The organism is Pseudomonas fjordensis (assembly GCF_976987115.1).
In genome coordinates this window covers 1360274-1417944 of sequence record NZ_OZ336860.1, presented here as the reverse complement: position 1 = coordinate 1417944, position 57671 = coordinate 1360274, and the positions used below count along the sequence as shown (strand labels likewise).

Sequence of the window (57671 nt, the reverse complement as noted above, 5' to 3'; positions counted from 1 at the left end):
CAAAGCGATGAAGATACCTATGCCTATCTCTGTCAAGCCACACATTTGAGAGCCATGGCCTTCAAAAAATGCTTATCAGGCCCGGCCGATCGGTGCAAATTTGGCCTGGGTGTGTTCCGCCAACACCGACGCCGGCAATTCAACTTCCAAACCCCTCCTACCCGCGCTGACAAAAATCGCTGCAAAGGGTTGCGCCGTTTCATCAATAAACGTGCGCAGCCGCTTCTTCTGCCCCAACGGGCTGATGCCGCCCAACAGATAACCCGTGGAACGCTGCGCTGCTGCCGGGTCTGCCATTTCGACTTTCTTCACACCCGCAGCATGAGCCAGGGCTTTCAAGTCCAGACTTCCGACGACCGGCACCACCGCCACCAACAACTCCCCCTTCTCGCTGCACGCCAGCAGCGTCTTGAACACCTGGGCCGGGTCGAGGCTCAATTTTTCCGCGGCCTCCAGCCCATAGGATGCCGCCTTGGGATCATGTTCATAACTATGGATACGATGTTCGGCGCGAACTTTTTTCAACAAGTCCAATGCGGGGGTCATAGCGGCTCCTGGCGGGCAAACTGATGGCCAATTCTAGGCCAAGACCGCCTGAAACGCTCTAGCACAGCCCTATTACCGCTAAAGCGACTCGCCCTGCCCATGATCATTCACCACACCAATAGTTCGGAAATGACCAATGGTTCACTTTCGACCTTTGACAGCGGTCATTCTTGTCTATATTTTTTCGTTTCCGAATACCGTAGGAATAATCCTCTGGTACTCCGCAGTAAGCCGCGATCCAGGATGGGGATCCTTGTCGCGGTGAATATCGCGCAATTGCCCGTTGAGGCGGTGCGCAAGACAAGAACAACAATTGAGGTTTTCCATGACAACTGCTCTTCAACAGCCTTCACTTTCGAGCCAATGCATGGCCGAATTCCTGGGCACCGCGCTGCTGATCTTCTTCGGTACAGGATGCGTCGCCGCGCTCAAGGTCGCGGGTGCGAGCTTTGGCTTGTGGGAAATCAGTATCATCTGGGGGGTCGGCGTGAGCATGGCGATCTACCTGAGTGCCGGTATTTCCGGGGCTCACCTCAACCCGGCGGTCAGTATCGCCCTGTGCATCTTTGCCGATTTTGAAAAGCGCAAACTGCCCTTCTATATTCTCGCCCAGGTCGCCGGCGCCTTCTGCTCCGCCGCCCTGGTGTACACGCTCTACAGCAACCTGTTTTTCGATTACGAACAAACCCACCACATGGTCCGCGGCTCCCAAGCCAGCCTGGAATTGGCCTCGGTGTTCTCAACCTACCCCCATGCACTGCTGAGCACGGCCCAGGCATTCCTGGTGGAGATGGTCATCACCGCCATCCTGATGGGCGTGATCATGGCCCTTACCGATGACAACAACGGCCTGCCACGCGGCCCGCTGGCGCCCCTGCTGATCGGCTTGCTGATCGCGGTGATTGGTAGCGCCATGGGCCCGCTGACCGGCTTTGCGATGAACCCGGCTCGGGATTTCGGTCCCAAGCTGATGACCTTTTTCGCCGGTTGGGGTGAAATGGCCTTTACTGGCGGTCGCGATATTCCTTACTTCCTTGTACCGATTTTCGCCCCGATTGTCGGCGCATGCCTCGGTGCTGCAGCCTATCGCGGGCTGATTGCTCGCCACCTGCCGAGCGCCGCACCGGCTATCGCTGAAGAAACACCTGACACGGCTGTCAACGGCAAGACTCGTATTTCCTGAAAGCGCCAGCCTGGTCCCCTGCCCTTCGCGGCCCAGGCTGATTTCTGACTTCCTTATTTCGTCCAAGGCAATTGACATGACCGACCTTCAGAATAAGAACTACATCATTGCCCTTGATCAGGGCACTACCAGTTCCCGGGCGATCATCTTCGATCGTGACGCCAACGTGGTGTGTACCGCCCAGCGTGAATTCGTCCAGCATTACCCGCAGGCTGGCTGGGTCGAACATGACCCGATGGAAATCTTCGCCACCCAGAGCGCGGTGATGGTCGAAGCGCTGGCCCAGGCCGGCTTGCACCATGACCAGGTGGCCGCCATCGGCATCACCAACCAGCGTGAAACCACCGTGGTCTGGGACAAGATCACCGGCCGCCCGATCTACAACGCCATTGTCTGGCAGTGCCGCCGCAGCACCGAGATCTGCCAGCAGCTCAAGCGCGACGGCCATGAGCAATACATCAGCGACACCACGGGCCTGGTGACCGACCCGTACTTCTCCGGCACCAAACTCAAGTGGATCCTCGACAACGTCGAAGGCAGCCGCGAACGCGCGCGCAATGGCGAACTGCTGTTCGGCACCGTCGACAGCTGGCTGATCTGGAAATTTACCGGCGGCAAGACCCACGTCACCGACTACACCAACGCGTCGCGCACCATGCTCTTCAACATTCACACGCTGGAGTGGGATGCGAAGATGCTGGAGATTCTCGACATTCCGCGGGAAATGCTGCCGGAAGTGAAGTCGTCGTCAGAAATCTATGGCCGCACCAAGAGCGGTATCGCTATCGGCGGCATTGCCGGTGACCAGCAAGCCGCCCTGTTCGGCCAGATGTGCGTGGAAGCGGGCCAGGCCAAGAACACCTACGGCACCGGCTGCTTCCTGCTGATGAACACAGGCGACAAGGCGGTCAAATCCAAGCACGGCATGCTCACCACCATCGCCTGCGGCCCACGCGGCGAGGTGGCCTACGCCCTGGAAGGCGCAGTCTTCAACGGCGGCTCCACCGTGCAATGGCTGCGTGACGAGCTGAAAATCATCAACGATGCCCACGACACGGAATACTTTGCCGGTAAGGTCAAGGACAGCAACGGCGTGTACCTGGTACCCGCCTTCACCGGCCTCGGCGCGCCCTACTGGGACCCGTATGCCCGTGGCGCACTGTTCGGCCTGACCCGTGGCGTACGCGTCGACCACATTATTCGCGCAGCCCTGGAGTCGATTGCCTACCAGACCCGCGACGTCCTCGACGCCATGCAACAGGACTCCGGCGAACGCCTCAAGGCCCTGCGCGTGGACGGCGGCGCGGTCGCCAACAACTTCCTGATGCAGTTCCAGGCCGACATCCTCGGCACTCAGGTAGAACGCCCGCAAATGCGTGAAACCACTGCCCTCGGCGCGGCCTACCTGGCCGGCCTGGCGTGTGGCTTCTGGGGCAGCCTGGACGAGCTGCGCGGCAAGGCGGTAATCGAGCGCGAGTTCGAGCCACAGTTGGATGAGGCGGCCAAAGAGAAACTCTACGCCGGCTGGCAAAAAGCCGTGAGCCGCACCCGTGACTGGGAGCCGCACGAAGGCGCTGAATAAGGTTGTAACTGGCAGGGAGCGGATTCCTGCGTCATCATGGGCCACTTTTGTATGGCAGCCCAAAGGACGCCCCATGAATCTGCCTCCCCGCCAACAACAAATCCTCGAACTGGTCCGCGAACGCGGCTACGTCAGTATCGAGGAAATGGCGCAGCTATTCGTTGTCACCCCGCAAACCATCCGCCGCGATATCAACCAGCTGGCGGACGCCAACCTGTTGCGCCGCTACCACGGCGGCGCAGCCTATGACTCCAGTGTCGAGAACACCGCGTACGCCATGCGTGCCGACCAGATGCGCGACGAGAAGCAACGCATCGGCGAAGCCATTGCCGCACAGATTCCCGATCACGCCTCGCTGTTCATCAACATCGGCACCACCACCGAATCCATCGCCCGTGCGCTGCTCAATCACAGCCACCTGAAAATCATCACCAACAACCTCAACGTCGCCACCATGCTCAGTGCCAAGGACGACTTCGATGTGTTGCTCACCGGCGGCAATGTGCGCCGTGACGGTGGTGTGGTGGGCCAGGCCAGTGTCGACTTCATCAACCAGTTCAAGGTCGACTTTGCCCTGGTGGGCATCAGTGGTATCGACGAGGACGGCAGCCTGCTGGACTTCGATTACCAGGAAGTGCGGGTTTCCCAGGCCATTATCGCCAATGCGCGACAAGTGATTCTGGCGGCAGACTCCAGCAAATTCGGGCGCAATGCCATGATTCGCCTGGGGCCGATCAGCCTGGTGGACTGCCTGGTGACTGACCAACAGCCGGTGCCGGCGTTGGTGCAGGTGTTGAATGAGCATAAGGTGCGGCTGGAGGTCGTGTAGCGCCTGTACCGCCGCCTTCGCGAGCAAGCCCGCTCCCACATTTGATCGAGTTCCAACATGGGAATGCGGTCAAATGTGGGAGCGGGCTTGCTCGCGAAAGCGATCTATCCAATAGCCCATACCTCAAGCCTGTCACAGGCTCATGTTCACAAATTTTCCTTTCCCCACCCTTCGATGAGTTTTTTCAATCGAAGTCGGGTGGCTGTGCTCGCAATTATCAGCTACCATTTTCGCAAATGAACATTAATGTTCGAATTCCAAGACGAAAAGATCGCGAGGCTAGCCGATGAACCCTTCCACCTTGCCTGCTCCACCGCTTGCCGAAGTCTATGACGTTGCCGTAATTGGTGGCGGGATCAATGGCGTCGGGATTGCAGCAGACGCAGCCGGTCGCGGTTTGTCGGTATTCCTTTGCGAAAAGGATGACTTGGCCAGCCACACCTCATCGGCCAGCAGCAAGCTGATCCACGGTGGCCTGCGTTACCTGGAACACTACGAATTCCGCCTGGTGCGCGAAGCCCTGGCAGAACGTGAAGTGCTGCTGGGCAAAGCGCCGCACATCGTCAAGCAAATGCGCTTCGTACTGCCGCACCGCCCGCACCTGCGCCCAGCGTGGATGATTCGCGCCGGCCTGTTCCTGTATGACCACTTGGGCAAGCGCGAGAAACTGGCAGGCTCCAAAAGCCTCAAGTTTGGCGCCGACAGCCCGCTGAAAAGTGAAATCACCCGAGGCTTCGAATACTCCGACTGCTGGGTCGATGACGCCCGCCTGGTCGTGCTCAACGCCATGGCAGCCCGCGAGAAAGGCGCGCACATCCACACGCAGACCCGTTGCGTCAGCGCCCATCGCAGCAACGGCCTGTGGGAAATGAACATGGAGCGTGCCGACGGCAGCCTGTTCTCGATCCGCGCCCGCGCGCTGGTGAATGCTGCCGGCCCTTGGGTGGCCAAATTCATCAAGGACGACCTGAAGCTGGACTCGCCCTACGGCATCCGCCTGATCCAGGGCAGCCACCTGATCGTGCCGCGCCTGTACGAAGGCGCCCATGCGCACATCCTGCAGAACGAAGACCAGCGCATCGTCTTCACCATTCCGTACCTGAACCACTTGACCATCATCGGCACCACCGACCGCGAATACACCGGCGACCCGGCTGCAGTGGCGATCACCGAAGGTGAAACCGACTACATGCTCAAGGTGGTCAACGCGCACTTCAAGAAACAACTGAGCCGTGACGATATTGTCCACACCTACTCCGGCGTGCGCCCGCTGTGCAACGACGAGTCGGATAACCCATCGGCCATCACGCGTGATTACACCCTGGCCTTGTCCGGCGGCACCGGCGAAGCGCCGATCCTGTCGGTATTCGGCGGCAAGCTGACCACCTATCGCAAACTGGCTGAGTCGGCCATGGCCCAACTGGCGCCGTACTTCACCCAGATGCGCCCAAGTTGGACTGCCACGGCGAGCCTGCCCGGCGGCGAAAATATGAGCACCCCTGAAGCCCTGGCCGACGCCATCCGCGCCAAGTTCGACTGGGTACCGAGCGAGATCGCCCGCCGCTGGTCCACCACTTACGGCAGCCGCACCTGGCGCTTGCTGGAAGGAGTGCAATCGCTGGCCGACCTGGGTGACCACCTGGGTGGCGGCCTCTATACCCGCGAAGTCGACTACCTGTGCACCGAAGAGTGGGTGACACAACCGCAGGACGTGCTGTGGCGCCGCACCAAGCTTGGCCTGTTCACCACCGAGCAGGAACAGGAAAACCTGCAACGCTACCTGTCCAAGGTCGAGCAGAGCCGCGGCAAGATCGAAGCCGCCTGACCGCCCTACCGTGTAGGAGCGAGCTTGCTCGCGAAAAACCTGAGAGCGCCGCGTTTATTCAGCATAAACGCGGCGCTTTTGCGTTTTTCGCGAGCAAGCTCGCCCCTACGGACTATTCGGTTTTCCGAACACGCCCCTCTGCCCTATTCGGTTTGCCGGACTATCGACCGAAAATATCGCCGAAACAAAAAGTTAATTTCCATATAAATCATGAAGTTATCCTTTTGTTTTCGGTATGGCACGACTCATGCTCTACACTCTTCAACGATTGCCTGAGGCGCCTTAGGAGCCGTCACGGGCAGTCGCTATACAAGAGAGCCGTTCAGCTGGCTTCATAAAAAAAACAAATGTCGAGGAAGTATTGATGCGCATCGTTCCCCATATCCTGGGCGCAGCTATCGCTGCTGCTCTGATCAGCACTCCAGTTTTTGCCGCCGAACTCACCGGCACACTGAAGAAAATCAACGACTCCGGCACCATCACTCTCGCTCACCGCGACAGCTCCATTCCGTTTTCCTACATCGCGGATGGCTCGGGCAAACCCGTGGGCTACTCCCACGACATCCAGTTGGCCGTCGTCGAGCAGCTGAAAAAAGACCTGAACAAACCCGACCTCAAAGCCAAGTACAACCTGGTGACCTCGCAAACCCGTATCCCGCTGATCCAGAACGGCACCGCGGATCTGGAGTGCGGCTCCACCACCAACAACACCGAACGCGCCCAGCAAGTTGATTTCACCGTCAACATCTTCGAAATCGGCACCCGTTTGCTGGTCAAGAAAGACAAGGAAGGCAAGCCGTCCTACGCTGACTTTGCCGACCTGAAAGGCAAAAACGTGGTGACCACCGCCGGCACCACGTCCGAGCGCATCATTAAGGCGATGAACGCCGACAAGCAGATGGGCATGAACGTCATCTCCGCCAAAGACCACGGCGAATCCTTCCAGATGCTCGAAAGCGGCCGCGCCGTTGCATTCATGATGGACGACGCCCTGCTGGCCGGTGAAGAAGCCAAGGCCAAGAAGCCGGACGACTGGGTCATTACCGGTACTCCGCAGTCCTTCGAAGCCTACGCTTGCATGGTTCGCAAAGGCGACCCGGACTTCAAGAAAGCCGTGGATGACGCCATCGTCGCCCTGTACAAGTCCGGCGAGATCAACAAGATCTACGCCAAATGGTTCGAAAGCCCGATCCCACCAAAGGGCCTGAACCTGAACTTCCCGATGAGCGACAAGGTTAAGGAGCTGATCGCTAACCCTAGCGACAAACCAGCGCCAGAAGTAAAAATCTGATACCTGACTAAGCTTATGTCCTGAGGGAGCCAACCCTCCCTCAGGCGTCTGTAATTACCTGCTGGCTTTAACTTGGAACACTCGACCTGGCGGTTTTCGAGCCGATCGTGTGTGCCTGGCGTTCAACGTCAGGCGGGAACGGATCTTCCCCAAGCGGGTGCTTGTACATCGATCGATCTCGAGGGGAGACCCTAATGAATTACAACTGGGACTGGGGCGTGTTCTTCAAGTCCACCGGCGTGGGCAGCGAGACTTATCTCGACTGGTACCTCTCCGGGCTGGGCTGGACCATCGCCATCGCTATCGTGGCATGGATTATCGCCTTGCTGCTGGGCTCCATTCTGGGGGTCATGCGCACTGTGCCAAACCGCCTCGTATCGGGCATCGCGACCTGCTACGTGGAACTGTTTCGTAACGTGCCGCTGCTGGTTCAGCTGTTCATCTGGTACTTTCTGGTACCGGACATGCTGCCGCAGAACCTGCAGGACTGGTACAAACAAGACCTGAACCCGACCACCTCGGCCTACCTGAGTGTCGTGGTGTGCCTGGGCCTGTTCACCGCCGCCCGTGTGTGCGAGCAAGTGCGTACCGGTATCCAGGCGCTGCCACGCGGCCAGGAATCCGCGGCGCGCGCCATGGGCTTCAAGCTGCCCCAGATCTACTGGAACGTGCTGCTGCCCCAGGCTTACCGCATCATCATTCCGCCGCTTACCTCGGAATTTCTCAACGTGTTCAAGAACTCCTCCGTGGCGTCCTTGATCGGCTTGATGGAACTGCTGGCGCAAACCAAACAGACCGCCGAGTTCTCGGCCAACCTGTTTGAAGCCTTCACCCTGGCCACGCTGATCTACTTCACCCTGAACATGAGCCTGATGCTGCTGATGCGCGTGGTCGAGAAGAAAGTCGCAGTGCCCGGCCTGATCTCCGTGGGGGGCAAATAATGGAATTCGATTTCAGCGGCATCATCCCCGCCATTCCAGGCCTGTGGAACGGCATGGTCATGACCTTGAAGCTGATGGTCATGGGCGTGGTCGGCGGCATCATCATCGGGACTATCCTGGCCCTGATGCGCTTGTCGTCCAATAAACTGCTGTCCCGCGTGGCCGGCGCCTACGTGAACTACTTCCGCTCGATCCCGTTGCTGCTGGTGATCACCTGGTTCTACCTGGCGGTGCCGTTCGTGTTGCGCTGGATCACCGGTGAAGACACCCCTATTGGCGCGTTCACCTCCTGCGTCGTGGCGTTCATGATGTTCGAGGCCGCGTACTTCTGCGAAATCGTCCGAGCCGGTGTGCAGTCGATTCCCAAGGGCCAGATGGCGGCGGCACAAGCCATGGGCATGACCTACGGCCAGACCATGCGCCTGATCATCCTGCCCCAGGCGTTTCGCAAGATGACACCGTTGCTGCTGCAACAGTCGATCATCCTGTTCCAGGACACCTCCCTGGTCTACACCGTGGGCCTGGTGGACTTCCTCAACTCCGCCCGCTCCAACGGCGACATCATCGGCCGCTCCAACGAGTTCCTGATCTTTGCCGGTGTCGTCTACTTCATCATCAGCTTTTCCGCCTCGCTGCTGGTCAAGCGTCTGCAAAAAAGGTTTGCCGTATGATCTCTATCAAGAACATCAACAAGTGGTATGGCGACTTCCAGGTGCTGACCGATTGCAGCACCGAGGTTAAAAAAGGCGAAGTGATCGTGGTGTGCGGGCCATCCGGCTCGGGCAAATCCACCCTGATCAAGTGCGTCAACGCACTGGAACCGTTCCAGAAGGGCGATATCGTGGTCGACGGCACCTCCATCGCCGACCCGAAGACCAACCTGCCAAAACTGCGCTCGCGCGTGGGCATGGTGTTCCAGCACTTCGAGCTGTTCCCGCACCTGACCATCACCGAAAATCTGACCATCGCGCAGATCAAGGTGCTGGGCCGCAGCAAGGAAGAAGCTACCAAGAAGGGCCTGCAACTGCTCGACCGCGTGGGCTTGTCGGCGCACGCCCACAAGCACCCTGGCCAGCTCTCCGGCGGCCAGCAACAACGTGTGGCGATTGCCCGCGCCCTGGCCATGGACCCGATCGTCATGCTGTTCGACGAACCGACCTCGGCGCTGGACCCGGAAATGGTCAACGAAGTGCTCGACGTGATGGTGCAACTGGCCCATGAAGGCATGACCATGATGTGCGTGACCCACGAAATGGGCTTTGCGCGCAAAGTGGCCGACCGCGTGATCTTCATGGACGCCGGCAAGATCATCGAAGACTGCCCCAAAGAAGAGTTCTTCGGCGACATCAGCGCCCGCTCCGAGCGTGCGCAGCACTTCCTTGAGAAAATTCTGCAGCACTAAAAGCAACTCGCTCCTGCCCTGTAGGAGCGAGCTTGCTCGCGAAAGACGACAACGATAACGCGTGTATCCTGAATTAACGCGCTGCCCTTGAGTTTTTCGCGAGCAAGCTCGCTCCTACAGTTGGCAGGCGAGAAGTAGCTGACCCAAGGCATCTGTGATGAAATGCGACCCCAATCAATATCGCGCCGCGCCGCCATCACTTGCCGTGAAGCCTCGTCTGATACGCCAACTGTTCCTGCCGCCGTTGATCATCGCCCTGATGGTCGGCCTGGGTTATATCGGCTTCTGGGTCAGTGACTACTACGGCATCCGCACCCTCAGCGACAACGGCGAACGCCAGTTGGAGCTGCACGCCCGTACCGTCGAAAGCGAACTGAGCAAGTACACCTACCTGCCCAGCCTGCTGGAGCTGGAGTCCAGTGTTTCCCAATTGCTCGCCGACCCGAGCCAGGAAACCCGCAAGACGGTCAACGACTACCTCGAAGGCCTGAACCGCCGCAGTCGCAGCCGCGCCATCTATGTGATGGACACCACCGGCCGCGTGCTGGCCACCAGTAACTGGCGCGATGCCGACAGTTACCAAGGTGAAGACCTGTCCTTTCGCGCCTATTTCCAGAATGCCGTACGCGGCCAGCCCGGTCGTTTCTACGGCATCGGCAGCACCAACGGCGAGCCCGGCTATTACCTGGCCCACGGCCTGGAAGAGCACGGCAAGATCATCGGCGTCGCCGTGGTCAAGGTGCGCCTCGAAGCCCTTGAAGAGCGCTGGCAGCGTGCGCGCCTTGAAGCTTTCGTGAGCGATGAGAACGGCATCATTATTCTTTCCAGCGACCCGGCACGCCGCCTCAAGGCCGTACGCCCCTTGAGCGATGACACCAAGGACCGCCTGGCCCACAGCCTGCAATATTACTGGGCGACGCTCAATGAACTGCAACCCCTGGCCCGTGAGCGCCTGAACGAAGGCACCGAGAAACTGACCTTCCCGGCCAACACCGAAGTGGTCAACGACCAGCACGCCGTCAGCTACCTGGCGCAGACCCGCCCGCTCAACGACACGCCGTGGAACTTTACCCTGCTCACCCCGCTCAACGACCTGCGCCGCGCCGCGATCAACCAAGGCATCCTGGTGGCCGTCGCCTTTGGCCTGGTCGCCTTCCTGCTGATCGCCTGGAACGAACGGCGCAAGGTCATCGCCACCCGCCTCGCCGCACGGGAAGCCTTGCAGGAAGCCAACAGCCTGCTTGAGCGTCGGATTGCCGAACGCACCGCCGACCTGCGCGCCAGCAACGAACGGCTCAAGGGCCAGATTCGCGAACGACGCCAGGCCGAAGAAACCCTGCGCCACGCCCAGGACGAACTGGTGCAGGCCGGCAAGCTCGCGGCCATTGGCCAGATGTCCACCAGCATCGCCCACGAACTGAATCAGCCACTGGCAGCGTTGCGCACGCTGTCGGGCAACACCGTCCGCTTCCTTGAGCGCGGCGCCCTGGACACCGCCAGCACCAACCTCAAGACCATCAACGAACTGATCGACCGCATGGGCCGCATTACCGCCAGCCTGCGCTCCTTTGCCCGGCGCGGTGACGACCAGGGCGAAGCCAGCCTCGGCAAAGCCGTGGACGCCGCGTTCCAAGTGCTCGGCGCGCGCCTGGACAGCCTGCCGTTGACCGTGCACCGTGACTTTGCCAATGCCCAACTGCAGATCGACCAGACCCGCCTGGAGCAGATCCTGGTCAACCTGATCGGCAACGCCCTCGATGCGATGCAGGCCCAAGCGGCGCCGCAGCTGTGGCTGGAAGGCCAGAGCAGCGACGGCAAATATCGCCTGCTGGTGCGTGATAATGGCCACGGCATCGACCCCGAGGCGCGCAAGCATTTGTTCGAACCCTTTTTTACCACCAAGCCCGGCGAACAAGGCCTGGGCCTGGGCCTGACCCTTTCCGCAAGCCTCGCGGCCGCCACCGGCGGCAGCCTGGCCGTGGAACATCCGGCCAATGGTGGTACCGCCTTTGTCCTGAACCTGCCATTGGTGGGCGCTCAACGAGCTGAGTCGACATGAATACACAAGCCCAAGACCTCACCGTCCTGATCGTCGAGGACGACCCCCATGTACTGCTCGGTTGCCAGCAAGCACTGGCGCTCGAAGACATTACCAGCGTCGGCGTGGGCAGCGCCGAAGAAGCGCTCAAGCGCATCGGCGAAAACTTTGCCGGCATCGTCATCAGCGACATCCGCTTGCCGGGCATCGATGGCCTGGAACTGCTGACCCGCCTCAAGGCCTTGGATAAAAGCCTGCCGGTGGTGCTGATCACAGGCCACGGCGATATCTCCATGGCGGTGGGCGCCATGCGTAACGGCGCCTACGACTTCATGGAGAAACCCTTCTCGCCCGAACGCCTGGTGGACGTGGCACGCCGCGCCCTGGAACAACGCGGGCTGGCGCGGGAGGTCTGGTCGCTACGCCGGCAACTGGCCGAGCGCGACTCGCTGGAAGGCCGCATCATCGGCCGCTCGCCGGCCATGCAGAACCTGCGCGAACTGATTGCCAATGTCGCCGACACTTCGGCCAACGTGCTGATCGAAGGCGAGACCGGCACCGGCAAGGAACTGGTCGCGCGTTGCCTGCATGATTTCAGCCGGCGCCACACCCACCAGTTCGTCGCGCTCAACTGCGGTGGCCTGCCGGAAAACCTGTTTGAAAGCGAGATTTTTGGCCACGAGGCCAACGCCTTCACCGGCGCTGGCAAACGTCGCATCGGCAAGATCGAGCATGCCCATCAAGGCACGCTGTTCCTCGATGAAGTAGAGAGCATGCCGATCAACCTGCAGATCAAGCTGCTGCGGGTGCTGCAGGAGCGCACCCTGGAACGCCTGGGTTCGAACCAGAGCGTGGCGGTGGATTGCCGGGTCATCGCTGCCACCAAGTCCGACCTCGACGAACTGAGCCGCGCCAGCCAGTTCCGCAGCGACCTGTACTACCGCCTCAACGTGGTCACCCTGGAACTGCCGCCCCTGCGCGAGCGGCGTGAAGACATCCTGCAACTGTTCGAACACTTCCTGCAGCAATCGTCGCTACGCTTCGACCGCGCCGTGCCGGAGTTGGACAACCAGACCTTGTCCAGCCTGATGAGCCACGACTGGCCAGGCAACGTGCGCGAACTGCGCAACGTCGCCGAACGCTTCGCCCTGGGCCTGCCCGCCTTCAAGAAAAGCGGCGCCAGCAGCGGCAACCAAGGGGTTGCCTTTACCGAGGCGGTGGAAGCCTTTGAGCGCAACCTGCTTAACGATGCCCTGCAACGCAGCGGCGGCAACCTGACCCAGGCCAGCCAGGAACTGGGGATGGCCAAGACCACCCTGTTCGACAAGGTCAAGAAATACGGGTTGAGTCACTGATGGATCTGTTCTTGAAAGCCGCACTTGGCGCCGCCGTGGTGCTGATTCTGGCGGCGCTGGCCAAGACCAAAAACTATTACATCGCAGGCTTGGTGCCGCTGTTCCCCACTTTTGCGCTGATCGCCCACTACATCGTCGGCAAAGGCCGAACGGTCGCGGACTTGAAGACCACGATCCTGTTCGGGATGTGGTCGATCATTCCGTACTTTGTGTATTTGGCGACGTTGTATGTGATGGTCGATCGGCTGCGGTTGGAGGCATCGCTGGCAGTCGCCGCCGTGGCCTGGTTGATGGCCGCGACGGTGTTGGTCAGCGTATGGGTACGCCTCCACACCTGACACAACGCGGTTAAACAGGTGGGAGCTGGCTTGCGAAAGCGGTGGTTCAGTTAAAGATTCAGTGACTGACACACCGTCTTCGCGAGCAAGCCCGCTCCCACAGGGGATCTGTGCCAGGCGCAGATTTTGTGGGTAGTACATGACCAATGTGGGAGCTGGCTTGCCTGCGATAGCCGTAGGTATCTACACAACTTTTGGGCTGTAGCAGCAGACGGTAACCACGATGCGAAGCGAGCCGCTCTTGATCTGCTTTTGATCTTAGGCGCCCCGTCAAACCACGCTGGCCGGAATTCGACAGTGATTTGGGGGGTAAACCGGCAGGGATGCCGGTTTAGCCGCCCCGCGCCATGGATGGCGCGTGGCGGCGGCCCCCCAAATCACTGGCGGATTACGGGCACACCGAGCCTAAGCGAGGTGCCGAGTGGTGGGGCAAGAGCGTTTTGCTTACTTTTGCGCTTTTCAAAAGTGAGCCGCCGTCAGGGCGGAACCCTAAGTGGCCGTTACCTAAATAACGGATATGTACCCGGTCCAGCTGTGTTGACTGCTAGGCCGTCTTCGCAGGCAAGCCAGCTCCCACACTCAGATCAGCGCACGATCTTGTCTACCTGAATGCCCAGCTTCTTCAGGCGATACCAAAAGCTGCGTTCGGAAATCCCGATCCGCTGCGCCGCTGCCGCCTGCACCCCATTGCTCTCCTGCAACGCCGCAAGAATGTAGGCCTTCTCCACCTCAGCCAGCGCCGCATCCAAATCCCGCGGCACCCCCGGCCCGTCGCTGAGGATCGCGGTCACATCGCCCTCGCTCGGTTTGGAAGCAAACAGATACCCCGGCAAATCAATATCCTCGATCACCGATGAAGCCGCCACGATGGTCGCGCGCTCAACGCAGTTTTGCAGCTCGCGGATGTTGCCCGGCCAGTGATACGCCGCCATGGCCTGCAACGCCTCGGGGCTGAAACCGGTGATGCGTTTGCCGGTGGTCGCGCTCAGGGTATGGGCGAAGTGGCGCGCCAGGGGCGCGATGTCTTCCACGCGTTCGCGCAGCGACGGCAACGGAATCGGGAAGACATTGAGGCGGTAATACAGGTCTTCGCGAAACTCCTTGGCCGCCACCGCATCCAGCAGGTTCTTGTTGGTGGCGGCAATGACACGTACATCCACCTTGCGCTCGCGGGGGTCGCCTACCGGCTCGATAACCCGCTCCTGCAAGGCGCGCAGAATCTTGGCCTGCAACGCCAAGGGCATATCACCGACTTCATCCAGAAACAGCGTGCCCTTGTCGGCCTGCATGAAGCGCCCTACCCGGTCAGCCACAGCCCCGGTGAACGCGCCTTTGCGATGGCCGAACATTTCGCTTTCCAGCAGGCCTTCAGGAATGGCCGCGCAATTGACCGCCACGAAGGGTTGGTCGGCACGGCTGCCATGCTTGTGGATGGCGCGGGCGACCATTTCCTTGCCGGTGCCACTTTCACCGGTCAGCAGGATGGTGGCGTTGCTGTCGCGCACGGAGTCCACCGCCTGGAGCACCTGGCGAAACGCTGGGCTGTCGCCCACCAGGCTGTCAAACTGCGCATGTTCGTCCAGCTCGGCACGCATGCGCGCGTTGTCGCGCATGATGTCGCGAAATTGCAGGGCCTTGGCCACGGTGATGTCCAGTTCGTCAATGTCGAACGGCTTGGCAATGTAGTCATAGGCACCGTTACGCATCGACTGCACGGCATTTTTTACCGTGCTATAGGCCGTCATCACGATCACCGGCAAAGTCGGATAACGCACCTTGATCTCGGCCAGCAACGCCGGCCCGTCCATGCCCGGCATGCGCCAGTCGCTGATGACCAGGTCGATATCCTCCTCCCCCAGCACCTTGAGCGCATGCAGGCCATTGCCCGCGCTGAACACCTGGATGCCGTTCTGGCTCAGGGCCTGGGTCAGCAGATCACAGAGCTTGGGCTCGTCGTCGACCACCAATACGTTATGCGTCATGCCCGTCCTCATCTTCACCGTCGTCTTCACCGTCAGCCGGAATGTACAGGCTGAAGGTCGCGCCGGCATCTTTCTCGCTGGCGCATTCGATGCTGCCGTCGTGACTTTCCATGATCGAATAGACTTTGGCCAGGCCCAGGCCCGTGCCCGAGGCCTTGGTGGTGACGAATGGCGTGAAAATGCGCTCGACCATGTCCGCCGGGATGCCCTCGCCGGTATCGGCGATGCTGATCACGGTGTTGTCGCCCACGCTGCGAATGCCCAGGGTCAGGCGCCCGCCGTCGGGCATCGCGTCGATGGCGTTGAGAATCAGGTTGAGACACGCCTGCTTGAGCTGCTTGGCATCGGCGTAGATCGTCGCGCCAGGCGCCTGGTCGTCAATCTGGGCATCAATGCGATGGCTACTCAGCTCCGGGCCGCAGAAACCGAGGATTTCTTCCACCAGGGCGCGTGCCGGTTGCTGCACGCGTATCGGCGGGTTGGGCTTGGCGAAATCGAGGAACTCAGTAATCAGCTCGTTGATGCGGCTGACCTCGCTGATGACATATTCCAGGTGGCGCTTGTCGGTTTCCGCCAGGTCAGCGCGCCGATGCAACAGTTGGGTGGCGGTCTTGATGATGCCCAAAGGGTTGCGAATTTCATGGGCCAGGCCCATGGCGACTTCACCCAGGGCATGCAAGCGATCACGCCGACGCAGTTGGGCTTCCAAGTGGTGCAACTCGCCCAGGCGTTCGGTCATGTGGTTAAAGGTGCTGCTCAATTGCGCCAGTTCGTCACCGCCACTGACCACCACACGATGCGCATAACTGCCCGAGATCACCGCATCCACGCCCTGGGACAAATCGCGCAGGGGCTTGGTCAGACGCCGCGACACCAACAACCCGGCCGCCAGTGACAGCGCCGAGCTGACCAGGAAGATCAGCACAAACAGGTTGCTCTGGTTCACCAGCCCCACCAGGCTGGTATGGCGTAGCAGGCCGCTGAAGATCACGCCTTGCAACTCGCCGGCGTCATTGAAAATCGGCCAATACAGCCCGCTGTACTGGTTAGTGAACTGCTCGCTGGGCTGCTTGGTACTGCGCAGATAGGCCTCGACATTCTTGGGGATGCGCGAGGGGTGATTGGCGAAGCGCTGGGTGGAAAATATCTCGGAGAAACCGGCAGGGTTGGCCAGGTACAGACGCAGGTCGAGGGAATGCACATCGGCCACGCTGGTGAGGAAACTGCTGTCCAGGTAGGTGGCGACCAGCAACAGGTAATCCACGCCGTCACGGCTGGTTTCGAAGGTGGACACCACCAGGCCCGTGCTCACCCCGGCGACTTGCACGGTTTGCAGCACCGCGTTGCTGGTGAGGTTGATCTGCCTGACGATGTCATCGGCGGCCGTGCTGAACATCACTTTGCGGTCGCTGGTGCGAATCAGCGCGACCACGTCGATATCGGTGGCATCGGCAATGTCGGCGGTGAGCCGGTCATGCTTCTCTGCATTTTTGGACGACGGCGGGCTGGTGTAGCGCAGGAACAGCTTGGCCATGCGCGCGTTGTCGTGAAGGATGTCGCCGATTTCGTCCTTGACGATCTTGGTCGACTCTTGCAGCCAGATCCGCACGTTGCTATCGAAAATCTGCGACAGCGTGGTGGCGGCCAGTTCAGCCGCGATCATGGTGGGAATCACGCTGACCAGCCAGAACGCCAGCACCAGCTTGCGCTGGACGCTCCAACGCGAAATGGCAAAGGGGCGGGCTTTCTGGCGGGTCTTGGTAATCATCAGGTTTCGCTTATCGCAGCAGCCATGGCAGGGTCGGAACGATCCGGTCGAATAAACAGTTTTACAAGCTTGAGCAGGCCGTTGACCAGCCGGTTGCGGTGACGGAAGAACAGGCTGTTGCCCTCGAACTCGCACCCCAGGCGCAGTTTACTGGCATACCCGGCCTGGCCGCACTCGTACAGCGCAATACGGTGTTCAATACAGTAGTCGACATTGGTCAGCCAGCTGCGGAAGTACAGGTTGTATTCACGGCTGAACTCCAGGTCATGGCCAAAGAACTTGTCCACCAGCCGATGCTCGTCCAGCAGGATCAGGTTGAACGCCACCAGGCGCTCGTCCACCCAGTACAGAACACAGACCGCCCGCTCGTGCAGGTGTTCGAGCACGCCCGTGAAGTAACCGGCGGGCAGGCGTTCGAACTGCAAGTCTGCGCGCGCGAGCGTGGCTTCATACAGGCGCATGACCTCGGGCAGCACGTCGTCGATATTACGCCGCCACTCGACCCGCGGCCCCGGTGCGCGCAGTTTGCGGCGCAGGTCCTTACGCGTGGACTTGCCCAGCGAACCCAGGTAGGCGTCCACCGAGCCATAAGGCAGCGGCAACACCCCCGTGGGCAAGCTGGGCATGCTTTGAAAACCTGCGGCAAGGCAGCTCTGGGCCCAATGCGGGTCGTTGGTGGGCGCGTCCTTGACCGCCAGCAAGCCGATACCGAGCGCATCGGCATCGCTGCGCGCAGCCGCCAGTAACTGCTGCAACAGCAACGCGCGCCGGGATTCGGGCACATGGCTGGCGACCCCGGCATCACAGCGTTCAGCCACCGGCGAACCGATGGCGTACAAGGCCAGTTGCAGAGCCCCCGGCCACAGCCGCTCCAGGCGCTGGGTCAAGCGCTTGCCAGCCCCCGACACGGTGGTGTCGAGGCGATAATGGGTGACGAACGCGGCCGCCACGGCCACCAGCGTTTGGTCCTCAAAGACCGCCAGGTAACGCCACTGAAAGTCATCGATCGCGGCGTTTTCCACGGCCAGGTAATAGTCCCAATCCTCCAGGGCACCGGGAAAACAATCGTTCCAGGCATCGCGCTGGATAGCCCGGATGGTCGGGTAGGCTTGGGTGGTTATCACAGTTTTTCCTTATCAACACCGCTCTACTGTAGGAGCGAGCTTGCTCGCGAAAACCGAACAGACACCGCGTTCAACCTGGCAGTACGCGTTATCGTTAACGACCTTCGCGAGCAAGCTCGCTCCTACAAGTAACTAATCACGCCACACGATTGAGTTGCACTGCGTGCTGCTCGACAAACCTGGCACTCAACTCGATCACCCGCCGGTACTGTAAATCGACCGTGATCATGTGGTAGCAGTTGTCCAGCAGGATCTTGGTCACCGGCCCGCCGAGGTGGCGCTCTACGTAATCGGCGTTCCAGCGGCTGGTGATGTCGTCCTCGATGGAATGCAGCACCAGCGCCGGCACCTTGATCTGCGGCATGCGTTTCTTGACCACGGCGTTCATGCGGTGCAGCTCGCGCACGGTGATGCCTTCCATGGTCAGCAACCCCGCCTCGCTGCTTTCGCCTTCCTTCATCTGCCGCTCGACAATGGCCCGCAGGCGCTCGTTCTTGATGCCGTAGGGCGGCTTCTCCTCAAAGCTACAAATGTGCACGCCGAACGGAATCTTCATCAGCAAGGGCGTGAGAAACGCCAGTTTGTTGATGCTCCAACCGTCGTACTTCAAGGTGGTGGAATACATCAGCAACCCGGCAACTTGCCCTGGGTGTTCGGACGCCACATACATCGACATCACCGCGCCCATGGACAAGCCACCGACAAACACCTGGGCGTGGCGCTGCTTGACCTGTACGAAGGTGTTGCGCACGCCTTCGTACCAGTCCTGCCACCCCGTAGCTTGCAAGTCGCTGTTGTCGCCGCAGTGCCCGGCCAGGGTCGGCACATACACCGTGCAGTTGCCCGCCTTGGCCAGGCCCTTGGCGACCTGGCGCAACTCGGTCGGCGTGCCGGTCAGGCCGTGGATCAACAGGATCCCGACCGGACCATCACCGAGAACGAAACCGGCAGTGCCTTCACCGAGGTCGATCCCTTGAGCATTCACCGCGTGGTCGCTCGCACCAGCAGTTGCTCCAGCAACTTCAGGCCCAAGTCGATTTCCGGGTAGCTGATCTCCAGGGACGGCGCCAGGGTGATCACGTTCTTGTAGTAACCGCCCACGTCGAGGATCAACCCGAGTTTCTGGCCGTCTACCACCATGTCGCCTTTCATGCCTTCTTCGACCATGTAGTCCAGGGTCGCCTTGTCCGGGGTGAAGCCATCCGGGCCGCAGATCTCGCAGCGCAGCGCCAGGCCCAGGCCGTCCACATCGCCGATGATCGGGAAGCGTTTTTGCAAGTCTTGCAGGCCTTCCAGGAAGTATTTGCCCTTGGCCATGACCATGGCGCCGTAGTCGACTTCGCTGGTCATCTTGAACATTTCCAGGCCCACCGCGGTACCCAACGGGTTGGAGGCGAAGGTGGAGTGAGTCGAACCTGGCGGGAACACCTTCGGGTTGATCAACTCTTCACGGGCCCAGATACCGCCCAATGGGTTGAGACCATTGGTCAACGCCTTGCCGAACACGATCACGTCCGGTTGGACGTCGAAGTGCTCGATCGACCAGAGCTTGCCGGTGCGGTAGAAGCCCATCTGGATTTCATCCGACACCATCAAAATGCCGTGCTGATCCAATACGTGCTTGAGCTCGCGGTAGAAGTTCATCGGCGGGATCACGTAGCCGCCGGTGCCCTGGATCGGCTCGACATAGAAAGCTGCGTATTCGCACTGGTTGGTTTTAGGGTCCCAGACACCGTTGTATTCGGTCTCGAACAAGCGGGCGAACTGCTGCACGCAATGGCTGCCGTACTCTTCCTTGGTCATGCCCTTCGGGCCACGGAAGTGGTAAGGGAATGGGATGAAATTGGCGCGTTCGCCAAAGTGGCCGTAGCGACGACGATAGCGGAAGCTGGAGGTGATCGACGAGGCGCCGAGGGTGCGGCCGTGGTAGCCGCCTTCGAAGGCGAACATCAGGCTTTTGCCGTTGCTGGCGTTGCGCACCACTTTCAAGGAGTCCTCGATGGACTGCGAGCCGCCGACGTTAAAGTGCACGCGACCATCGAGACCGAACTTGTTCTTGGCATCGACCGCGATCATTTCCGACAGCTCGATCTTGCCTTTGTGCAGGTACTGGCTGGCGATTTGCGGCAGGGTGTCGATCTGCTTTTTCAGCGCGTTATTCAGGCGCGGGTTGGCATAGCCGAAGTTGACGGCCGAGTACCACATTTGCAGGTCGAGGTAGGCCTGGTCTTCGGTGTCCCACACATAGGAGCCTTCGCAGCGGCTGAAGATACGCGGTGGCTCGATGTAGTGAACGGTGTCGCCGTAGGAGCAGTACTTGGCTTCTTTATCCAGAAGCACCTGGTCTTCGGCGGTAGCGATACGGATATCAGACATGATGGAAGAGTTCCTGATGGTCAGAAGAGGTGTTGAAGGTGGTGGCGTTGGCAGCGAGGCCTTGTGGCAGCTTGGCCAGCAACGCCGGCACTTGCGCAAAGGTGTCGAAGCGCGCATGAGGAATCTGGTGGGCGACGCAGTAGTCGGCGAGGCTGCCCTTGGCGAACACGAAGTCGGCGGTGGAGGCCACGCACATGTCGGACTTGCCGTCGCCGATCACCAGCACGCGCTTGTTGCGCGGCGTGGATTTGCACTTGCAGTTGCCCGAAGCGGCGCGGCAGGCATCGCTGGCATACGGGAAATCGATGCGCCAGCTGTCCTGGTCGACCTGGCGCAGGCGGTTGGCGAGGATCGGCAACAAAGTCACGTAGTTGCGCGAAAGGATGCGGGCAATGCCCTGCTCGATGCCGTCGCTGACCACTTCGATGGAGGCACCCAGGCCCATGACGTGATCGACAAAGTCCGGGAAGTCCGGGTCGATCTCGACGCTGTCGAAGTACGCCAGCAGTTCAGCCGGGGTGGCCTTGATCAGCGCCAGTTGGCGGCTCAGGCATTCGCGTGAACCGATATGCCCATCCAGCCATTCCTGCTCAATGGTTTCCCACTCGGGGCCGGCGAAGCGTTGGAGGACGTTGTCGATGACATCGGTGGGGGTAATGGTCCCGTCGAAGTCACACACGATATGCCAGTTGATCATCTGCCTTTCCTTTAGGTAAAGGGCCTTGGAGGAGCGCGCTGTCTGCGCTTGCCAAGGGATAGAGCAGGGACTGTGCCAACTGGCCAAAAGCCCGCAGGGCTGGGGGTTTGGGCGAAATGCGCAGCGATATATGTCGCAGGAGCTACAATTTTTGTAGCTTGCTACAAACAACATGAGTGCTTGCGCAGGCGCGTCGGTTTGCGCGTTCATGCGCGCCTGCCCACCTTCAGGAAACGTCCCCATGTCCAAGCTTGCTGCTGCTGTATTCACCGGTTTACTTGGAGGGTGGGGCCTTTGCGGGGCCGCATGGGCAGAGGGCATTACGGGCGATGTGGGCGCGGGCCTCAGCTATCAGCCCCACGACCCCACTGGCAGCCGCTACGAAACCCGGCCCGTGCCCTACCTGGACCTGGATTGGGGCAACGTCAGCCTGAGCACCGATGACGGCCTCACCTGGAGCGCCCTGGACACCCACGGCCTTACCGCTGGCCCCTATATCAACTACCTCGCGGGGCGTACCTCCAACGGTGAGTTGCAAGGCCTGCGCAACGTGTCGGACATGGCTGAAGTGGGCGGTTTCGTCCAATACGCCCCGGCCAATTTCTGGCGGGTCTACGCGCAATTGGGCCAGGCCGTGGGCGGCGGGCACTCCCAGAGCGGCGCCTTGGGTAAAATCGGCGGTGAACTGGGTTACCCCGTGGGTGGCGGGATTATCGGCAGCAGTGGCCTGGTTGCGCATTTTGCCGATGCGCGCCAGACCAATACCTTCTTCGGCGTGGACAACAACGAAGCCGTCGCTTCAGGCCTGCGGCCTTATAACGCGAGTGGCGGCTTCCAGAACGTGACGCTGAGCCAGAGCTTCGCCTTTCCCCTGGCGCCCCATTGGTCACTGCTGACCAGCGCCAGCTGGGTACACCTGGTGGGGTCGGCGGCCAAGAGCAGCATCGTCAAGGAGGCTGGTCAGGTGAATCAGGGCCAGGTGCAGACGGCGATCAGCTACACCTTCGACTGAATTACACGGGAGCAAAATTGTGGGAGCGGGCTTGCTCGCGAAAGCAGTGCGTCAGTCAGCTAATACTTAACTGATCCACCGCATTCGCGGGCAAGCCCGCTCCCACATTGGGCCTGTGCTTCATAGCACTACTTTCAGTGTTCTTCGCCTTCAGCCAACAGCGCGATACCACCGATAATCACCACCACGCCCACCCAATGCAGCACGCTGATGTGCTCCCCCAGCCCGAGCCAAGAACCCAGCAATACGGCCACAAACACCAGCGAACTCAGCGGAAACGCCAGGGACAAACTGCTACGTCGCAGAATCAGCATCCACACAAAAAACGCACCCAGATAGCTGGCAATCGCCGCCAGAATTCCCGGGTTGCGCGCCACGTCGGCCAGCCATTGCCAACTGAAGTCCATCGGCCCCAATTGATCACCGGCTACCTTGGTGAATAGCTGCCCAGCGCTTTCTGTGGCGATCAGCAGTGCCCACAGCACCAGGGTGCCAAGCCGCCCATGCAGCCAGCCGGTATTGATTGTTTGCGTTGTCATGCCTGGTTCCCCGCGATTGCTACCAACATCACACCCAACGTGATCACCAACGTGCCCAGCCAACGGCGTCGGCTGACGGTTTCCTTGAGCACCACCCTGCCCGCCAGCACCACCAGGCAATAAGCCAACGCCGCCAGCGGAAACAGCAGACTCAAGGGCGCGCGGGACAGCGCTTCGAGCCAGACAAAAAACTCAATGACATAGGCGCCGACGCCGGCCCACAGCAGCGGCGCATTGAACACCTGGCCCCAGAACGCACGCAGGCGAAAACCGCCATCGAGTTGCGGCAAACGGTCCACGCCCAGTTTGAAACACAGCTGGCCAATCACATCGAGGACGATGGAAAACGCCAGTAACAGCACCACGGTCAGGGTCACGGGAACAGCTCCTCAAACAGGTCGATCAAGGCTTCATTGGTTGCGGCGTTACGCTGCAAGTCTTGCGGGCTCCAGCGTTCCGGTGGCGGCTGGTCGGACTTGGCCTCCCAGCGCTTGAACGCGTTGCTGAATGCCGGCGTAGCGAACTCACCGCAAACGTCGATGCCAATGATGCGTTTACCCCCCGCCAATGCCCGCAGAGCCTGGAGCAAATGGGTCAGGCGCATGCCGCCCTGGTCCCAGTTGGTGGCGGCGTCTTCACTGGCCAGCACATCTTTGTCGATGGTGATCCAGATCGCCTCGGTGGGCAGGCTGGCAATCATCTGGTCGAGGAAGGCGGCCCAATCCAGGTCCGCCAGGTTGCGCCAGTGCAAGTGGTTTTCCTGTTGCTGGTGGCCGGCGCCGTCACCCACTCGGCCCCAGACCTTGGACGGCGGATGCTGCCAGGGAAACAACTGCAAACGCCCGCGCTTGAGGGCGCCAAGATTGCCGCCGCGCAGTTGCGGGTTATGCAGATCATCACTGCACGGGCCGAGGGTGACGATGCGTTGGATCGCCGGCATCTTCAACGCCCGGTTGACCCACGAACCGCAGTGCCGCTTGGGCGCAAAGCGCACCCAGTCGGGGTGGTTGTCGAAGTGGATCAGGCTGACAGGCTCTTTGAGGTCGGCCAAAAATGCCGGCGTGAGGTGGTGATAATCGCCGGAGCCGACAAACAGGATTTCCGGGCGCGCGTCACGGGGCCGTGGCCGTTGGGCCAGGCGCTCGACGAAACGCTTCCAGGTTTTTTCGGTGGACCACAAACGCAATTTCGGGCCCAGGTCCAGCAGGTCCAGGCGCGTGGCCCGACCGCTGGCCAAACGCCGGGCAATCGGTGCCTGACCGGTGAGGCTGTGGTCAAGGTCAAGAATATTCAAGGTAAGTTACACCCCTAATGGCAGCGCCCAACCGCAGGCCGGTTGGGCTTTAGGGGGGTAATGCAAGGGATGGGCCAGCGCTTCTCTTAATGCCCACACAGATCGAATGTGGGAGCTGGCTTGCCTGTGATGGCCATGGGTATCTACACAACTTTGTGGGTTGTAACAGCAAACGGTAACCACGATGCGAAGCGAGTCGCTCTTGATCTGCTTTTGATCTGCTTTTGATCTGCTTTTGATCTGCTTTTGATCTGCTTTTGATCTTGATCTCAGGCGCCCCGTTAAACCACGCTGGCCGAACGCAGGCTTGAATTCGTGGGTAACCCGGCAGGACGCCGGGTTAGCCGCCCCGCGCCATGGATGGCGCGTGGCGGCGGCCCACGGATTCAAGACTGTGTTCGGGCACACCGAGCCCAAGCGAGGTGCCGAGTGGTGGGGCGAGGACCTTTTGGTTACTTTTGGGTCCTTCCAAAAGTGACCCGCTGTCAGAGCCAGCCCTTTCAAGGTCTTTTCGTTTTGGCAGCCTTGATTACCCTGTCCGTTGAAACATGCGCATTCACCGCCTTGCCTTGCACCCATGTCTTGGGTTTAGGCACCTTGGGGCCGCGGGGGCTTTTCGCAACTTGTTTGGGTTGGATGTTTCTGGCCAGCTCCAACAAACGCTGGGCCAACTTTTCCACAGGGATGGCGGGAAGATATTCCGAGGGCAGTGCAATCTGCATTCCCTCATAACCACTCCTGACCTGGACCGCCAAGTGATAGATCGAGGCTTCCCAGCCATCAGGCTGGGTCTCCCGATGGGCTTGCTCCACGCTTCGCTTGAGTACGGCCAGGACGTTGTAGGCCAACACTGCCGTAGTGAACCCGAGCAAGGCGGCCTTTGGGCTGCCGAGAGTTTCGATTTCACTTTCCAGGATCGCTTCCAGTCGCTGGAACATACCTTCAATGCTCCAGCGGCGGCGATAGAGTTGCGCGATCTGCTCAGCGCTGACGCTTTCAGGCAGGTTGCTCCAGAACATCAAGCTGCTGTCACCCGAGTCTGTTGGCGAATGAAGCGTCAGTTCGACGCGCCGACATTGGTAACCGCCTCTGACCTGGATGATCTGCTCACGCACAGAGCCTGTTTCCACAGGCACGGGTTCTTGCCACTCACCCTCTTGAATCAGGCGTGGATGTTTGGCTTGCTGGCGAATGACAAAGGACGTCTGGACCTGCTCACAAGCTTCCATTACCGGAAGCGTGCAGTAGAGTCGGTCAGCCAGCCACACCTGGCCAGGTTCAGCATTAGCCAACAGAGGCAACACGCAAACACGCTCGCTGGCGTAGGCATCCTCACATGCCTGAAGGTCGATGACCTGATCGAGATCGGGATCGTAGACCACTACCGAAAAACCGGGACGAGCCGCACCTCGCTCCTGGCGTAAAGCCCCCAGACGCTTCTCAGTGGATGCCAGGTGATTGCCGTCTACCACGCGAACCTGCCAGTCCGGCAGCATCGTCGTGCAGCCCAGTTCTTTGATGGTTGGAGTCAGTCGTTGCGCACTACCGGTGACCAGAGCGCGCAATAGCGCGGGTTCAGTACGACTGATCTTGTCGTAAAGCGCCGCCAAGCTGACAGGGAGATCTTCCAGTTGCCGCGCGGCGGCGTGCAGGGATGGCTTCAAACCCAATGAAACAAGGGACATCAGCTTGATTATGGTCGAGAACAGTAGTTCACGAGAATACTGCCGTTGCCGATGTTCTTCGAAGACCTGATCGACCCACTCAGGGGCAATAGCTTGTTCCAGCGCCAATTTGGCCATGACGCTGGCAGGTGCTTTTTTCTCGAAACGCGCTAGAACATCGGCCCACATCGTTTGGGATCCCTGAATGAAATTTCAGGGGATTTTACCGAAGACCTTGAAAGGGATGGCTGTCAGAGCGGAACCCTAGGTGGCCGTTACCGCAGCAATGGATATGTACACAATCCAATTGTGTCGCCTGTCAGGCCGCCTTCGCGAGCAAGCCCGCTCCCACAGTTTGATCGCGGAGTGTCAGGTAGATAGGCGTTGGCTGGTAGGCCGCCTTCGCAGGCAAGCCAGCTCCCACATTTGAATCGCGGGGGTCAGGTAGATAGGCGTTGGCTGGTAGGCCGCCATCGCAGGCAAGCCAGCTCCCACACAGTTGGATTGTGGGGTATCAGGTAGAGAAGCGCCGGCTGTCAGGCCGTCACGGGAGCAAGCTCCCTCGCCACAGGTCCAGCATCACACCAAAGCTGTGTAGATACCTATGCTGCGATGGCGGTGTATCAGCCACCTCATTTGCAACTGACAGCCAGCTCCCACATTTTGCTCCGTGCTCGGCCTCAGGATCTCGATTCGTTGATGATCTGGCGAATCGCGCCCACGAAGGCTTCAGCCGGCTGCCCACCGCTCACCGCATATTGGTCATTGAAGACAATGGTCGGCACCGAACTCACCCCACGGGAAACCCACAGCTGCTCCTGCTCGCGGACCTCGGCGGCGTATTCATCGCTGGCCAGAATCTCGGCGGCGCGCGCAATGTCCAGCCCGACGCTCTCGGCAATGATCGCCAGGGTCGCGTGGTCGGAAGGGTCCTTGCCATCGCTGAAATACGCCTTGAACAGCGCTTCCTTGAGGTTGTACTGCAAACCTTCCAACCCGGCCCAGTGCAACAGACGGTGCGCGTCGAAGGTGTTGTAGATACGGCTCTGGCCGTCGGTGCGAAAAGCAAAGCCCAACGCGGCGCCCATGTCACGGATACGCGCACGGTTGGCCTGGGACTCTTCAGCCGTGGAGCCGTACTTTTCGGTGATGTGCTCGACGATGTTCTGACCTTCGGCGGGCATGTTCGGGTTCAGTTCAAACGGCTGGAAATGAATCTCGGCCTGCACTTCGCTGCCGAGCTGGTCGAGGGCTTCGGTCAAGCCGCGCAGGCCGATGATGCACCAAGGGCAGGATACGTCGCTGACGAAATCGATTTTCAGGGGAGTACTCATGGTAGGCAACCTCGCGGGCAATCATGCGCATAAAGGTTGCACGATACACCACCTTCACAGCACCTTCGAAGGCTCGCTCAAATCGATCTGCGCCCAGTGCGCGGCATCCTGGCGATGGGCTTGCAGGTAGGGCAACACCGCCGCCAGCAAGGGCGCCTTGAACGCTTCCTGAAAACGGTGGGCCAGGCCGGGAATCAATTTCAACTGGCTGCCCTGGATATGCGCGGCCAGGTGCACGCCGTGCATCACCGGCAACAACGGGTCGGCGGTGCCATGCACCACCAGCGCAGGCACACGCAGTTGGTTGAGCAAGGGCACACGGCTTGGCTCGGCCAGGATCGCCATGATCTGACGCTTCACGCCTTCGGGGTTGAAGGCACGGTCATAGGACAGCGCCGCCTGGTGCAGCAACGCCTGGCGATCGTCCTTGATATCCGGGCTGCCCAATGCCGCGAGCAAATCCGCCTGTTGCTCCAGCGCCACCTCACGGTTGGGCGCGCTGCGCCGCGACAGCAATTGCACCAGCGCCGCGTTCGGCGCGGGCAGGCCCTCGGCGCCGGAGCTGGTCATGATCAGGGTCAGGCTTTCCACGCGCTGAGGCGCCATGGCCGCCAGGTGTTGGGCGATCATGCCGCCCATACTCGCGCCGAGTACGTGAAACTGCTGCACCTGCAACGCATCCATCAAGCCCAGGGCGTCGTCGGCCATATCGGTCAAGGTATAGGGCGCCGCCACCGGCAGGCCGAGCTTGTAGCGCAGCACTTCGAAGGTCAGGTTGGCGCTCGCCGGCGCCTGCCGCCAGGTGGACAGGCCGACGTCACGGTTGTCGTAGCGAATCACCCGAAAGCCTTGCTCACACAAAGCCACCACCACTTCATCCGGCCAGTGAATCAGCTGCCCGCCCAGGCCCATCACCAGCAGCAACGCAGGGTCGGAGGCACGGCCGATACTTTGATAGGCGATGCTCACCTGAGCCAGGTCGACCGTTTGGGTCGGGACATTGACATCACATCGAGAAGCCGCAAAGGACGGCAGGCCGAACAGGAGAGCGGCCACTAAAAACAACGCACGCATGAAAAACACCAAAACGCAGAACCCCAGTAGAGCGCGAGTCTGATGAAGTTTGTTCAAGCGCGCTGCCACAGTTCGATGACAGTTTGATGAAGAGTGCCCAGTGGTCGTGGTCGACACGCCCCACAACATGAGACAAAATCAAGCAATCCGTTTTCGTCGCAAATTTTCTTCATGGAGCGCCTGTGCTCGAAATCCGTCACTTGAAAACCCTGCACGCCTTGCGCGAAGCCGACAGCCTGGTGGAAGCCGCTGAGCGCCTGCACTTGACCCAGTCCGCCCTCTCCCACCAGTTCAAAGAGCTGGAAGAGCGCCTGGGCATGCCGCTGTTCGTGCGCAAGACCAAACCGGTGCGCTTCACCAGCGCCGGCCTGCGCCTGCTGCAATTGGCCGACGCCACCCTGCCGTTGCTGCGCGGTGCCGAGCGCGATATTGCGCGGCTGGCCGGCGGCACCGCCGGGCGCTTGCACATGGCAATCGAATGCCACAGTTGCTTCCAGTGGCTGATGCCGACCATCGACCAGTTCCGCGATGCCTGGCCGGAAGTCGAGTTGGACCTGGCCTCGGGCTTTGCCTTCGCGCCGCTGCCGGCCCTGGCCCGTGGTGACCTGGACCTGGTGGTGACTTCCGACCCGCTGGAACTGCCAGGCATCACCTACGTGCCGCTGTTCACCTACGAAGCTATGCTGGCGGTGGCCAACCAACACGCGCTGGCGAACAAGTCCTACATCGTGCCCGAAGACCTGCTGACCGAAACCCTGATCACCTACCCGGTGGAACGTGACCGCCTGGACATCTTCACCCGCTTCCTGGAACCGGCCGACGTCGAACCGGCCCAGGTACGGACTTCGGAGCTGACGGTGATGATGATGCAACTGGTGGCCAGCGGCCGTGGGGTGTGCGGCATGCCCCACTGGGCGCTGCATGAATACAGCTCACGCGGGTATGTGAAGGCCAAGCGGTTGGGCGAGAAAGGGTTGTTTGCAACGTTGTATGCGGGCATTCGGGCCGACATGCTGGATGCGCCTTATATGCGCGACTTTTTGCTGACGGCCAAGGACACCTCGTTTTCCACGCTGGATGGCGTCAGCGCGGTGCGTTGAGCGATCAACGTAGCTCACGCCACATGTGGATCTTGTCGAAGTATTCGACGCCAACCCGCACGGCCAACGGCTCGAGGCCGTATTGAATGAAACCGCAGCGCTGGTAGAGCGCAAAGGCGGCGTCATTGCCAGCGGTGACGGTCAGTTGGATCAGTTTGAGGCGCGGGTGGCGACGGGCTTCTTCCAGTGCGGCTTGCACCAGTTGCCGCCCCAGCCCCTGCTGTTGATAAGCCTCGGTCACGTACATGCCGAACAAGGTGACCTTGTGCCGGGCCTTTTCCCGCGGCTCGAATGCAAGCCCAACAATACCTGCCAACTGATCGCCGTCGACGGCGCCAAACAGCCGGTCCAGGGGGCTGCCGAGGCGTTTTTCCCACCAACTCAAGGGCATCGAAGCACGCTCGGCCACGCTGGAGGTGAACGCCTGGGGATAAGCGCCGTAAGCCTCGAGCATCAGCGCGCGATAGGCTTGCGCATCGTCAGTGTCCAGCGGGCGAATCATCATGCGGTAGCCAGCCCATCGCGATAGAACGGCAGGATCAAATCGTGCGTCAACGGCGCCAGGTGCAAGTCACCTTCGGCCATGGGATCGATCCAGCGCACCTCTTCAATCTCTGCAGCGGGGGTGACGGCAACGTCGATCTGCACCTTGAACAGCTCGGCCTGTACGGTAAAGCCCGGCTCGTTGGCCGCGGGCGCCGAGAACTGGCCAAGATAGACGGCTTCGCTCGGGTCAATGCGCAGGTTCAGCTCCTCGCGCAGCTCACGGACGAGCGCCTCGGCAGGTTGCTCGCCGGCGTCGATCTTGCCTCCCGGTTGCATGAAAGCCAGGGTATCGCGCTTGCGCACCAGCAGGGTTTGACCGTCGCCACGGATCAACAGCGCGGCTGCAATGCGGATAGTCTTGGACATGGAACGCCCTCTCTGGGATTGAAAAGCGGCCAAGGATCCCACGCGCATTCTGCACACGCAACTCGCGCGCGCAGGGCGATTTTTTCCGACATACATACACCGCAGGGTCCAGTTTCGGCCACCCTAAACTCGCAAACTCATATTCAGCAGGGCTCGCTGCACCTCGATGCGCCGTGCCCTTTTATAAGAGTTTACTCATGCACAATTCATTGCCTGCCCTCAAAGAATCATCCACTGACGAACCGCAACCGCTGCCGGCCGACAGCACGTCAACCACTACCGTGCAACCGATGACGCTTGCGGTCGTGCCGCCGGCTTCACTTTCTGCCGAAGAACAGCTGGCTCACCTCACCCGTGAGCTCGACAAACTCAATGCACAGACCTCTGAGCTGGTAGGGCGACAGCCGAGTGTCGGCCGTGTGTACCAGCAGCAATTGGCCGACATCTTTCCCGATGTACATCTGCCCATCAATCCCAACCAGATTTTTTTCACTCGCTATCGCGAAGACCAGAAAGGGCAAAAGCACCTGCTGTCCTGCGAACCACTGGGCTCGCTGCTGGCCACCTTACGCGCGCCTGGCGCAGCGTCTTATCTGACCGAAGAGAGCGGCGCCTTCTACCGCGAATGCAACACCCTGGACGCCGATAAACGCCTCTCTCCCACTGCCTCGATGACAACCCTGGCCGCCAGGCTGGAAATTGCCATCACCTTGAGCCTGAATACATTCTGGGGGACTGGCGAGCCCTCCCAAGCCGACACGGAGGGGCAATTGGTCGCACTGCGACGACAAGTGCTGGCCCATCAACTGGCATTGCGCTCGGTGGACGGCACGTTGTCGGCGCATGCACAAACGCTGGCGCAGAACGTGCTCAAGTACCCAAGTGCTGCGGCACGTAATCAGGTGTTTACCCTCGACAACAGGCCCACGGTGTACCGGCTGGCACTGGAGGATGGGAGTGAATTCGCCGGCGCATTCATTCTGGCCCCCACGGGCACGAACCCTCTGACGGGCAAAGTGATGCTCTATAGCCCAAGCGAGGAGTTTGAGGAGTTTGAAAACCTGGCGCGCTTGAATCACACCGTCGCAACCCGCATACAAGACGGCTCAGCGGCAGGCAAGCTATTGATCGCAAGCCTGCCGACGGCCGCCCGCGCCGCGCTGAACGGCTTGCCCGTACTGACGACGGCCCCGTCACCGATACACGCTGACGTGATTGCTGACAGTGTTCGCGCATTGCGAGTCAGGCAACATTTCTCTGTCCGCAATAGCTTGCACAGGGAGCCCTTACCCACCACAGGCGAACTCGACCTGGCCGCAGACCTGACGCCACAGTTGGATGTCGCGAATGCCTTTATGGCACGCACCCTACGCTTGTTGACGACCGAACCCGCATGGTTGAAAGCCTCCAACGAGCAAGACCAGGCCCGGTACAGGCAACTGGAGCAGGAACTGATTGACAGCAATGAAGAGCTTGCGCCTCATCTTGAGAGGATCTTGACACTGGAAGCGTTCTCCCAGCAGGAGACCGACCGGGTGCTGAAAAAACAGAAACCTGCGTATGCCAATGTGGATATTGACCCTTATAGAAGCCTGGTTCATCTGCGCGTGACAACGTCCTCCCGGTCCGCCGAGGTGACGGGGTATCGTAACGAGGCGGCCACCCTTGTCTACATCAGCGAAGACCGCAAGATCCATATCCCGCAGTGCCTGCCGGGCCAAAAACTTATGTGGGGCACCTGGCGTACCCAAGCCGTGGTGGATTTGCGCACACTGGGAAATTACACCCAACGTAATGTCGACCCTTGGTCGGTGCATGGCATACACAGAATAATCAGCGCTACCGTCAACATCGTCGACACGGCCGGCAACCATCACGGAAAACTCGGGAACGACGATTTGCGTGCCCTCGCCACAGAGGCTGACATTGGCCAAAAATACGATACGTACCTGCGCTCAGCCTTCTCGCAGAGCGGCGGGACAAGCACCTTTGCGGCAGCCTGGCAGCGCGCCAACGCGGCAAGAATGAACAAGGACGCCCTTGAGAGCCGTCTCAACCCTGACGCCGCCAAGCTGTTTACATTCAAGACGCCAGGCAGTGGGCTTGACTGGATAAAGGCAGTTACCGAGCACCCCGACTCAACTACCCGGCCCCGGGTCAGCGAGTTCGAGATAGAGGTCAACCTACTGGTATTGGGTGCCGCGCAGGAAAGGGGTCAAGGCGGACAGGTCATGCATCGCGTCCTGGTCATTCATCGAAAAGGCACCAAGCCTGATGGGGTCAGTGTGCTGTATACCCCGGATGCGCCAGATGGCGGGCCCTTCAGGGAACTGGTCAACGGGTTGGCAGAGCTGGACACGCTGAAAGCAAAACCCGAATGGCAGACCTACTTCAGCTCCCAAATGGCCACAAAGGATACGACCGAGATAACGCGGATCCTCAACGATACGCGCAGTGTGTACCGCTACACCTTGACCCCGATAACCGGTAATTTCCACGCCTACCTGTATTCGGCGCAACTGGGTTTTCAGCTCGCGCACGCCGATTACCGTTCACGGAGCAATGCGCAAATTTTCCGCGAGTCGGCGGTGAACGCCTTTATGTTTGGAGTGGACGCAGCTGACTTTCTGCTCGGGCTGATACCCGGCAAAACCGCCCTGTCGTTTTTGCGTCGAGGTATCAACCGTGGGTTAGACGTGGCCAAACAGCTTGGGCGGCGCATTCCGGGACTGGCCAGTAAAGTCGGTACGGGCAGGAACATCGGCATCGTACAGACCGGTGCTTCAGTCCGCCCGCTGGAACCCGCCTGGGTCAATGCGGCCCCGTATCGGCTGCCTGAGCAGATAACACCGCACTTTGACGTCGCTGAGTTTGCCCGCACCCACCGATACCGTCTGTTGCGCCGGTCGGGCAGCGCACCGTGTTTTTTTGATAAACACAATAACCAGTTCATCGCGATGCGCGACGCTACAGGCCGCTATCATTTGTATCAGTCCTATGTAGAGGACGGCGCACGCTATGTAAAAGACCCGGCCGGTAACCAGGTGGATTTTATGGTCGTGCCAGGAGACGCAAAGAGCTGGAAGCCCCGTTTCGAACGAAATGCTGTAGGCGGAGGTTCCGTTCTGGGCGCCCTGCGTTCTCTGACCCCTGAACAGCAAGTGGACGCGGACATGATCGCGGCCATGCGGCTTTTCGCAACAGAAGGGGAAATGCGCGATTTCGAGCGCGTCATAGAACAAACCGACGCGGCCCTGAAACTCAACTTGATCACTCACGCCCGACAACAGCTCGGCCCCCTGGATGAAGCTGAATTTCGCCGCTGGGTATCGAACCCGAAAAGCCTGAGCCGGACCCACCAAGAGAGATTGCGCAATAGCGTGTTAAACCTGCGGTCCGAACTGGCCACGCTTGAACATATACACCTGTCGACCCATCATTTTGCGCAACATCTGTCTGCGCTGGACAAGGAGGAACTGTTTAAGAAAGTCAAAAGGCTCATTGGCAAAAACGACAATTTAGACAAACAAATCAGAACATCGATTGCCGTTCTCGACCCCGATACAGAGGCACAATTTGTCGGGTATGCCATCACGAATAAACATCAGACCGCGATGGATAAATTCGCGGCAAAATATGAACTTTCTACTTGGCGAGAGGCTGCACTGACGGTGTTTGCAAACAAGCCCGAACACCTACGACGTATTAATCAACTCGCCTCCGATCAAGGAATTACACACCAGCAGGCGATACGCCGATTCTTGTTGCTGCCTGAGACAAAAAGCACCCTGGATGCCTTCATGAAGGATACCTTCAAGGCGAAAATGACCAGGCTTCAAGTCACCTCCTTTTCAGAGGATTTCAAAAAATCCGGCGTTCCCTATATCGCCCTGTCCCGAGGCCAGCACGGGGCAGACGCTGGCATAGCCATGGTGGACAGCAAAGACGTCACAGCATTTGAAAAAGCCCTGCCCAAATTCTCTACACCCTTGGAGTTTGAGCAACCCCGCCCTCCAACCCGAGGCCAAAGGCCAGAGCCGTCCGTGCCCCCAGCCCCGGATGTCCTGCCCCTACCCACTCGCGATCCGCACATCAACATCGTGAAGCTCGATGATCTGGCGCACACCCAGAAAAAACTCATGCCCGCCCCCGCCACGGCCAAACTTGAGCAAATCACCCAGGATATCCAAGCCGGACGTCTCAGCCGCAAGCGAATAGGCAACTACACCTATGTCGATTTACCCCAAGTACAGGCCGGCTCGGGCCGCGGTCTTTGGCGCGTGGCAATTGAACAGAACGGCAAAGAAGGTGGCAAAGATGTCTACATCATCAGGGGCATCTTTGATTACCACGGCAGCAAGCACGTAGCCTGGGGCGTATAGCTACAGGAGTGGCGACACCTCGTCGGGCGTCTTGATAAACACGCTGTACTTGGCGCCCTCCATGGCCTCGAACGCGATCAGCTTGTCCACCAGCGGCAAGTTCAGCACCTTGCCGGCATTGAGCAGCAGCATGCCGTTATCGGCGTTGAGGTTGCGGGCCAGCACCATACCGGCCTCAAGCTCACGGGTGGTGAGGACTTTGACCGTAGGATCGCCCAGGGTCACGTCGCTGAGGAAGGTTGCGCAGGCTTGCACAAAATCTTCCACCAACGCCGGGTCATACAGGCGCCCGGCGTACTTGCGGATATACAACAGCGCTTCGTCGCTGTTGAGGTGCCGCTCCAGGATCAGGCCTTTTTGCAATTCGATAAAGTCCACCGCCAGCTTCAGCAGCCGTGAACCGGGCGGGATCGTATCGCCCTTGAGGTGGTCGGGAAATCCCGTGCCGTCCCAGCGTTCCTGGTGATGACGAATGATCCGCGCCGCGTCCTTCATCGGCTCCAGGGTCATCAGCAGCGACTCGCTCTGCCCCGGATACTCACGGTACAAGCCACGGTCGGTGCTATGCAGTTTGTCCGACGGTGCAACCATCATGCTGTCGGTCCAGCTCAACTTGCCGATGTTGTACAACGCGGCGGCCATGGTCAGGTCGCGGGTGCTGGCTTCGTCCATGGACTGGGCGGCGCAGTACACGCGGATCAACTCGATCAACGCGCGGTTGGTCTGTTTGTCTTTGGGCAAGCGCAGGTTGGCCAGCAGCGAAAACACTTCGGTGCCGGTCACGTAGCTGCGCTTGAGCTCGTCGTAGGCCAGGTCGAGCATGTCGGCGGTTTGTTGTAATTCGGCGGTACGCGCCGCCACGCGTTTTTCCAGGGTGGCGTTGAGCAGCTTGAGCTGTTCGGTCTGGTCTCGGGCCAGGCGTTCAAGGCGTTGGTGCTCAAGGGTTTGCTGCAACACCAGCTGCAACTCCTCGTCATTCCAGGGTTTGCTGATGTAGCGGTGGATCTGCCCGTCGTTGATCGCCTTGATGATGGTGGTGAGGTCGGCGTAACCGGTGAGCAGGATACGGCTGGTGGCGGGATACAAGCGGTGAACCTCGGCCAGCAGCGTGGCGCCGTCCATGCCGGGCATGCGCGCATCGCTCATCACCAGATCGATGGGCCGGGTCGCCATGATCTCCAGCGCCTGGGCGCCGCTGGTGGCCAATACCACGTCATAGGGCTGGCCGCGCAACAGGCGGCGCAGGCTGTTAAGGATCGACTCTTCATCGTCGACCAGCAAAACAGCGGACTTCGTAGCGAGTTGTTCATCCATGGCGACTCTGCCTTCAAATTAAACGAAGTTAAGCTGAATTGAATCCGCGCAATACAAAGCGCGATTGATTTGACGCCAACTGGCCGTCGATATCAAGGGAACTCAACTATGCTGCATTGCATACTCGCGCCCCGTTCAGTTGTAGAACCAGGGAAGGAATTGTCATGCCATCAAGCCTTTTGCATGTGCCGAGTGCGCCATGAAGACGGAATCTGGCCGGGCCAACCGGCGCATCCTGATCGTCGACGACACCGCTTCGATCCACCAGGATTTTCGCAAGATCCTCTGTGCCGACGAGCACGGCGAGCCCTCCCTCGATACTCTGGAGTCCGCCCTGTTCGGCACCACGGCGCCGGTGCGCCAGGCGTTTGACCTGGATTCCGCCTACCAGGGCCAGGAAGCCTTGGCACTGGTCAAGAAAGCCCTGGACGCCCACTCACCCTACGCCATGGTGTTTATCGACATGCGCATGCCTCCTGGCTGGGACGGCCTGCACACCATCGAACAGCTGTGGGAGGTGGACCCCAACCTGCAAATCGCCCTCTGCACGGCCTATTCCGACTATTCCTTCGAGGCCATCGAAGCGCGCCTGAAATACAACGATCAACTGCTGATCCTGAAAAAGCCCTTCGACCACCTGGAAATCCGCCAGATGGCCAGCGCCCTGACCTGGAAATGGCAACTGGCCCAGGACGCGGCCCTCAAGGTGATCAGCCTGGAGCGCACCATCGAGGAACGCGTGCAGGAGCTGCTCAAGGTCTCGCATTTATTGCAATACGACGCACTGACCGAGTTGCCCAACAGCACCTTGCTCGGCGACCGCCTGACCCAGGCGATCGCCTTGAGCCGGCGGCACGACACGCAACTGGCGGTGATGTTTCTGGGGCTCGACCGCTTCAAGCGCATCAACAACGCCCTGGGCTATCCGGCAGGCGATGAGGTGCTTGCGCAGGTGAGCCTGAGCCTGGTGGCGGCGATACGGGCGTCGGACTCGGTGTTTCGTTATGGCTCCGACGAATTCGTGGTGCTGCTCAACGATATCCAGCATCCCCCGCAAACCCAGCACATTGCGCAAAAAGTGCTCAATGCCGTCAGCGCGACTCGCCATGTCGCCGGGCATGACCTGAGTGTGAGCGCCAGCCTGGGCATCAGTATTTACCCCAATGACAGCGACAACGCCGTGGGCTTGCTCAAGCACGCTGAAACCGCGATGCGCACCAGCAAAGAACGCGGCCCGGGGGATTTCAGCTTTTACACCGAAGACATGAACCTGCGCGCCCAGCACCAGCAAAACCTGGAAAGCGCGATCCGCCAGGCGCTGGACCGCGATGAGTTTGTGCTGCATTACCAGCCCAAGCTGGCGCTGGAGTCCGGGCGCATCGTCGGCGCGGAAGCGCTGACACGCTGGTTTCGACCCCAGTCGGGCTGGGTCAGCCCGGCGGATTTTATTCCTGTGGCCGAAGACAGCGGCCTGATCGTACGCCTGACCCAATGGGTACTGCGCCAAGCCTGCGCACAAGCACAAGCCTGGCGCGAGATGGGCCTGGCGCCCCTGCGCATGTCGGTGAACATCTCGGCGATCGACTTTCGTCAACGGGACTTCGTCGACAACCTGGCCGCCATCCTTAAAGAAACAGGCCTGCCGCCCACCCAACTGGAACTGGAAATCACCGAAAGCGTGCTGATGCAGAACGTCGATGAAACCGTGGAGACCCTGCAAAAGATCAAGGCCATGGGCGTCCGCCTGGCCCTGGACGATTTCGGCACCGGCTACTCCAGCCTCAGCTACCTGCGGCGCTTTCCCATCGACGTGCTGAAGATCGACCAATCCTTCGTGCGCGGCCTGCGCATCAATAGCCAGGACGAACAGCTGATCAGCGCTATCATCGGCATGGGCAAGAGCCTGGAGCTGAACATCATTGCCGAAGGCGTGGAAACCATTGACCAACTGAATTTCCTCAAAGCCCAGCGGTGTGAAGAGGGCCAGGGCTTTCTATTCAGCAAGGCGCTGCCTTCGAAAGATTTTGTGCAGTTGCTGCAAACGGATAGCGCGACACTGATGCCCGATCAAGAAAATAAATAGCCCTAGGCCTGCAAGGAGTGCTCGCTTGAGCAACGTCGTAAACTACCGTTCTGGCCTGATGTTGGCGTTATGCCTGGGCACCGCACCGCTCGCAGCCGCGCCGCTGAACGAAGCGCTCAAGCCCTTGCCGGCGGTTCCCGTACTGGACCCGGCCAAGGTTGAGTTGGGTCGCCAGCTGTTCAATGAGCCGCGCTTGTCGGTCAACAACACCTTGTCCTGCGCCAGCTGTCACCTACTGACCAGCGGCGGCGCCGACAACAAGCCGTTCTCCATTGGTTTTGACGGCAAACCGGTGCAGATCAATACCCCTTCCGTGTTCAATGCCAGCCTGAACTTCAAACAATTCTGGAACGGTCGAGTGGACACGCTGGAGGCCCAGGTCGAGCAGGTGGTGATCAGCCCGGTGGAAATGGGCAGCGACTGGAATACCGTGGTGCACAACCTCTCCGCCCTGCCCGCTTACCAGAACGCGTTCAAGCAGGCCTACCCCGATGGCGTCACCGCCTCCAATGTGCAAAACGCCCTGGCCACCTACGAGCGCACACTGCTGACACCCAACTCGCGGTTTGACCAATACTTGCTGGGCGACACTGATATCCTGACCACCCAGGAAAAATACGGCTACCAACGCTTCAAGGACTACGGCTGCATCGCCTGCCACCAGGGCGTGAACATTGGCGGCAATATGTTCCAGAAGTTCGGCGTGATGGGCGACTACTTCAAGGCCCGCGGCAACCCGCTGGAATCGGACCTGGGGCGCTACCTGCTGACCCAGGATGAAGAGGACCGCCATGTGTTCAAGGTGCCCAGCCTGCGTAATGTGGCCGGCACTGCGCCGTACTTTCACGACGCCTCGGCCAAGACCCTTGAAGAGGCGGTTGACGTGATGTTCAAGTACCAGTTGGGGCGCAACCCGTCCCAGGAAGACAAGGACCTGATTATCCAGTTTCTCAAGACCCTGACTGGCGAATGGGCGGGCAAGCCACTATGAGACCCTTGTCACGCCGACGTACCAGCCAAATCCTGCTAGGCCTTATCACCCTGTTCCTGGCCTCCACACTGGTGTTTTTGTACCTCAAGTCTTCGCGCGACCAGACGGCCACGTATACCCAGTCGCGCGACTTGATCCGCCAGCTCCAGCAGCTCAATGCCCAATGGGACAGCGAAGTGCTCAAGGCCCGCATCGCGATTACCCACAATTACGACCCACTGGTCACACCGCTGACCGAAATGACCCGCATCGGGGCTGAACTGCAGAGCCGCAACACCTATCACAGCGCTGCCGACCTGCCCGGTTGGCAAGCCAGCCATGACGCGTATCTAAAGGCCATCGAAGAAAAAGCCCGGTTGGTCGACCAGTTCAAATCCCACAACGCAGTGCTGCGTAACTCATTGGCATTTTTGCCAACGGCCGAAGACGACATACAGGCCCAATTCAACAGCATGACCGATGAAGGCCGGCTGCAACTGCAAAGCGTGGCCACCGACACCTACGACCTGCTGCTCAGCAGCCTGGAGTTCGCCCAGGTCACCAGCGACGAACGTGCCGCTGATATCCTGGTGGGCCTGGGCAAACTGGCCATCAACCAACAGAGCCTGCCCAGTGAGTTCCAGGCACCGGTAGAGATTCTCAGCAACCATATTTCGCTGATCCTGCGCGAACAGCCACTGGTCAACAGCCTGCTCGAGCGAATTGCCGCCGTGCCGGTGGCCGAACACCTGGATGACCTGACCACCCACGTTGATCAGGACCAGCAAGCCGCTGACCTCATCGACCACCAATACCATCGCTACCTGCTGATCTTCTCGACCTTGCTGGTGGTGCTACTGCTTTACCTGGCGGTGCGCCTGTTGCGCAGTTTTGCCGAGATCAACCGCGTCAACCGCGCGTTGCAGGCCGCCAACGAAACCCTGGAGCAACGGGTGGAGCGGCGCACGCAACAGCTCAAGGATGCCCAGAGCGAGCTGATGGACAGCGCCCGCCAGGCCGGCATGGCAGAGATCGCCACCAACGTGCTGCACAACGTCGGTAACGTGCTCAACAGTGTGAATATCTCTGCCGACCTGGTCAGCCGCAAACTGCGCGCCAGCAAGGCGCTCGGCCTGGGCAAGGCCATGCAACTGATCAATGCGCATCAAGGCGACCTGGGCACCTTCTTCACCGAAGATGAAAAGGGAAAATTGCTGCCGGGCTATCTCAACCAGTTGGTCGAAGCGATTGCCATCGAACAGCAAGGCATGAGCGATGAGCTGGCGCAGTTGAGCAAAAGCGTGGACCACATCAAGGACATCGTCTCGACCCAGCAATCCTATGCGGGTGCGTCTACCTTGCTGGAGCCGGTCAATATCAGCGCCTTGATGGACGACGCCCTGCGCATGAACGCCGGCGCGCTGAGCCGTCACCATGTCACTGTTGTGAAGGCGTACTCCCCGGTGCCAGAGATCTTGGCGGACAAGCACAGGTTATTGCTGATCATGGTCAACCTGATCAGCAACGCCAAATACGCCATGGACAAACTGTCTGAACGGCCACGGCAAATCACCCTAGCGGTGGAATCGGTCGGCGACGAGACCCTGAAGATCAGTGTGAAGGACGATGGCGAAGGCATACCGCCCGAGAACATGGCACGCATCTTCACCCACGGTTTTACCACTCGCAAGGAAGGCCACGGCTTCGGCCTGCACAGCTGCGCCCTGGCCGCCGTGGAAATGAACGGCCAACTCAGCGCCCATAGCGACGGGCCGGGCCTCGGCGCCGTCTTCACCTTGACCATCCCCCTGACCCTTGCCGGAAGCAGCTCATGAACCAACCTCCCAACCGGCGCATCCTGCTGATCGATGACACACCGTCCATTCATGAGGACTTTCGCAAGATCCTGATGCCCGACGAAGCCTCCACCCAGGCGCTGGATGAGATGGAGTCGGCACTGTTCGGCGACGCGGCCAAACCTCAAGCCCAGGCATTCGAGCTGCACGGCGCGTATGGCGGCGAAGAAGGCCTGGGCTTGCTGACCAGCGCCATGGCGCAAGAACGCCCCTATGCGATGGCATTCGTTGACATGCGCATGCCCCAGGGCTGGGACGGCGCCAAGACCATTGAAGAACTGTGGAAAGTCGCACCCGACTTGCAAGTGGTGGTGTGCACCGCCTACTCGGACTATTCCTGGGATGACCTGCTGTTTCGCCTGCACGCCCACGACCGCCTGCTGATCCTGAAAAAACCATTCGACAACATCGAAGTCCAGCAAATGGCCAACACCCTGGCCAACAAATGGGACATGGCCCGCCGCGCCTCCCTGCAAACCTCGCAACTGGAGCGGTTGGTGGAAGAGCGCACCCAAGCGCTGCAACTGGAAATTGAAGAGCGCAAGCACCTGGAAAGCCAACTGGTGCAGTCGGAAAAACTCGCCTCACTGGGGCAACTCGCGGCGGGTGTCGCCCATGAGATCAACAACCCGGTGGGCTTTATTTCCTCCAACCTCAGCACCCTCGACGGCTACTTCAAACAGCTGCAACAGATGCTCGATGCTTACCAGCGCAGCGAAGCGCATATTGCTGAGCCAGAACATCGCGACCCACTCACGGCCTTGCGCAACGAGCTGGACCTGGATTTTCTCAAGGACGACATTCCGATCCTGATCCGCGAGTCTAAAGACGGCATCGGCCGTGTGGTGCAGATCGTCAAGGACCTGAAGAACTTCTCACGGGTGGATAACGACCAGACCTGGCAATTTGCCAACCTGCAGCAAGGCATCGACTCGACGCTGAACATCGTCGCCAGCGAACTCAAGTACAAGGCCGATGTGGTCAAGCACTACGCGCCGCTGCCGGAAATCGAATGCCTGGCCTCCCAACTCAATCAGGTGGTGATGAACCTGGTCATCAATGCCGCACAAGCCATGGGCCCGGAGCGCGGCACCATTACCATCAGCAACGGGGTGGAAGGCGAACACGTATGGCTGGAAGTGGCGGACAACGGCTGTGGGATTGCGCCTGAAACCGTGCAGAAGATATTCGACCCATTCTTTACCACCAAGCCAGTGGGCGAAGGTACGGGGTTGGGGTTGTCGTTGTCCTACGGGATCGTCAAGAAACACCGTGGCGATATCAGCGTCAGCAGTGAGCTGGGCAAGGGTACGAAGTTTCGGGTGGTACTGCCGATTCGGCAGACGGCGGCGTAGGACACGCCGCCGAATCATGCTCATTCATCCGCTTTTTTCGGGCTCGATCCAAACGAGGCAAAGCGCTTGTTGAACCCGGCAATCCGGCCTTCGGCCTGGGTCTTGCGCTGCTGGCCGGTGTAGACCGGGTGCGAGGCGCTGGAAACGTCCAGCGGGATGTAGGGATAGGTGTTGCCGTCGCTGTGTTTATGAGTGCGATCACTGTCGGCGGTGGAGCCGATGAGGAAGAACACGTCGGCGGCAGTGTCGTGGAACAGCACGGTGCGGTAGTCGGGGTGGATACCAGCTTTCATGAGGCCTCCGGGGCGTTTGGGCGTGGTTGATTTGTTATACAGTAACACAATATCAAGCAGCCAAACGAGAACCTATTGCAATAAGAATAGATTGCGCAGATCTATGGATATAGGTATCTCCCCCCGCGATCCAGATGTGGGAGCTGGCTTGCCTGCGATGACGGCCTCCCAGTCGACACCTATCTACCTGACACCCTGCGGTTAAACTTGTGGGAGCGGGCTTGCTCGCGAAGGCGGCCTGACAGTCAACGCAGCTGGATTGTGTACATATCCATTGCTGCGGTAACGGCCACTTAGGGTTCCGCCCTGACGGCGGCTCACTTTGCAAAAGCGGCAAAGTAAGCAAAACGCTCTTGCCCCACCACTCGGCACCTCGCTTAGGCTCGGTGTGCCCGTAATCCGCCAGTGATTTGGGGGGCCGCCGCCACGCGCCATCCATGGCGCGGGGCGGCTAAACCGGCATCCCTGCCGGTTTACCCCCCAAATCACTGTCGAATTCCGGCCAACGTGGTTTGACGGGGCGCCTGAGATCAAGATCAAGAGCAGATCAAGAGCGACTCGCTTCGCATCGTGGTTACCGTTGAGCGCTACAGAGTTGTGTAGATATCTACGGACTTATCGGGCTTGTAGGAAATCAATTTCCAAGAATCAAAGCCATCTGGTTGAACGCCAACGGTTAAGCCCCCTCCGATTTCAGCTGCCCACCTTATTCAACACAGTCTTGACCTGTTCCGGCGTGGCCTCATTTTTGTTCACAGCACTGGCATACCCTTTTACGACACCCCAGATATTTCCCCGCGCAGCACTGTCGAGTGCTTGATCAAAACCATCGACCCGGGTTTTGTCAAAACCATCCTTGGCCCCCTTGAGGGCCCCGGCCACCCCCTGGTCTGCATTGCCGATGCCCAGAAGAATATTGCTGAGCCCTGGGATAAACCAGGTTCTCTTTCCAGCTGCGCTGGCAACCCACTGCAGGTTGTCTTTGTTGGTGCCGTCGGCCCTCACATGGGTATCGCTGGTGCTATCCAGGCGGTGATCGTCGCGCAAGGCGTAATAACCCTGCTCCGTAAAATCTTTCCACATACCAGCCGGAGTTCCGCGCCGGGCATCACCGCTACGGGTGATTCCTTCAAGGTCGCCATTGCCATGGGCTTTGCCTCGATGTTCGCCGTCAGCCGATAAGGACGTATCAATATAGTTGAGCACCCGCGCAGCGTTGAAGGCGGCATCCGCTCGTGCTTCAGGGGCTTTGTTATTGCTCGTCCAATCACCCAGAAGTTTATAGGCCAATGGACGATTAATATCTTTTTGATGACCGAGGTTTTTGAGGATCGGATTGTCGTTGATGATTTGTTCCGCAATGCGGTTATCACCCGGTGGACGGCCCGTGGCAAATTCCGGCTTTCGGCTCACATCCTGCTCAGGTTTCTCAATACCTTGCATTTGTTTATGTTCTTGGGCGATCTGCTCGCGCTGCGAGCCGGTTAACTGGCGCTTATCCCAGTCGTGACTGGAAGGCGCAGAACTCCAGACACTGGAAAAAATATTCGCTGCCACTATCGATGCCGTCATAGGTAAGTTACTCACTCTTGCCGTTACAAATTCCGTCTTGATAAAAGTGTCCTTACTTTCCCAATGCCCGGTCACAACCAGACACCCAATGAATGGTGTCGGGGGCGTCATACGTTCCTCTATCAAGCTGATAGATATTTTTGTCTGTACAAATAAGCCGAAGTATAAAAAAACGACTGGGCGATCAATCCTTGTCCGTGCTTTGACGACAGGTGCAGAATGGGCAATCGACCTGAAGAGTCCGAACCCAAGGAAACCGTATGAGCCTGTCCTTGTTAAGCCGCTACGCCTTCTTCGCTGTGTGTGTCATTTTCACCCTCGCCAGCCTCCCCTTTATCGAACATGAATGGCTGTGGCCGATCACGATAGTCACCGGTGTACTCAGCCTGATCGGCATTTTCGACCTGCTGCAAACGCCCCACGCGGTGCGCCGTAACTACCCGATCCTGGGCAATATCCGCTACCTGGTGGAAACCATTCGTCCGGAAATTCGCCAGTACCTGCTGGAGTCCGACAGCGACGCCCTGCCCTTCTCCCGTGCCCAGCGCTCGCTGGTGTATTCGCGGGCTAAAAACGAAACAGCAGACAAACCCTTCGGCACCCTGATTGACGTTTACCAGTCAGGCTTCGAATTTATCGGTCACTCCATGCGCCCTGCGCCGCTGAGCGACCCCAGCAGCTTTCGCGTGATGGTCGGCGGCCCGCAGTGCACGCAGCCGTACTCGGCGTCGGTGTTCAATATCTCGGCGATGAGCTTCGGCTCGTTGAGCGCCAATGCGATCCGCGCACTCAACCACGGCGCCAAGCTCGGCAACTTTGCCCACGACACCGGCGAAGGCAGCATCAGCCCCTACCACCGAGAAAACGGCGGCGACCTCACCTGGGAACTGGGCAGCGGTTACTTCGGCTGCCGCACCAGCGACGGCCGTTTCGACCCCGAACGCTTCGCCGTGCAGGCCCAGGACCCGCAAGTGCGCATGATCGAAATCAAGATGAGCCAAGGCGCCAAGCCCGGCCATGGCGGAATTCTGCCCAAGCACAAGGTCACCCAGGAAATCGCCGACACCCGCGGCATCATGATGGGTGAAGACTGCATCTCGCCGTCGCGCCACAGCGCGTTTTCCACGCCTATCGAGCTGATGCAGTTCATCGCCCAGTTGCGTGAACTGTCGGGCGGCAAACCGGTGGGCTTCAAGTTCTGCCTAGGCCACCCGTGGGAATTCATGGGCATCGCCAAGGCCATGCTCGAAACCGGCATCCTTCCGGACTTTATCGTGGTCGACGGCAAGGAAGGCGGCACCGGCGCCGCGCCGGTGGAGTTCACCGACCATATCGGCGTGCCGCTGCGTGAGGGCCTGCTGTTCGTGCACAACACCCTGGTGGGCCTGAACCTGCGCGACAAGATCAAGCTCGGCGCCAGCGGCAAGATCGTCAGCGCCTTCGACATCGCCAGCGTCCTGGCCATCGGCGCCGACTGGGCCAACTCGGCACGTGGTTTTATGTTCGCCATCGGCTGCATTCAGTCTCAGTCATGCCACACCAACAAATGCCCGACCGGCGTGGCGACTCAAGACCCGTTGCGTCAACGCGCCCTGGTGGTACCGGACAAGGCCCAGCGCGTATTCAACTTCCACCGCAACACCCTGCACGCCCTGGCAGAAATGCTTGCCGCCGCAGGGCTGGAGCATCCGTCGCAATTGTCGGCCAAGCACTTGGTACGGCGCATGTCGGCGACGGAGATCAAGCTGTTTTCACAACTGCATGTGTTCTTGAAGCCCGGCGAGTTGCTCACCGGAGAAGTGAACGGCGAGTTTTATTCGCGGATGTGGCAGATGGCGCGGGCGGATAGTTTTGAGCCCCATGAAATCGCTGCGGCCTAAAGGACACCTAGCATGTTGAAAGTCATCGCTGGATGCGCATTGCCAGACCGAGCACTTCACCCGTTTGGTACCGCAGATCAATGCGTATCAAGCCAAACCGTGCAGGGTCTTGCTGATGGACGCTGTCTGAGAATACCCCGCTTGTCTGAAACGGGTGCGCACTGTCAATTCTGACAGTAGATGATTTTGCTCTGATGCAAAACACTTGAAGGCATCAACCTTACCCATGGACGGGTGAACCATGCCTATACATGTTGCTTCATTGCTGCTCGCCTGCCTCCCACTGCTGGCGCTAGCCCAAGACGATCCGGTTGAACGCTTGCTGACGCAAATGACCCTTGAAGAAAAAATTGGCCAGCTCAGCCAACTTGGCATCCAGGCTACGCCCACCGGCCCCGCCATTGATCAAGGCACGCAAACACAGATGCCCGTCACCCTGGTGGGGTCGGTACTGGGGGCGAGTACCGCGCAACAGACCCGCCAGTTGCAAGAACAGGTGGTCAACGGCTCTCGCCTGCATATCCCCTTGTTATTCGCCTATGACGTACTGCACGGTTTTCGGACGGTGTTTCCAGTGCCATTGGCGCAAGCCTCGGCCTGGGACCCGGACCTGACACAACGAACCGCACGCGCAGCAGCCGTAGAAGCCACCGCCAGTGGCGTGCATTGGACCTTTGCGCCCATGGTCGATGTTACCCGTGATCCGCGCTGGGGGCGCGTGGTGGAAGGCGCAGGTGAAGATCCGTTTCTGGGTTCTGCACTGGCTGCTGCCCTCGTGCATGGCTTTCAGGGCGCAGGTGCCCCCGACATCTCGTCGATGCTCGCGACGGCAAAACATTTCGTGGCCTACGGCGCTGCCGAAGGCGGTCGAGACTATAACGTTGCCGACCTGTCGGAACGTACGTTGAGAGAGGTTTACTTACCTCCCTTCCAGGCCGCCGTCGCGGCCGGCGTCGATGCAATCATGCCGTCCTTCAACGAGTTGGCCGGCATTCCCATGCACCGCCATACCGCCCTGCTGGCCGGTCTGTTGCGCAAACAATGGGGGTTTACCGGCTTGCTGGTCAGTGATTTCAATGCTGTCTGGGAACTGGGCCCACAAGGCATTGCTGCCACGGCAGCCGACACCGCACGGCTGGCGTTCACTGCCGGGGTGGATATCGAGATGGCCAGTCAATCCTATCGCCAACACCTGCCGACGCTGGTGCGCAACGGTCAGGTATCGCGCAAAAGCGTGGACGACGCGGTGCGTCGCGTACTCAAGACCAAGCAACGCCTGGGGCTGTTCGATGACCCCTATCGGTACAGCGACGAAGCCCGCGAGCGGGCCAACCAGCTCACGCCACAACACCGCGCCCTGGCTCGAGAAGCGGCGCAGAAATCCATCGTCTTACTGAAAAACAGCGGCCCGTTGCTGCCGCTTTCCAAACAGCCGGGCAAGGTATTGGTGACCGGCAGCCTCGCTTCGGACGCCAGCGCCACGATCGGCCCATGGGCCGGGGCCGGACGCGCCGAAGAGTCCGTCACAGTGCTGCAAGGACTGCGCAATGCAGTCGCACCCGGCACCGAGATTGTTTATCTGCCCGGCGCCTCGCCCAGCAGCCCGCATGTCCAGGACATCAAGCAGGTCGAACACACGGCGCGTGAAAGCGACCTGATCATCGCCGTGCTCGGAGAAACCGCAGAACAGAGCGGCGAAGCCCATAGTCGCGCCGAACTCGGCCTGCCGGGTGGGCAGAATGCGCTGCTAAGCACATTGCTGAACACAGGAAAGCCGCTGGTCATCGTCCTGATGAATGGCCGCCCGCTGGTGCTCGATGAGTCAGTCCAACAAGCGCCTGCCTTGCTCGAAACCTGGTTCCTGGGCAGCGAGACCGGGAATGCCGTGGCCGATGTGCTCTTTGGTGACGTTAACCCCAGCGGCAAGCTGCCAATGACGTTCCCACGTCATGTGGGCCAGATACCGATTTACTACGCGCATAAGAATACCGGCCGCCCACCCAGCGGTGATGGCAGTTACGCATCCGCCTACATTGATGTGCCCTGGACACCCCTGTATCCGTTTGGCTTCGGCTTGAGCTACACCTCGTTCGTCTACTCCTCTCCTCGCCTGAGTAGCCCTCGACTGACCGCCACCCAGACGCTGGCGGTTGAAGTCACCGTCACCAATACCGGCAAACGCGCCGGTGATGAAATCGTCCAGTTGTACCTGCGCGATGATATTGCCAGCGTCACTCGACCAGGGCGCCGGTTACGGGGTTTTCGCAAAATTCATTTAGCACCGGGCGAAAGCCGCAGCGTCAGCTTTACCCTGGGCCAACCGGACTTTGCCTTGCTCGACGAGCATTTTTCGCCGAAGGTCGAGGCCGGCAGTTTTACCGTCTTCGTTGGGCCGGATTCGGCGACTACCAACCAGGCGCATTTCGAGGTGAGCGATACGCGCGGGTTGCCTATTGCGGGCAGTCTGTCCCACCGGCGTTGCCCATTGCGCGCGCAGTAAAACGCGCACCAGGCTGACCAGCGAAAACACCAGCAAAGCGACAATCCCTGGCATATGCAGATGGTCGCCCAGCCATCCCACGGCCACGCTCAAGCCGCCCATGCAGGTCATGAACAGCAAGTAGCGGCCCAAGGAAACGCGGCTATCCCCCAGCGCAATTGAGACATTCAGCAATACCCAGCCTTTGCAATTGCTTACAAATACCGCCAACCTGCGCCCGCCCGACGTGCGGCGACGCCCGCGCTCACCTATCGTCATTCCACTACTTGTTCAAGAGCCCGCTGCCATGCTGAACGGACGCGACCCGCGCATCGATTTTTTTCGGGGCCTGGCGTTGATCTTCATTTTCTGGGATCACGTGCCCCATAACCCCTTGGCCAACGTCACCGTGCAGAACTTCGGGTTCAGTGACGCCGCGGAAATCTTCGTATTCCTGGCCGGCTATGCAGCCGTGTTGGCCTACGGCAAGATCCTGCAGCGCGATGGCTATTTCATTGCCTGCCTGAAAATCCTGCGCCGGGTGTGGACGCTCTACGTGGTGCACATTTTCCTGCTGGCGCTGTTGATGGGCATCGTGATTTTCGCCAACAGTCATATCGAAACCCGCGACCTGGTGCAGGAGATGGGCCTGGAGTACTTCCTCAACAATACCCAACAGGCCTTGGTCGATGAGTTGCTGCTGCGCTTCAAACCCAACCTGACCGACCCGCTGCCGCTGTATATCGTGCTGATTCTCAGCCTGCCCATTACGCTGCCGTTACTGTTGCGTGCGCCCACGATCACCGTGGCGATCTCGCTGGCCGTATACCTGCTGGCGCCATGGCAGGGCTGGAACCTGCCGGCCAGCAACGGCGGAGTCTGGTACTTCAACCCCATCACCTGGCAGTGCCTGTTTATCCTCGGCGGCGCAGCGGCCTTGCGTTCGACGCCCCCTACCGAACGACAGCCACTGCTTCGCCAACCGTTGTTCATAGCGGCTGCGGCGTATGTGCTGACGACCTGCGTGATCACCCTCTCGTGGCGCTGGCCCGAGTTGCACGACGCCTGGATGCCGCGCGTGATTGGCGAATGGCTGTACCCCATCAGCAAGACCGACCTGTCACCGGTGCGCTTGCTGCACTTTCTGGCCCTGGCCTACGTCACCGCCAAACTGCTCCCCGGTGTCGGCTGGACGCAACACGGGCTGGCGCGACAACTGGTGCGGATGGGACGCTACTCCCTGGAGGTGTTTTGCCTGGGTGTGGTGCTGGCGCCGTTGGCGGACATGGTCAATGCCCTGACCGGCGATACCTTCGCCATGCAGGTATTCACAGCGCTGGTGGGGGCCGCCGTGATGAGCTTGTTTGCCGCGTGGCTGGAGTTCAACAAGCAATTGGACCAGCGGCGAGCCACCTTGCCCCAGTCTCCCGCTACATAATTAGCGCCTGGCCCATCCACCGGGGTGTTTCCATTTCTGTCCATTTAAGCAGTGAAAGGGCAGCCAAGAGGGCTGCCCTTCTGGACAGGAAACCCACGGATGACCCCGCTGAATCTGAGCAAAAGCCTGCGCCAGGATGGCGACAGGCTGATGACCACCGCCCTGATCGAACATCTCAAGACCCCCCACTCCACGCCCTCCGAGACGCTAACGATCCCCACACAATGCTCGCTGGGCAACTGGTGGCAGGTGTACCGCCAAGCGTTGGAGCGTCCACGATTCTTGGACTGGGCCCAACGGCAGTCGCTGAACCTGGCCGACCTCAGGGTACGCAACGGCACACTGCATACCCAAGGCAAAACCTTCACCCTTGACGACCAGAGTGATTGGTACCGGCTCGCACCGCCGGTCCTGGCTATCGCCCAGGTGCTCGACCCCGATGCGCTGGGGCTGCCCGTTCCCGACGAACACCTGGCATTGAGCGTTCGGCACATCCTGCGGTTTTACGGTTACCCACAGCCAAACACCCGTGCCCAACGAGGTGCAGTGATAGATGCCCTGAGCCACCTTCAATCGTTTTTCTGGCGTGCTGAACCCCCTCTGTCAGAAGCGTTCCAGCAGTTGGAACAGGACCGTCAGACAGTGGCGCAACAGTTGCTGGCCGGGATCACTGCGCAGGATGAGGACGACCGGCCATTCAGCCTGTTCACGCTGTACCGCACCCGATGCTGGCTGACCTCAGGCTCGTTCTGGGCGAGGAGCATGGAAGCCGCCGCAGCTTTGCTCCAGGGCATTACCGCACATCCACAGTTCCTGGCCCTGGATCAAACCCAGGACCTGGTCCCGGGGCACTATTTTTTTGATGTCAGCCGACAGTCGATCAAAGGGGCCGGGCCCAGTGGTACGCCGCTCGAAATCCACTACGAGCAACTGGCACAGCTGCCTCTGGAAGGTGCCCTTGAACGTTTGCAAGACCTCGCAAACGCCATGCAACTGTCCATCTCCCTGGATGGAAAATTCAACCTGGCTCAACTGCTCACCCTGCATGAACTGCCTTTACCCGATACCCGCGAAGCGGCCTGGGACCTGATAGAACAATTACGCATCCCGCCCCCCATCAACGTTCCGCCGATAGACGACCAGGCCGATTCCGACATGGCCATACAGGAGCATCGGCAATGGTTCGCCGCGCAATATGAACGCGACAACCTGGCCAATGCCCAAGGCAGCCAGCCCGAATGGGCCATGCCGGTAAAACCTCGCCTGGGCAATTACTGGGAAGGCTTGGGCCTGCCCCAACCCGGCGCCTTGACGCTTTCGGCCGAGCAACGCCTCACGGTGATGAACATCACCCGCAAGTTTCTGCCACAGCCCAATCAAGGGCTGCTCGAACTGTTGATCACCGACCCGTTACCCGCCCCACCTGATGAACAGTTGCAGCAGCTATTGGCCCACCCAACCGCGCAAAAACTGGCTGATCAGTTAATCGACGCGCTGCAATGGTACGGTCATGCCCCTGGTCAGTTGGCCAACCGGTCCAGTCGTGACACCTTGCTCCTGAGCGCTCTGATCCTGGATCTCGACCCCCAGGCCGGTCAGAGCCGCTACACCATCGTTGGCCTCAACCTCAATCAGAGCGACTGTTGGGGGCATCGCTATGCGGACCTTCGTCGCACAGTAGAACTGCACCTGATCCAGAGCAGTGTCGCCACTTCGCGCTCCACCGCACTGGCCGCGCACCTGTTGCTGGCAGGTATCGCCCCGGAGTTTCTGGTAGGTCAGCTCCCAGACTCGCTCTACTTCATGACCTCCCATGCCTGGCTGCTTTTAAAACAAGGGGTGATGCTCGCAGAAGCGCTCGTCTGCGGCTCATCACGGCACCTGCGGTTCAGCGATATCGTAGCGCTCGCCACCCAGGAGCTGGACGCCGCCGAACAACCCCTGTGGCGTACTCACTACACCACCAGCACGTTGATTGACTGGGCTGTCGCACAAGGCCAACTGTCACCTGTGAATGAACACAGCACTTACAGCCTTCAGAGCATCAACACGCTTCAAAATACGCTCATAGAACGTGTCGACACGTTGGGGGCCGCGTCCAGAACCTTACGAACCCCTCTCATTACACGCCGCCGTATTGCGCTCAATGACCTGAAAAAAATATTCCGGGGAAACCGGCTACTGAAGAAGAAATGCCTGCGCTGGGCACAAGGGCCACAGCGCAGACCTTCTCACCTTCCGGCCCCCGGCGCCCACCTGCAATCGCTGGTGGACCTGCACATGAGTGGCGCATTACAGCCTTTGGCCGAGCAGTGGAACTCTGTAGACCCGGCGCTGGACCTGGCCGAAATGAAACAGCACTTTCGCCGCCTTGGCGACGTCAACACCTTATTCAACGAAGCCAGCATCGCTCATGTCGCACAGCTCAAAGAGGCCTACACCACCGTCATCCGCTACCTGCTCGCACAATTACCCTTGGCGGACCGCGAGCACTTGCAAAAGGCCGCCGTGCAACTGCTGGTGGTGAGGCGACCGGCGAACAAACCCCAGATCGAAGAACAACCGGGGGAGAAAATGGCCCGTACCGGCCGCTTCGGCGTGATCCTGCGGTGTGAGGCCTTGAACGGTCACCATGACTACGAACTGTTCCCGCTGTTGAACCTGGCGTATAAAAACCTCCGCCTTCCACACACACTGGAGCTGGGAGGCACTCCATTTACCATCCAGACTGGCAATGTCCACAGCACACAGCCGACCTCGCAGCTGCATATCGGCAGCTTGCTGGCCCTTGACGAAACAGCCTACCTGACCGGCAGCCCACCCAGAGCAGATCAGTCTTCAAGCGTAATCATCGATCGGTTGTGGCGTGTCGAGGCCACAGAGGCCACCACTCAGGCGCTGACTTTCGATTCGCCAAGAGCCTTGACCCTGGCGAAGGCCATCGTCAATCAACACTTCTTCCAGGACATCGACACCCTGGTGGCACAAGCCAGAGGCTCAACCCTGCTGGAAGACCGGCAAAAGACTGCTGAAGCGGTGTATCAGGCTTTACTGGGCCTGATCCCGCTGTGGTCATGCACTCGGGACTTGGCCTCGGGCGATACCAAGCGCATGATCGAGGGCGCCTATGGATGCTTCTTCGATGTGTTTGGCCTGCTCGCACCCACCAAAGGTTTATTGCTCTCCAGCATCGCGCGCCTGGGAAAAGGCGCACCTGCCTACATCAAGCTGCTGCAACTGACCAAGCTCGGTGCCACGTACCTGAATGCAGTATTCAATCCTTTCGACAGCTTGCCGTCGTTGCTACGCCTGGGCCGCCATGGTCTGGTACACCTGAATCAGGCCGGCATGCGTGCGTTGGAGGGAGCGGTCCGACATACACGCCTGCGGCTGAACCCAGGCCCCAGCGTTGACTACACCCGCCTGCTCAACAGCGCCGACATCGCACCGGCCACCCTGACGCGTGCCGATGGGGTGGCGCAGGTGCTGGCGATAAAACGCTCCAGCGCCTGGTACGCCTTCGACCCTTTCAGCGCAAGACCTTACGGGCCGCCGCTTGCAGACCTGCGGCTGGACACGGCGATAACGGTCATCCCGCACCAATCGGTGGGTGGCTATAAGGCCAGAATCACCGAACCGCTGTTCAAAAAACCTGCGCTGCTGATTCAGCGCGCCAACGCTACAGATCTGCTGGACCAAAATCGTGTATGGCGCTTGCCCCACGACGCACAAACGCACATGGACGAACTCACCTCCCCGGTACATGCCTGGCAAGTAGACACCTTCGATCACCTGTGTGCGATCCGCAGAAAAAAACGCAGCCTCATCCCCATCGTTTGCTTCACCAAACGCCTGTATGAGTTTGCACATTCGATTCACTTGCGCCGGGTCCAGGCACTGGACCACGTTCGACTGATACCAGCCCCGGTGATCGACGGACAAAAGCGCCAGCTGGTCTATCACCGACGCATTCATGAAGTCACACCGCGCGTTACCGAGTTCGAACTGACACCCCTGCCTGCGTCGACGCCCCTGACCTACAAAACCAACGTCATCGGCAGGCGCATTGATAACGAGCCCCAGTTCGGCCTGCCCGGAGACGACTTCGACAACGTGCTCAGCCGACAGACCCAGGTGGTGGAACTCACTGGCATCGTTGATGGCATCAACGACAGCCGTACCCTCAGAGCGCTGCTGGTCAGTGTGCCGGGTACGGATCATTGGGTGGTCGAAGCCGATGTTGGGGTCTTTTACCGAGCGCCCGCAACAACCACAGGGTCGAGCGTTGTGCACTTTGAACAACTGGATTACAGCGTCGGTGGCGAGCACGTCGCACTGATCGATGCCTTCGGTGAGCGCAAGAATCAGTTTTTGAAGGCTGCACAGCTCATACCCGACCAGCCGTTGGTGGCACTGCCGACGCTGGAAGTCCTGTATCGACAGTTAGCTCACCGTGGCTTCAGCGCCGAAAAAATTGCCCTCTTGCGTAAGCGTGTCAGCGGCCTTCGAACCATCAAGCAACGCGAGTTGCTGCTCAACCTCAGTGATCAAGGCCGCAGCCTGAACATCAACTTCGTATCCCGGCCTGTGCAGCTCGACATCTGGCCACCGCGGCCTGGCACGACGCCACATCCCAGCCCCGCGCAAATCAATCGCTACCTGGCCGAACAAGCCAACGCCAGCACCGCGGCGCTGGTTGAGAGAACCCAGCTCAAGTCCGCCAATGTCCAGGGTCCCACGCTGGACGAACTGCGCCGGGTGCAAGAGGCACAATCGGTGGTGATGTGGGAGTACAGCAAGATCGGCCAGCCGAACTACACGGAGATCATCCTCAAGACCGGCGCCGGCAACTGCGACCAGATGGCCCATGTTGCCTGTGAAATGATTCGAACCAATGGCGGTACGGCCCAGGTCTGGGTCTGCCAGGTTCATACCTTTGTGGTGGTGGGCACGATCCCCACAGGCTTGAGCCAGACGCTGGACTTCCAGGAGACCGGGTGGGCCGATCTATGGATCAGCGACCCTTGGGCAGCCATCACTTGCCCGGCAAAGGACTACATGAGGACACTGGAGATCAAGATGATTACCTGGGACCTGGAAGATATCCTGGTGTTTTTCTACGACGGGAAAGCCTATCGCTGGGAGCGGGCTAATCACCCGGACTGGTTGCGGTTGTTACTCACCACGACTAAAAAACCAAAGCCATAACCGTCGCGAGCAAGCACGCAGCCCTGTCTTTGATGCAGGTAACCACGATGCGAAGCGAGCCGCTCTTGATCTTGCTCTGCTTTTGATCTTGATCTGAAGCGCCCCGTTAAACCACGCTGGCCGAACGCAGGCTTGAATTCGTGGGTAACCCGGCAGGACGCCGGGTTAGCCGCCCCGCGCCATGGATGGCGCGTGGCGGCGGCCCACGGATTCAAGCCTGCGTTCGGGCACACCGAGCCTAAGCGAGGTGCCGAGTGGTGGGGCAAGAGCGTTTTGCTTACTTTTGCGCTTTTCAAAAGTGAGCCGCTGTCAGAGCGGAACCCTAAGTGGCCGTTACCTAAATAACGGATATGTCCCCTGTCCAACTGTGTTGACTGCCAGGCCGCCTTCGCGAGCAAGCCCGCTCCCACAGTTGGATCGTGGGGTATCAGGTAGATATGGGGCGGCTGTCAGGCCGCCATCGCAGGCAAGCCAGCTCCCACATATGGATCGCGCTGCGTCAGCTAGATCAGCTCCGGCTGTCAGGCCATCGCGGGAGCAAGCTCCCTCGCCACAGGTTCGGCGTCATACCGAAGTTATGTAGATACCGATGCTCCGGAGGCCAGGCCGGCATCAGTCAGCGGAACGCACCGCCGCATCGCTCGGCTGCAACTTGAACGCGTAATACAACACGGTCAACAACACCAGAAACGCAGGCCCTACATACAGCGCCACACGGGTCTCGGGGAAGTACGCCATCAGGCCCACCACCAGCACCAGGAACGCCAGCGCCAGGTAGGAGCTGACCGGGTACAACCACATGCGGTACTTGAGGCCCGCTTGCTCGGCTGGGCTCAGGCCTTTGCGGAATTTGAGCTGGGCCAGCAGGATCATCAGCCAGGTCCAGATCGCACCGAAGGTAGCGATGGAAGTCACCCACACGAACACCTGGTCTGGCACCAGGTAGTTGAGCAGTACGCCCAGCAACAAGGCAAAGATCGACAACAGCAACGCCTTGCGTGGCACGCCGTTACTGGAGGTGGTGCCGAACGTCGCCGGCGCCTGGCCGTTCTGCGCCAGGCTGTAGAGCATGCGCCCGGTGCTGAAGATCCCGCCGTTGCAGGACGACAACGCGGCGGTGATCACCACGAAGTTGATAATGCCCGCAGCGGTCTTGATGCCCAAGCGCTCGAAGGTCATCACAAACGGGCTGCCCTGGGTGCCGATTTCATTCCACGGGTAGATCGACAGGATCACGAACAACGCACCCACATAGAACAGCAGGATGCGCCAGAACACCGAGCCGATGGCGCTGGGAATGGTCTTCTGCGGGTTGCGCGCTTCACCGGCGGTGAGGCCGATCATCTCCACGCCCAGGTAGGCGAACATCACCATCTGCAACGACATCAACACGCCCTGCACACCGTTGGGCATGAAGCCGCCGTGGGTCCACAGGTTGGAAATGCCCAGTGCCACGCCGTCATTGCCGAAGCCGAAGGCGATGATGCCCACGCCTCCGATCACCATCGCAATGATGGTGACGATCTTGATCAACGCGAACCAGAACTCGAACTCACCGAACGCCTTGACTGCGATGAGGTTGATGGTGCCCATGCTGATCAGCGCCGCCAGGGCCCAGATCCAGCGTGGCGTGTCGGGGAACCACACGCCCATGTACACCGCCACGGCAGTGATTTCTGCGACGCAGGTTACCAGCCACAGGAACCAGTAGTTCCAACCGGTGAGAAAGCCTGCCAGGGGGCCCAGGTAGTCCTGGGCATAACGACTGAACGAACCGGCTACGGGGTTGTGCACCGCCATTTCACCGAGGGCGCGCATGATCACCAGGATCGCCAGGCCGCCAATGATGTACGAGAGCATGATGGCCGGGCCGGCCATTTCGATCGCCTTGGCCGAGCCGAGAAACAGGCCGACACCGATACAGGCGCCCAGGGCCATCAAGCGAATGTGGCGCTCGCCCAGTTCACGTTTGAGCGGGCCGCCTTGAGCGGTCTCGCCAGGGGGCAGTGGTTTGCCAACAGGCATAGGGATACAACCTCATTTTGTTATTGGATTTAGCCACCGAGTCTCAGGCGTATCAGCGGGTGGGCTCATACACCGGCCGGACCGGGCCTGCCTCGTGGGCAAACCCGCCTGGCGCAATTGCTCGGCCAGGACAGCGGGGCGTGCAGTATAAAAAGCTACCGATAGGGCTTTTCACTCAATAAACGGCAAAATTTGGCGATAAGCCCCGGAAAAATCGGCTTCGACGGATCGGCTTCCCGCTGTCTAGACCGGCCCTGCCAGGGCAAAACGGCGCAGAGTATTACATAACTTTAAAAACACAGGCTTATCCAGCGCGCCTCAGTCCACACTGAAAAACAGGCGCCTGGCCAAGCGTCGGGAAATGCTTGCACGCTCGATTTCCAGGGTTTGTCGCACGCGCCCGGTCTGGCCGGTGCGGATGCGCGCAAACGCCTGCGCTTCCACCTCGGCCTGGGCCTGGCGCCCCAACCGTTCCTGCTCGGGGCTCTTGAGGTGGGCAGCATCGTCTTTGTAATGGTCGTCCGGTCCTACGCGGCTGTCGTAGTGAAAATGCGCGTAGCACAGTGGCTGGCCGGTGTGGCTGTCCACGACGGCGTACACCTGTAAGAAG

42 protein-coding genes and 1 pseudogene (1 of these 43 cut by a window edge) are annotated in these 57671 nt (G+C 59.8%); 23 read left to right on the top strand and 20 right to left on the bottom strand.

Translation table 11 applies throughout. The features are described from left to right. Positions 1 to 75: 75 nt before the first annotated feature. Positions 76 to 546: a Cys-tRNA(Pro) deacylase gene (gene ybaK, locus ACWHXD_RS06275; protein ID WP_138761397.1), complete on the bottom strand. Its 471-nt coding sequence runs from the start codon at positions 544 to 546 to the stop codon at positions 76 to 78. Positions 547 to 871: 325 nt separating this feature from the next. On the opposite strand from ybaK, the gene ACWHXD_RS06270 reads away from it, so the two are divergent. The 11 genes from ACWHXD_RS06270 to ACWHXD_RS06220 all read left to right on the top strand — a co-directional run bounded on the left by ACWHXD_RS06270 (position 872) and on the right by ACWHXD_RS06220 (position 13330). After that, positions 872 to 1729 (top strand): MIP/aquaporin family protein, encoded by an 858-nt coding sequence (locus tag ACWHXD_RS06270; RefSeq protein WP_014717136.1) that lies wholly within the window; start codon positions 872 to 874, stop codon positions 1727 to 1729. 76 nt (positions 1730 to 1805) lie between these two features. Next, a complete protein-coding gene (glpK, locus tag ACWHXD_RS06265; RefSeq protein ID WP_032893327.1) occupies positions 1806 to 3311 on the top strand; it encodes a glycerol kinase GlpK in 1506 nt (501 codons plus the stop codon). Between the two features lie 73 nt (positions 3312 to 3384). Continuing rightward, entirely contained in the window at positions 3385 to 4140 is a 756-nt protein-coding gene (locus tag ACWHXD_RS06260) for a DeoR/GlpR family transcriptional regulator (RefSeq protein ID WP_003188962.1), read from the top strand. A gap of 286 nt (positions 4141 to 4426) precedes the next feature. Continuing rightward, positions 4427 to 5965: a glycerol-3-phosphate dehydrogenase gene (gene glpD, locus ACWHXD_RS06255; RefSeq protein WP_078802568.1), complete on the top strand. Its 1539-nt coding sequence runs from the start codon at positions 4427 to 4429 to the stop codon at positions 5963 to 5965. A 364-nt stretch (positions 5966 to 6329) separates the two neighbouring features. Next, positions 6330 to 7256 carry a glutamate/aspartate ABC transporter substrate-binding protein gene (locus ACWHXD_RS06250; RefSeq protein ID WP_003188957.1) on the top strand — a complete coding sequence of 309 codons (927 nt, stop codon included), beginning with the start codon at positions 6330 to 6332 and terminating at the stop codon, positions 7254 to 7256. Positions 7257 to 7450: 194 nt separating this feature from the next. After that, the gene (locus ACWHXD_RS06245; RefSeq protein WP_003188956.1) at positions 7451 to 8197 is read left to right on the top strand and encodes an amino acid ABC transporter permease; all 747 of its coding nucleotides are present in this window, start codon (positions 7451 to 7453) and stop codon (positions 8195 to 8197) included. Next, positions 8197 to 8868, top strand: coding sequence for an amino acid ABC transporter permease (locus ACWHXD_RS06240; RefSeq protein ID WP_032893330.1), 672 nt, complete (start codon positions 8197 to 8199; stop codon positions 8866 to 8868). The genes ACWHXD_RS06245 and ACWHXD_RS06240 overlap by 1 nt, the downstream gene beginning before the upstream one ends. Continuing rightward, complete coding sequence (locus ACWHXD_RS06235; protein ID WP_003188952.1) at positions 8865 to 9599, top strand: amino acid ABC transporter ATP-binding protein; 735 nt, start codon at positions 8865 to 8867, stop codon at positions 9597 to 9599. The genes ACWHXD_RS06240 and ACWHXD_RS06235 overlap by 4 nt, the downstream gene beginning before the upstream one ends. Positions 9600 to 9756: 157 nt before the next feature. Further along, complete coding sequence (gene aauS, locus ACWHXD_RS06230) at positions 9757 to 11658, top strand: two-component sensor histidine kinase AauS (RefSeq protein ID WP_098949447.1); 1902 nt, start codon at positions 9757 to 9759, stop codon at positions 11656 to 11658. Next, entirely contained in the window at positions 11655 to 12992 is a 1338-nt protein-coding gene (gene aauR / locus ACWHXD_RS06225) for a two-component response regulator AauR (RefSeq protein WP_138761395.1), read from the top strand. The genes aauS and aauR overlap by 4 nt, the downstream gene beginning before the upstream one ends. Continuing rightward, positions 12992 to 13330 carry a GlpM family protein gene (locus ACWHXD_RS06220; protein WP_032893333.1) on the top strand — a complete coding sequence of 113 codons (339 nt, stop codon included), beginning with the start codon at positions 12992 to 12994 and terminating at the stop codon, positions 13328 to 13330. The genes aauR and ACWHXD_RS06220 overlap by 1 nt, the downstream gene beginning before the upstream one ends. 584 nt (positions 13331 to 13914) lie before the next feature. On the opposite strand, the gene ACWHXD_RS06215 is transcribed toward ACWHXD_RS06220, so the two are convergent. The 6 genes from ACWHXD_RS06215 to ACWHXD_RS06190 all read right to left on the bottom strand — a co-directional run bounded on the left by ACWHXD_RS06215 (position 13915) and on the right by ACWHXD_RS06190 (position 21277). Continuing rightward, a complete protein-coding gene (locus ACWHXD_RS06215) occupies positions 13915 to 15312 on the bottom strand; it encodes a sigma-54-dependent transcriptional regulator (protein WP_014717128.1) in 1398 nt (465 codons plus the stop codon). Continuing rightward, positions 15302 to 17080, bottom strand: a complete 1779-nt coding sequence (locus ACWHXD_RS06210) for a sensor histidine kinase (protein WP_032893334.1) — start codon at positions 17078 to 17080, stop codon at positions 15302 to 15304. Before ACWHXD_RS06210 ends, ACWHXD_RS06215 begins: the two co-directional genes overlap by 11 nt. Continuing rightward, positions 17080 to 18204 carry a GNAT family N-acetyltransferase gene (locus ACWHXD_RS06205; protein WP_138761394.1) on the bottom strand — a complete coding sequence of 375 codons (1125 nt, stop codon included), beginning with the start codon at positions 18202 to 18204 and terminating at the stop codon, positions 17080 to 17082. The genes ACWHXD_RS06210 and ACWHXD_RS06205 overlap by 1 nt, the downstream gene beginning before the upstream one ends. 136 nt (positions 18205 to 18340) lie before the next feature. Continuing rightward, entirely contained in the window at positions 18341 to 19189 is an 849-nt protein-coding gene (locus ACWHXD_RS06200) for an alpha/beta hydrolase (RefSeq protein ID WP_060766183.1), read from the bottom strand. Then, a complete protein-coding gene (locus tag ACWHXD_RS06195; RefSeq protein WP_032893337.1) occupies positions 19186 to 20580 on the bottom strand; it encodes an aspartate aminotransferase family protein in 1395 nt (464 codons plus the stop codon). Before ACWHXD_RS06195 ends, ACWHXD_RS06200 begins: the two co-directional genes overlap by 4 nt. Further along, positions 20573 to 21277, bottom strand: coding sequence for an MtnX-like HAD-IB family phosphatase (locus ACWHXD_RS06190; RefSeq protein ID WP_044272140.1), 705 nt, complete (start codon positions 21275 to 21277; stop codon positions 20573 to 20575). Before ACWHXD_RS06190 ends, ACWHXD_RS06195 begins: the two co-directional genes overlap by 8 nt. A 241-nt stretch (positions 21278 to 21518) precedes the next feature. Here ACWHXD_RS06190 and ACWHXD_RS06185 point away from each other — a divergent pair, with 241 nt between their 5' ends. After that, positions 21519 to 22289, top strand: a complete 771-nt coding sequence (locus ACWHXD_RS06185) for a MipA/OmpV family protein (RefSeq protein ID WP_138761393.1) — start codon at positions 21519 to 21521, stop codon at positions 22287 to 22289. Positions 22290 to 22423: 134 nt separating this feature from the next. Here ACWHXD_RS06185 and ACWHXD_RS06180 read toward each other — a convergent pair whose 3' ends face one another. From ACWHXD_RS06180 to ACWHXD_RS06155, 6 genes are all read right to left on the bottom strand, one after another. Further along, entirely contained in the window at positions 22424 to 22828 is a 405-nt protein-coding gene (locus tag ACWHXD_RS06180; RefSeq protein ID WP_014717122.1) for an EamA family transporter, read from the bottom strand. Further along, a complete protein-coding gene (locus tag ACWHXD_RS06175) occupies positions 22825 to 23205 on the bottom strand; it encodes a DMT family transporter (RefSeq protein WP_003188930.1) in 381 nt (126 codons plus the stop codon). The genes ACWHXD_RS06180 and ACWHXD_RS06175 overlap by 4 nt, the downstream gene beginning before the upstream one ends. Beyond that, positions 23202 to 24122 carry an arginase family protein gene (locus ACWHXD_RS06170; protein WP_138761392.1) on the bottom strand — a complete coding sequence of 307 codons (921 nt, stop codon included), beginning with the start codon at positions 24120 to 24122 and terminating at the stop codon, positions 23202 to 23204. The genes ACWHXD_RS06175 and ACWHXD_RS06170 overlap by 4 nt, the downstream gene beginning before the upstream one ends. Positions 24123 to 24622: 500 nt before the next feature. Beyond that, positions 24623 to 25924, bottom strand: coding sequence for an IS4 family transposase (locus tag ACWHXD_RS06165; RefSeq protein WP_098952559.1), 1302 nt, complete (start codon positions 25922 to 25924; stop codon positions 24623 to 24625). A 542-nt stretch (positions 25925 to 26466) separates the two neighbouring features. Next, entirely contained in the window at positions 26467 to 27120 is a 654-nt protein-coding gene (locus ACWHXD_RS06160) for a DsbA family oxidoreductase (RefSeq protein WP_138761391.1), read from the bottom strand. 54 nt (positions 27121 to 27174) lie between these two features. Continuing rightward, positions 27175 to 28194, bottom strand: coding sequence for an alpha/beta fold hydrolase (locus tag ACWHXD_RS06155; protein WP_034126527.1), 1020 nt, complete (start codon positions 28192 to 28194; stop codon positions 27175 to 27177). A 182-nt stretch (positions 28195 to 28376) separates the two neighbouring features. Between ACWHXD_RS06155 and metR the strand changes: the two genes are divergently transcribed. Beyond that, the gene (gene metR / locus ACWHXD_RS06150) at positions 28377 to 29294 is read left to right on the top strand and encodes a transcriptional regulator MetR (protein ID WP_003188924.1); all 918 of its coding nucleotides are present in this window, start codon (positions 28377 to 28379) and stop codon (positions 29292 to 29294) included. 4 nt (positions 29295 to 29298) lie between these two features. Here the strand turns inward: metR and ACWHXD_RS06145 are convergent, their stop codons facing one another. Both ACWHXD_RS06145 and ACWHXD_RS06140 read right to left on the bottom strand, forming a co-directional pair. Further along, positions 29299 to 29799, bottom strand: a complete 501-nt coding sequence (locus ACWHXD_RS06145; RefSeq protein WP_138761390.1) for a GNAT family N-acetyltransferase — start codon at positions 29797 to 29799, stop codon at positions 29299 to 29301. Then, positions 29796 to 30206 carry an NUDIX hydrolase gene (locus ACWHXD_RS06140; protein WP_044274720.1) on the bottom strand — a complete coding sequence of 137 codons (411 nt, stop codon included), beginning with the start codon at positions 30204 to 30206 and terminating at the stop codon, positions 29796 to 29798. Before ACWHXD_RS06140 ends, ACWHXD_RS06145 begins: the two co-directional genes overlap by 4 nt. A 197-nt stretch (positions 30207 to 30403) precedes the next feature. On the opposite strand from ACWHXD_RS06140, the gene ACWHXD_RS06135 reads away from it, so the two are divergent. After that, positions 30404 to 34588 carry a dermonecrotic toxin domain-containing protein gene (locus ACWHXD_RS06135; protein ID WP_138761389.1) on the top strand — a complete coding sequence of 1395 codons (4185 nt, stop codon included), beginning with the start codon at positions 30404 to 30406 and terminating at the stop codon, positions 34586 to 34588. Here the strand turns inward: ACWHXD_RS06135 and nosR are convergent, their stop codons facing one another. Then, positions 34589 to 35902 (bottom strand): response regulator c-di-GMP phosphodiesterase, NosR family, encoded by a 1314-nt coding sequence (nosR, locus tag ACWHXD_RS06130; RefSeq protein ID WP_032893347.1) that lies wholly within the window; start codon positions 35900 to 35902, stop codon positions 34589 to 34591. It lies immediately after the preceding gene. A gap of 199 nt (positions 35903 to 36101) precedes the next feature. Between nosR and ACWHXD_RS06125 the strand changes: the two genes are divergently transcribed. From ACWHXD_RS06125 to ACWHXD_RS06110, 4 genes are read left to right on the top strand one after another with little or no spacing between them, the layout of a single operon-like run. Continuing rightward, positions 36102 to 37985, top strand: a complete 1884-nt coding sequence (locus tag ACWHXD_RS06125; protein WP_138761388.1) for a putative bifunctional diguanylate cyclase/phosphodiesterase — start codon at positions 36102 to 36104, stop codon at positions 37983 to 37985. A 25-nt stretch (positions 37986 to 38010) separates the two neighbouring features. Next, a complete protein-coding gene (locus ACWHXD_RS06120) occupies positions 38011 to 38976 on the top strand; it encodes a cytochrome-c peroxidase (RefSeq protein ID WP_138761387.1) in 966 nt (321 codons plus the stop codon). Further along, a complete protein-coding gene (locus tag ACWHXD_RS06115) occupies positions 38973 to 40790 on the top strand; it encodes a DAHL domain-containing sensor histidine kinase (RefSeq protein ID WP_138761386.1) in 1818 nt (605 codons plus the stop codon). Before ACWHXD_RS06120 ends, ACWHXD_RS06115 begins: the two co-directional genes overlap by 4 nt. Next, on the top strand, positions 40787 to 42166 hold the full coding sequence (locus tag ACWHXD_RS06110; protein ID WP_138761385.1) for an ATP-binding protein: 1380 nt from the start codon (positions 40787 to 40789) through the stop codon (positions 42164 to 42166). Before ACWHXD_RS06115 ends, ACWHXD_RS06110 begins: the two co-directional genes overlap by 4 nt. Before the next feature lie 20 nt (positions 42167 to 42186). Here the strand turns inward: ACWHXD_RS06110 and ACWHXD_RS06105 are convergent, their stop codons facing one another. Continuing rightward, positions 42187 to 42459 (bottom strand): type B 50S ribosomal protein L31, encoded by a 273-nt coding sequence (locus ACWHXD_RS06105; protein ID WP_003188912.1) that lies wholly within the window; start codon positions 42457 to 42459, stop codon positions 42187 to 42189. A gap of 693 nt (positions 42460 to 43152) precedes the next feature. Beyond that, the gene (locus ACWHXD_RS06100; protein WP_238344533.1) at positions 43153 to 44142 is read right to left on the bottom strand and encodes a hypothetical protein; all 990 of its coding nucleotides are present in this window, start codon (positions 44140 to 44142) and stop codon (positions 43153 to 43155) included. Positions 44143 to 44291: 149 nt separating this feature from the next. On the opposite strand from ACWHXD_RS06100, the gene ACWHXD_RS06095 reads away from it, so the two are divergent. From ACWHXD_RS06095 to ACWHXD_RS06075, 5 genes and pseudogenes are all read left to right on the top strand, one after another. Next, positions 44292 to 45911, top strand: a complete 1620-nt coding sequence (locus tag ACWHXD_RS06095) for an FMN-binding glutamate synthase family protein (RefSeq protein ID WP_032893353.1) — start codon at positions 44292 to 44294, stop codon at positions 45909 to 45911. A gap of 19 nt (positions 45912 to 45930) precedes the next feature. Continuing rightward, positions 45931 to 46041 (top strand): annotated as a pseudogene (locus ACWHXD_RS06090) (NIPSNAP family protein); the annotation flags it as partial. A 111-nt stretch (positions 46042 to 46152) separates the two neighbouring features. Then, on the top strand, positions 46153 to 48411 hold the full coding sequence (locus ACWHXD_RS06085; RefSeq protein ID WP_499083628.1) for a glycoside hydrolase family 3 N-terminal domain-containing protein: 2259 nt from the start codon (positions 46153 to 46155) through the stop codon (positions 48409 to 48411). Positions 48412 to 48697: 286 nt separating this feature from the next. Further along, a complete protein-coding gene (locus ACWHXD_RS06080; RefSeq protein WP_138761383.1) occupies positions 48698 to 49828 on the top strand; it encodes an OpgC family protein in 1131 nt (376 codons plus the stop codon). A 99-nt stretch (positions 49829 to 49927) separates the two neighbouring features. Beyond that, on the top strand, positions 49928 to 55036 hold the full coding sequence (locus ACWHXD_RS06075; RefSeq protein ID WP_138761382.1) for a hypothetical protein: 5109 nt from the start codon (positions 49928 to 49930) through the stop codon (positions 55034 to 55036). 612 nt (positions 55037 to 55648) lie between these two features. Here the strand turns inward: ACWHXD_RS06075 and ACWHXD_RS06070 are convergent. Together ACWHXD_RS06070 and ACWHXD_RS06065 are read right to left on the bottom strand one after the other, a co-directional pair. Then, a complete protein-coding gene (locus ACWHXD_RS06070) occupies positions 55649 to 57061 on the bottom strand; it encodes an amino acid permease (protein WP_138761381.1) in 1413 nt (470 codons plus the stop codon). A gap of 318 nt (positions 57062 to 57379) precedes the next feature. Beyond that, a protein-coding gene (locus ACWHXD_RS06065) for a hypothetical protein (RefSeq protein ID WP_138761380.1) crosses the window boundary here: on the bottom strand, positions 57380 to 57671 show its 3' portion. The gene runs 4307 nt beyond the window's last position; only the last 292 of its 4599 coding nucleotides appear in the window; its start codon lies off the right edge, out of view; the stop codon is at positions 57380 to 57382.

Bases quoted from the DNA above. Each gene is read 5' to 3' on its own strand.
- ACWHXD_RS06185 (WP_138761393.1), top strand. From the start codon at position 21,519: ATGTCCAAGCTTGCTGCTGCTGTATTCACCGGTTTACTTGGAGGGTGG.
- ACWHXD_RS06115 (WP_138761386.1), top strand. From the start codon at position 38,973: ATGAGACCCTTGTCACGCCGACGTACCAGCCAAATCCTGCTAGGCCTT.
- ACWHXD_RS06160 (WP_138761391.1), bottom strand. From the start codon at position 27,120: ATGAGTACTCCCCTGAAAATCGATTTCGTCAGCGACGTATCCTGCCCT.
- ACWHXD_RS06140 (WP_044274720.1), bottom strand. From the start codon at position 30,206: ATGTCCAAGACTATCCGCATTGCAGCCGCGCTGTTGATCCGTGGCGAC.
- ACWHXD_RS06250 (WP_003188957.1), top strand. From the start codon at position 6,330: ATGCGCATCGTTCCCCATATCCTGGGCGCAGCTATCGCTGCTGCTCTG.
- ACWHXD_RS06165 (WP_098952559.1), bottom strand. From the start codon at position 25,924: ATGGCCAAATTGGCGCTGGAACAAGCTATTGCCCCTGAGTGGGTCGAT.
- ACWHXD_RS06235 (WP_003188952.1), top strand. From the start codon at position 8,865: ATGATCTCTATCAAGAACATCAACAAGTGGTATGGCGACTTCCAGGTG.
- ACWHXD_RS06220 (WP_032893333.1), top strand. From the start codon at position 12,992: ATGGATCTGTTCTTGAAAGCCGCACTTGGCGCCGCCGTGGTGCTGATT.
- glpD (WP_078802568.1), top strand. From the start codon at position 4,427: ATGAACCCTTCCACCTTGCCTGCTCCACCGCTTGCCGAAGTCTATGAC.
- ACWHXD_RS06075 (WP_138761382.1), top strand. From the start codon at position 49,928: ATGACCCCGCTGAATCTGAGCAAAAGCCTGCGCCAGGATGGCGACAGG.
- ACWHXD_RS06105 (WP_003188912.1), bottom strand. From the start codon at position 42,459: ATGAAAGCTGGTATCCACCCCGACTACCGCACCGTGCTGTTCCACGAC.
- ACWHXD_RS06215 (WP_014717128.1), bottom strand. From the start codon at position 15,312: ATGACGCATAACGTATTGGTGGTCGACGACGAGCCCAAGCTCTGTGAT.
- glpK (WP_032893327.1), top strand. From the start codon at position 1,806: ATGACCGACCTTCAGAATAAGAACTACATCATTGCCCTTGATCAGGGC.
- ACWHXD_RS06210 (WP_032893334.1), bottom strand. From the start codon at position 17,080: ATGATTACCAAGACCCGCCAGAAAGCCCGCCCCTTTGCCATTTCGCGT.
- ACWHXD_RS06145 (WP_138761390.1), bottom strand. From the start codon at position 29,799: ATGATGATTCGCCCGCTGGACACTGACGATGCGCAAGCCTATCGCGCG.
- ACWHXD_RS06095 (WP_032893353.1), top strand. From the start codon at position 44,292: ATGAGCCTGTCCTTGTTAAGCCGCTACGCCTTCTTCGCTGTGTGTGTC.
- ACWHXD_RS06085 (WP_499083628.1), top strand. From the start codon at position 46,153: ATGCCTATACATGTTGCTTCATTGCTGCTCGCCTGCCTCCCACTGCTG.
- ACWHXD_RS06125 (WP_138761388.1), top strand. From the start codon at position 36,102: ATGAAGACGGAATCTGGCCGGGCCAACCGGCGCATCCTGATCGTCGAC.
- ACWHXD_RS06240 (WP_032893330.1), top strand. From the start codon at position 8,197: ATGGAATTCGATTTCAGCGGCATCATCCCCGCCATTCCAGGCCTGTGG.
- ACWHXD_RS06135 (WP_138761389.1), top strand. From the start codon at position 30,404: ATGCACAATTCATTGCCTGCCCTCAAAGAATCATCCACTGACGAACCG.
- ACWHXD_RS06270 (WP_014717136.1), top strand. From the start codon at position 872: ATGACAACTGCTCTTCAACAGCCTTCACTTTCGAGCCAATGCATGGCC.
- ACWHXD_RS06190 (WP_044272140.1), bottom strand. From the start codon at position 21,277: ATGATCAACTGGCATATCGTGTGTGACTTCGACGGGACCATTACCCCC.
- ACWHXD_RS06245 (WP_003188956.1), top strand. From the start codon at position 7,451: ATGAATTACAACTGGGACTGGGGCGTGTTCTTCAAGTCCACCGGCGTG.
- ACWHXD_RS06195 (WP_032893337.1), bottom strand. From the start codon at position 20,580: ATGTCTGATATCCGTATCGCTACCGCCGAAGACCAGGTGCTTCTGGAT.
- aauS (WP_098949447.1), top strand. From the start codon at position 9,757: ATGAAATGCGACCCCAATCAATATCGCGCCGCGCCGCCATCACTTGCC.
- ACWHXD_RS06260 (WP_003188962.1), top strand. From the start codon at position 3,385: ATGAATCTGCCTCCCCGCCAACAACAAATCCTCGAACTGGTCCGCGAA.
- ACWHXD_RS06100 (WP_238344533.1), bottom strand. From the start codon at position 44,142: ATGACGCCCCCGACACCATTCATTGGGTGTCTGGTTGTGACCGGGCAT.
- ACWHXD_RS06070 (WP_138761381.1), bottom strand. From the start codon at position 57,061: ATGCCTGTTGGCAAACCACTGCCCCCTGGCGAGACCGCTCAAGGCGGC.
- ACWHXD_RS06110 (WP_138761385.1), top strand. From the start codon at position 40,787: ATGAACCAACCTCCCAACCGGCGCATCCTGCTGATCGATGACACACCG.
- ACWHXD_RS06155 (WP_034126527.1), bottom strand. From the start codon at position 28,194: ATGCGTGCGTTGTTTTTAGTGGCCGCTCTCCTGTTCGGCCTGCCGTCC.
- ACWHXD_RS06180 (WP_014717122.1), bottom strand. From the start codon at position 22,828: ATGACAACGCAAACAATCAATACCGGCTGGCTGCATGGGCGGCTTGGC.
- aauR (WP_138761395.1), top strand. From the start codon at position 11,655: ATGAATACACAAGCCCAAGACCTCACCGTCCTGATCGTCGAGGACGAC.
- nosR (WP_032893347.1), bottom strand. From the start codon at position 35,902: ATGGATGAACAACTCGCTACGAAGTCCGCTGTTTTGCTGGTCGACGAT.
- ybaK (WP_138761397.1), bottom strand. From the start codon at position 546: ATGACCCCCGCATTGGACTTGTTGAAAAAAGTTCGCGCCGAACATCGT.
- ACWHXD_RS06080 (WP_138761383.1), top strand. From the start codon at position 48,698: ATGCTGAACGGACGCGACCCGCGCATCGATTTTTTTCGGGGCCTGGCG.